Annotated in this window: 59 protein-coding genes and 1 pseudogene (2 of these 60 cut by a window edge); 23 read left to right on the top strand and 37 right to left on the bottom strand. The window is 70.3% G+C overall.

What is annotated here, in order from left to right:
* From QMK30_RS21810 to QMK30_RS21780, 7 genes are all read right to left on the bottom strand, one after another.
* On the bottom strand, positions 1 to 156 hold the beginning of the coding sequence (locus tag QMK30_RS21810; protein ID WP_283519958.1) for an ABC transporter ATP-binding protein. It extends 1,380 nt beyond the left edge of the window; only the first 156 of its 1,536 coding nucleotides appear in the window; its start codon is at positions 154 to 156; its stop codon lies beyond the left edge, outside the window.
* A 230-nt stretch (positions 157 to 386) separates the two neighbouring features.
* A complete protein-coding gene (locus QMK30_RS21805) occupies positions 387 to 1,433 on the bottom strand; it encodes a BMP family lipoprotein (RefSeq protein ID WP_283519957.1) in 1,047 nt (348 codons plus the stop codon).
* Positions 1,434 to 1,570: 137 nt separating this feature from the next.
* On the bottom strand, positions 1,571 to 2,854 hold the full coding sequence (locus tag QMK30_RS21800; protein WP_283519977.1) for an amidohydrolase: 1,284 nt from the start codon (positions 2,852 to 2,854) through the stop codon (positions 1,571 to 1,573).
* 136 nt (positions 2,855 to 2,990) lie between these two features.
* Entirely contained in the window at positions 2,991 to 4,037 is a 1,047-nt protein-coding gene (locus tag QMK30_RS21795; RefSeq protein ID WP_283519956.1) for a hypothetical protein, read from the bottom strand.
* Between the two features lie 22 nt (positions 4,038 to 4,059).
* Positions 4,060 to 4,986 (bottom strand): N-acetylneuraminate synthase family protein, encoded by a 927-nt coding sequence (locus QMK30_RS21790; RefSeq protein ID WP_283519955.1) that lies wholly within the window; start codon positions 4,984 to 4,986, stop codon positions 4,060 to 4,062.
* A 13-nt stretch (positions 4,987 to 4,999) separates the two neighbouring features.
* Positions 5,000 to 6,268, bottom strand: a complete 1,269-nt coding sequence (locus tag QMK30_RS21785; RefSeq protein ID WP_283519954.1) for a cytidylyltransferase domain-containing protein — start codon at positions 6,266 to 6,268, stop codon at positions 5,000 to 5,002.
* Positions 6,265 to 7,608, bottom strand: coding sequence for a DUF6716 putative glycosyltransferase (locus QMK30_RS21780; RefSeq protein WP_283519953.1), 1,344 nt, complete (start codon positions 7,606 to 7,608; stop codon positions 6,265 to 6,267). The genes QMK30_RS21785 and QMK30_RS21780 overlap by 4 nt, the downstream gene beginning before the upstream one ends.
* 187 nt (positions 7,609 to 7,795) lie before the next feature.
* Between QMK30_RS21780 and QMK30_RS21775 the strand changes: the two genes are divergently transcribed.
* Together QMK30_RS21775 and QMK30_RS21770 are read left to right on the top strand one after the other, a co-directional pair.
* A complete protein-coding gene (locus tag QMK30_RS21775) occupies positions 7,796 to 8,776 on the top strand; it encodes a glycosyltransferase family 2 protein (protein ID WP_283519952.1) in 981 nt (326 codons plus the stop codon).
* Complete coding sequence (locus QMK30_RS21770) at positions 8,776 to 10,167, top strand: alpha-2,8-polysialyltransferase family protein (RefSeq protein WP_283519951.1); 1,392 nt, start codon at positions 8,776 to 8,778, stop codon at positions 10,165 to 10,167. The genes QMK30_RS21775 and QMK30_RS21770 overlap by 1 nt, the downstream gene beginning before the upstream one ends.
* 246 nt (positions 10,168 to 10,413) lie before the next feature.
* On the opposite strand, the gene QMK30_RS21765 is transcribed toward QMK30_RS21770, so the two are convergent.
* The gene (locus tag QMK30_RS21765; protein WP_283519950.1) at positions 10,414 to 10,764 is read right to left on the bottom strand and encodes a hypothetical protein; all 351 of its coding nucleotides are present in this window, start codon (positions 10,762 to 10,764) and stop codon (positions 10,414 to 10,416) included.
* 385 nt (positions 10,765 to 11,149) lie between these two features.
* On the opposite strand from QMK30_RS21765, the gene QMK30_RS21760 reads away from it, so the two are divergent.
* Both QMK30_RS21760 and QMK30_RS21755 read left to right on the top strand, forming a co-directional pair.
* The gene (locus tag QMK30_RS21760) at positions 11,150 to 11,332 is read left to right on the top strand and encodes a hypothetical protein (protein ID WP_283519949.1); all 183 of its coding nucleotides are present in this window, start codon (positions 11,150 to 11,152) and stop codon (positions 11,330 to 11,332) included.
* A 129-nt stretch (positions 11,333 to 11,461) separates the two neighbouring features.
* Complete coding sequence (locus tag QMK30_RS21755) at positions 11,462 to 11,914, top strand: winged helix DNA-binding protein (RefSeq protein WP_283519948.1); 453 nt, start codon at positions 11,462 to 11,464, stop codon at positions 11,912 to 11,914.
* Between the two features lie 85 nt (positions 11,915 to 11,999).
* On the opposite strand, the pseudogene QMK30_RS21750 reads toward QMK30_RS21755, so the two are convergent.
* A pseudogene (locus tag QMK30_RS21750) lies at positions 12,000 to 12,269 on the bottom strand (methylmalonyl-CoA mutase family protein); the annotation flags it as partial.
* Positions 12,270 to 12,375: 106 nt separating this feature from the next.
* On the opposite strand from QMK30_RS21750, the gene QMK30_RS21745 reads away from it, so the two are divergent.
* The gene (locus tag QMK30_RS21745) at positions 12,376 to 13,431 is read left to right on the top strand and encodes a L,D-transpeptidase family protein (protein WP_283519947.1); all 1,056 of its coding nucleotides are present in this window, start codon (positions 12,376 to 12,378) and stop codon (positions 13,429 to 13,431) included.
* 214 nt (positions 13,432 to 13,645) lie between these two features.
* Here QMK30_RS21745 and QMK30_RS21740 read toward each other — a convergent pair whose 3' ends face one another.
* The 3 genes from QMK30_RS21740 to QMK30_RS21730 all read right to left on the bottom strand — a co-directional run bounded on the left by QMK30_RS21740 (position 13,646) and on the right by QMK30_RS21730 (position 16,025).
* Positions 13,646 to 14,722 carry a hypothetical protein gene (locus QMK30_RS21740; RefSeq protein ID WP_283519946.1) on the bottom strand — a complete coding sequence of 359 codons (1,077 nt, stop codon included), beginning with the start codon at positions 14,720 to 14,722 and terminating at the stop codon, positions 13,646 to 13,648.
* Entirely contained in the window at positions 14,722 to 15,492 is a 771-nt protein-coding gene (locus QMK30_RS21735; RefSeq protein WP_283519976.1) for an RNA polymerase sigma factor, read from the bottom strand. The genes QMK30_RS21740 and QMK30_RS21735 overlap by 1 nt, the downstream gene beginning before the upstream one ends.
* A 383-nt stretch (positions 15,493 to 15,875) precedes the next feature.
* Positions 15,876 to 16,025, bottom strand: coding sequence for a hypothetical protein (locus QMK30_RS21730; protein ID WP_283519945.1), 150 nt, complete (start codon positions 16,023 to 16,025; stop codon positions 15,876 to 15,878).
* A 730-nt stretch (positions 16,026 to 16,755) separates the two neighbouring features.
* Between QMK30_RS21730 and QMK30_RS21725 the strand changes: the two genes are divergently transcribed.
* Complete coding sequence (locus QMK30_RS21725; protein WP_283519944.1) at positions 16,756 to 17,796, top strand: C40 family peptidase; 1,041 nt, start codon at positions 16,756 to 16,758, stop codon at positions 17,794 to 17,796.
* Between the two features lie 41 nt (positions 17,797 to 17,837).
* On the opposite strand, the gene QMK30_RS21720 is transcribed toward QMK30_RS21725, so the two are convergent.
* From QMK30_RS21720 to QMK30_RS21705, 4 genes are all read right to left on the bottom strand, one after another.
* Entirely contained in the window at positions 17,838 to 18,749 is a 912-nt protein-coding gene (locus tag QMK30_RS21720; protein ID WP_283519943.1) for a M56 family metallopeptidase, read from the bottom strand.
* Entirely contained in the window at positions 18,746 to 19,114 is a 369-nt protein-coding gene (locus QMK30_RS21715; protein ID WP_283519942.1) for a BlaI/MecI/CopY family transcriptional regulator, read from the bottom strand. Before QMK30_RS21715 ends, QMK30_RS21720 begins: the two co-directional genes overlap by 4 nt.
* A 220-nt stretch (positions 19,115 to 19,334) precedes the next feature.
* The gene (locus tag QMK30_RS21710) at positions 19,335 to 20,639 is read right to left on the bottom strand and encodes an MFS transporter (RefSeq protein ID WP_283519941.1); all 1,305 of its coding nucleotides are present in this window, start codon (positions 20,637 to 20,639) and stop codon (positions 19,335 to 19,337) included.
* Entirely contained in the window at positions 20,636 to 21,757 is a 1,122-nt protein-coding gene (locus QMK30_RS21705) for a PLP-dependent cysteine synthase family protein (protein ID WP_283519940.1), read from the bottom strand. The genes QMK30_RS21710 and QMK30_RS21705 overlap by 4 nt, the downstream gene beginning before the upstream one ends.
* Before the next feature lie 954 nt (positions 21,758 to 22,711).
* Between QMK30_RS21705 and QMK30_RS21700 the strand changes: the two genes are divergently transcribed.
* Positions 22,712 to 22,909, top strand: coding sequence for a hypothetical protein (locus QMK30_RS21700; RefSeq protein ID WP_283519939.1), 198 nt, complete (start codon positions 22,712 to 22,714; stop codon positions 22,907 to 22,909).
* A gap of 245 nt (positions 22,910 to 23,154) precedes the next feature.
* Here QMK30_RS21700 and QMK30_RS21695 read toward each other — a convergent pair whose 3' ends face one another.
* The 3 genes from QMK30_RS21695 to QMK30_RS21685 all read right to left on the bottom strand — a co-directional run bounded on the left by QMK30_RS21695 (position 23,155) and on the right by QMK30_RS21685 (position 25,251).
* Positions 23,155 to 23,925, bottom strand: a complete 771-nt coding sequence (locus QMK30_RS21695; protein ID WP_283519938.1) for a F510_1955 family glycosylhydrolase — start codon at positions 23,923 to 23,925, stop codon at positions 23,155 to 23,157.
* Between the two features lie 268 nt (positions 23,926 to 24,193).
* The gene (locus QMK30_RS21690; protein ID WP_283519937.1) at positions 24,194 to 24,826 is read right to left on the bottom strand and encodes a DUF305 domain-containing protein; all 633 of its coding nucleotides are present in this window, start codon (positions 24,824 to 24,826) and stop codon (positions 24,194 to 24,196) included.
* An 86-nt stretch (positions 24,827 to 24,912) separates the two neighbouring features.
* On the bottom strand, positions 24,913 to 25,251 hold the full coding sequence (locus QMK30_RS21685) for a DUF6153 family protein (RefSeq protein ID WP_283519975.1): 339 nt from the start codon (positions 25,249 to 25,251) through the stop codon (positions 24,913 to 24,915).
* Between QMK30_RS21685 and QMK30_RS21680 the strand changes: the two genes are divergently transcribed.
* On the top strand, positions 25,205 to 25,336 hold the full coding sequence (locus QMK30_RS21680; RefSeq protein ID WP_283519978.1) for a hypothetical protein: 132 nt from the start codon (positions 25,205 to 25,207) through the stop codon (positions 25,334 to 25,336). The two genes, QMK30_RS21685 and QMK30_RS21680, sit on opposite strands and share 47 nt — an antisense overlap.
* Positions 25,337 to 25,524: 188 nt before the next feature.
* Here the strand turns inward: QMK30_RS21680 and QMK30_RS21675 are convergent, their stop codons facing one another.
* On the bottom strand, positions 25,525 to 27,510 hold the full coding sequence (locus QMK30_RS21675; RefSeq protein ID WP_283519936.1) for a heavy metal translocating P-type ATPase: 1,986 nt from the start codon (positions 27,508 to 27,510) through the stop codon (positions 25,525 to 25,527).
* A 97-nt stretch (positions 27,511 to 27,607) separates the two neighbouring features.
* Between QMK30_RS21675 and QMK30_RS21670 the strand changes: the two genes are divergently transcribed.
* A complete protein-coding gene (locus QMK30_RS21670; protein ID WP_283519935.1) occupies positions 27,608 to 27,997 on the top strand; it encodes an ArsR/SmtB family transcription factor in 390 nt (129 codons plus the stop codon).
* Positions 27,998 to 28,123: 126 nt separating this feature from the next.
* Here QMK30_RS21670 and QMK30_RS21665 read toward each other — a convergent pair whose 3' ends face one another.
* Positions 28,124 to 29,527, bottom strand: coding sequence for an MFS transporter (locus tag QMK30_RS21665; protein ID WP_283519934.1), 1,404 nt, complete (start codon positions 29,525 to 29,527; stop codon positions 28,124 to 28,126).
* A 183-nt stretch (positions 29,528 to 29,710) separates the two neighbouring features.
* Between QMK30_RS21665 and QMK30_RS21660 the strand changes: the two genes are divergently transcribed.
* Positions 29,711 to 30,298 carry a TetR/AcrR family transcriptional regulator gene (locus QMK30_RS21660; RefSeq protein WP_283519933.1) on the top strand — a complete coding sequence of 196 codons (588 nt, stop codon included), beginning with the start codon at positions 29,711 to 29,713 and terminating at the stop codon, positions 30,296 to 30,298.
* Positions 30,299 to 30,718: 420 nt separating this feature from the next.
* Here QMK30_RS21660 and QMK30_RS21655 read toward each other — a convergent pair whose 3' ends face one another.
* From QMK30_RS21655 to QMK30_RS21645, 3 genes are all read right to left on the bottom strand, one after another.
* Positions 30,719 to 31,720, bottom strand: a complete 1,002-nt coding sequence (locus QMK30_RS21655; protein ID WP_283519932.1) for a hypothetical protein — start codon at positions 31,718 to 31,720, stop codon at positions 30,719 to 30,721.
* A complete protein-coding gene (locus QMK30_RS21650; protein WP_283519931.1) occupies positions 31,717 to 32,343 on the bottom strand; it encodes an RNA polymerase sigma factor in 627 nt (208 codons plus the stop codon). The genes QMK30_RS21655 and QMK30_RS21650 overlap by 4 nt, the downstream gene beginning before the upstream one ends.
* A gap of 132 nt (positions 32,344 to 32,475) precedes the next feature.
* On the bottom strand, positions 32,476 to 32,760 hold the full coding sequence (locus QMK30_RS21645) for an FG-GAP repeat domain-containing protein (protein ID WP_283519930.1): 285 nt from the start codon (positions 32,758 to 32,760) through the stop codon (positions 32,476 to 32,478).
* Between the two features lie 382 nt (positions 32,761 to 33,142).
* Between QMK30_RS21645 and QMK30_RS21640 the strand changes: the two genes are divergently transcribed.
* Entirely contained in the window at positions 33,143 to 33,640 is a 498-nt protein-coding gene (locus QMK30_RS21640) for a DUF1877 family protein (RefSeq protein WP_283519929.1), read from the top strand.
* 10 nt (positions 33,641 to 33,650) lie between these two features.
* On the opposite strand, the gene QMK30_RS21635 is transcribed toward QMK30_RS21640, so the two are convergent.
* Entirely contained in the window at positions 33,651 to 34,238 is a 588-nt protein-coding gene (locus tag QMK30_RS21635; RefSeq protein ID WP_283519928.1) for a hypothetical protein, read from the bottom strand.
* Positions 34,239 to 34,483: 245 nt separating this feature from the next.
* A complete protein-coding gene (locus tag QMK30_RS21630) occupies positions 34,484 to 35,158 on the bottom strand; it encodes a DUF4328 domain-containing protein (protein WP_283519927.1) in 675 nt (224 codons plus the stop codon).
* 380 nt (positions 35,159 to 35,538) lie between these two features.
* Between QMK30_RS21630 and QMK30_RS21625 the strand changes: the two genes are divergently transcribed.
* The 6 genes from QMK30_RS21625 to QMK30_RS21600 all read left to right on the top strand — a co-directional run bounded on the left by QMK30_RS21625 (position 35,539) and on the right by QMK30_RS21600 (position 40,533).
* Positions 35,539 to 36,264: a 2-oxo-4-hydroxy-4-carboxy-5-ureidoimidazoline decarboxylase gene (locus QMK30_RS21625; protein WP_349362103.1), complete on the top strand. Its 726-nt coding sequence runs from the start codon at positions 35,539 to 35,541 to the stop codon at positions 36,262 to 36,264.
* 181 nt (positions 36,265 to 36,445) lie between these two features.
* A complete protein-coding gene (gene sdhC, locus QMK30_RS21620) occupies positions 36,446 to 36,826 on the top strand; it encodes a succinate dehydrogenase, cytochrome b556 subunit (protein WP_078621033.1) in 381 nt (126 codons plus the stop codon).
* A 5-nt stretch (positions 36,827 to 36,831) separates the two neighbouring features.
* Positions 36,832 to 37,311, top strand: coding sequence for a succinate dehydrogenase hydrophobic membrane anchor subunit (locus tag QMK30_RS21615; protein WP_283519926.1), 480 nt, complete (start codon positions 36,832 to 36,834; stop codon positions 37,309 to 37,311).
* 25 nt (positions 37,312 to 37,336) lie between these two features.
* Complete coding sequence (gene sdhA, locus QMK30_RS21610; protein WP_283519925.1) at positions 37,337 to 39,091, top strand: succinate dehydrogenase flavoprotein subunit; 1,755 nt, start codon at positions 37,337 to 37,339, stop codon at positions 39,089 to 39,091.
* Positions 39,091 to 39,858 carry a succinate dehydrogenase iron-sulfur subunit gene (locus tag QMK30_RS21605; protein WP_283519924.1) on the top strand — a complete coding sequence of 256 codons (768 nt, stop codon included), beginning with the start codon at positions 39,091 to 39,093 and terminating at the stop codon, positions 39,856 to 39,858. The genes sdhA and QMK30_RS21605 overlap by 1 nt, the downstream gene beginning before the upstream one ends.
* A gap of 156 nt (positions 39,859 to 40,014) precedes the next feature.
* Entirely contained in the window at positions 40,015 to 40,533 is a 519-nt protein-coding gene (locus QMK30_RS21600; protein ID WP_283519923.1) for a hypothetical protein, read from the top strand.
* Here QMK30_RS21600 and QMK30_RS38855 read toward each other — a convergent pair.
* Together QMK30_RS38855 and QMK30_RS38850 are read right to left on the bottom strand one after the other, a co-directional pair.
* On the bottom strand, positions 40,523 to 40,696 hold the full coding sequence (locus QMK30_RS38855) for a hypothetical protein (RefSeq protein ID WP_502963194.1): 174 nt from the start codon (positions 40,694 to 40,696) through the stop codon (positions 40,523 to 40,525). The two genes, QMK30_RS21600 and QMK30_RS38855, sit on opposite strands and share 11 nt — an antisense overlap.
* Complete coding sequence (locus tag QMK30_RS38850; RefSeq protein WP_502963192.1) at positions 40,681 to 40,776, bottom strand: hypothetical protein; 96 nt, start codon at positions 40,774 to 40,776, stop codon at positions 40,681 to 40,683. The genes QMK30_RS38855 and QMK30_RS38850 overlap by 16 nt, the downstream gene beginning before the upstream one ends.
* Between QMK30_RS38850 and QMK30_RS21590 the strand changes: the two genes are divergently transcribed.
* From QMK30_RS21590 to QMK30_RS21580, 3 genes are read left to right on the top strand one after another with little or no spacing between them, the layout of a single operon-like run.
* Positions 40,757 to 41,314: an MFS transporter gene (locus tag QMK30_RS21590; protein ID WP_502963193.1), complete on the top strand. Its 558-nt coding sequence runs from the start codon at positions 40,757 to 40,759 to the stop codon at positions 41,312 to 41,314. The two genes, QMK30_RS38850 and QMK30_RS21590, sit on opposite strands and share 20 nt — an antisense overlap.
* Positions 41,315 to 41,374: 60 nt before the next feature.
* On the top strand, positions 41,375 to 43,462 hold the full coding sequence (locus tag QMK30_RS21585) for a DUF4132 domain-containing protein (protein ID WP_283519922.1): 2,088 nt from the start codon (positions 41,375 to 41,377) through the stop codon (positions 43,460 to 43,462).
* The gene (locus QMK30_RS21580) at positions 43,459 to 44,187 is read left to right on the top strand and encodes a TetR/AcrR family transcriptional regulator (RefSeq protein ID WP_502963191.1); all 729 of its coding nucleotides are present in this window, start codon (positions 43,459 to 43,461) and stop codon (positions 44,185 to 44,187) included. Before QMK30_RS21585 ends, QMK30_RS21580 begins: the two co-directional genes overlap by 4 nt.
* A gap of 172 nt (positions 44,188 to 44,359) precedes the next feature.
* Here QMK30_RS21580 and QMK30_RS21575 read toward each other — a convergent pair whose 3' ends face one another.
* The 3 genes from QMK30_RS21575 to QMK30_RS21565 all read right to left on the bottom strand — a co-directional run bounded on the left by QMK30_RS21575 (position 44,360) and on the right by QMK30_RS21565 (position 46,980).
* A complete protein-coding gene (locus QMK30_RS21575; protein ID WP_502963190.1) occupies positions 44,360 to 45,145 on the bottom strand; it encodes an ABC transporter substrate-binding protein in 786 nt (261 codons plus the stop codon).
* A 210-nt stretch (positions 45,146 to 45,355) separates the two neighbouring features.
* Complete coding sequence (locus QMK30_RS21570; protein WP_283519920.1) at positions 45,356 to 46,726, bottom strand: metallophosphoesterase; 1,371 nt, start codon at positions 46,724 to 46,726, stop codon at positions 45,356 to 45,358.
* Positions 46,720 to 46,980, bottom strand: a complete 261-nt coding sequence (locus tag QMK30_RS21565; protein ID WP_283519919.1) for an SCO4848 family membrane protein — start codon at positions 46,978 to 46,980, stop codon at positions 46,720 to 46,722. Before QMK30_RS21565 ends, QMK30_RS21570 begins: the two co-directional genes overlap by 7 nt.
* On the opposite strand from QMK30_RS21565, the gene QMK30_RS21560 reads away from it, so the two are divergent.
* Positions 46,919 to 48,343 (top strand): DUF5136 domain-containing protein, encoded by a 1,425-nt coding sequence (locus tag QMK30_RS21560; protein ID WP_283519918.1) that lies wholly within the window; start codon positions 46,919 to 46,921, stop codon positions 48,341 to 48,343. The two genes, QMK30_RS21565 and QMK30_RS21560, sit on opposite strands and share 62 nt — an antisense overlap.
* Here QMK30_RS21560 and QMK30_RS21555 read toward each other — a convergent pair.
* From QMK30_RS21555 to QMK30_RS21540, 4 genes are read right to left on the bottom strand one after another with little or no spacing between them, the layout of a single operon-like run.
* Entirely contained in the window at positions 48,297 to 49,241 is a 945-nt protein-coding gene (locus QMK30_RS21555) for a YihY/virulence factor BrkB family protein (protein ID WP_283519917.1), read from the bottom strand. The two genes, QMK30_RS21560 and QMK30_RS21555, sit on opposite strands and share 47 nt — an antisense overlap.
* Positions 49,229 to 49,714, bottom strand: a complete 486-nt coding sequence (locus tag QMK30_RS21550; RefSeq protein ID WP_283519916.1) for a GtrA family protein — start codon at positions 49,712 to 49,714, stop codon at positions 49,229 to 49,231. Before QMK30_RS21550 ends, QMK30_RS21555 begins: the two co-directional genes overlap by 13 nt.
* On the bottom strand, positions 49,675 to 50,679 hold the full coding sequence (locus QMK30_RS21545) for a decaprenyl-phosphate phosphoribosyltransferase (protein WP_283519915.1): 1,005 nt from the start codon (positions 50,677 to 50,679) through the stop codon (positions 49,675 to 49,677). Before QMK30_RS21545 ends, QMK30_RS21550 begins: the two co-directional genes overlap by 40 nt.
* Positions 50,672 to 51,220 (bottom strand): phosphatase PAP2 family protein, encoded by a 549-nt coding sequence (locus tag QMK30_RS21540; protein WP_283519914.1) that lies wholly within the window; start codon positions 51,218 to 51,220, stop codon positions 50,672 to 50,674. The genes QMK30_RS21545 and QMK30_RS21540 overlap by 8 nt, the downstream gene beginning before the upstream one ends.
* A gap of 190 nt (positions 51,221 to 51,410) precedes the next feature.
* On the opposite strand from QMK30_RS21540, the gene dprE1 reads away from it, so the two are divergent.
* A complete protein-coding gene (dprE1, locus tag QMK30_RS21535) occupies positions 51,411 to 52,769 on the top strand; it encodes a decaprenylphosphoryl-beta-D-ribose oxidase (RefSeq protein ID WP_283519913.1) in 1,359 nt (452 codons plus the stop codon).
* A 30-nt stretch (positions 52,770 to 52,799) separates the two neighbouring features.
* Positions 52,800 to 53,555 carry a decaprenylphospho-beta-D-erythro-pentofuranosid-2-ulose 2-reductase gene (dprE2, locus tag QMK30_RS21530; RefSeq protein WP_283519912.1) on the top strand — a complete coding sequence of 252 codons (756 nt, stop codon included), beginning with the start codon at positions 52,800 to 52,802 and terminating at the stop codon, positions 53,553 to 53,555.
* A 193-nt stretch (positions 53,556 to 53,748) separates the two neighbouring features.
* Here dprE2 and QMK30_RS21525 read toward each other — a convergent pair whose 3' ends face one another.
* Together QMK30_RS21525 and trpS are read right to left on the bottom strand one after the other, a co-directional pair.
* Positions 53,749 to 54,369: a 2'-5' RNA ligase family protein gene (locus tag QMK30_RS21525; protein ID WP_283519911.1), complete on the bottom strand. Its 621-nt coding sequence runs from the start codon at positions 54,367 to 54,369 to the stop codon at positions 53,749 to 53,751.
* A gap of 129 nt (positions 54,370 to 54,498) precedes the next feature.
* Positions 54,499 to 54,989: the final stretch of a tryptophan--tRNA ligase gene (gene trpS, locus QMK30_RS21520; protein ID WP_283519910.1), read on the bottom strand. Its footprint extends 523 nt past the window's final position; the window shows 491 of its 1,014 coding nt (coding positions 524-1,014); its start codon lies beyond the right edge, outside the window; it ends in the stop codon at positions 54,499 to 54,501.

Here is a 54,989-nt window from a genome sequence, read left to right as displayed (position 1 = left end):
CGGCTTCTGCATGCCGTAGAGGATCTTCATCAGGGTCGACTTGCCGGCCCCGTTCTCCCCCACAAGGGCATGGACCGTGCCCTTGCGGATGGTGAGGGCGATGTCGTGGTTGGCGACGACGCCGGGGAAGCGCTTGGTGATGCCGTGGAGTTCCACGGCAGGGGGGCTGGACGCGTTGATGACGCACTCTCCTTGGCGAAGGAGCTGGAAGCGGAGGCGGGGCGGGGCGGGGCGGGGCGGAGGGGCGAAACTATCGCGCTGAGGAGGGGTCTACACGCGTAGCACTGCCGAATGGTTGAACTAATTGAAGGATCTGATCCAGGGTGTGGGTCCGGGTCCGCGGGGGTTTACCCCCGCGGACCCGGACCCACTGGTCTCCCGTGGAACTACGGGGTCGTCTTGACCTTGATCGAGCCGTCGAGAATGCCCTTCTTGGCCTTCTCCACCGCGGCGGTGACATCGGTCAGCTTCTTGTACGCCGGGTTGGAGTCGGAGAGGCCGACACCGTTCTGGTCGAGGCCGAAGCGGACCTCACCGGTCTGCGGCTTGCCGTCCTTGACCGACTTGATCAGGTTGTAGACGGCGCCAGCGACGTCCTTGGTGGCCGACGTCAGGATCTTGTCCTTGTACGTGACCAGGCCCTTCTGCAGGTACTGGTCGGAGTCGACGCCGATGGCCCACTTGCCGGCCTTCGCCGTGGCCTCGATCGCGCCCACGCCCGCCTGGCCGGCGGCGTGGTAGACCACGTCGGCGCCCTTGTCGAGCTGGCCCTCCGCGGCGGCCTTGCCGAGGTCGGGCTTGGAGAAGCCGTCGTTGTTCGGCGGCTGGGTCAGGTACTGGGTGAGGACCTTGACCTTCGGGTTGGTGGCCTTGACGCCCTGAACGAAGCCCGCCTCGAACTTCTTGATCAGCGGCACCTCGACACCGCCGATGAAGCCGACCGTGTTGGACTTGGTGGCCTTGGCGGCGGCGACGCCCGCCATGTACGACGCCTGCTCCTCGTTGAAGACCAGGTTGGCGACGTTGGAGCCGTTCACCGAGAGGTCGTCGACGATGCCGAAGGTGGTCTTCGGGTACTTCGCGGAGACCTTCTTGATGGCCGGGGCGTAGGCGAAACCGATGCCGATGACCGGGTTGTTGCCGTTACGGGCCAGCTCGGTGAGGCGCTGCACCTTGTCGGCGTCGCCCTCGCCCTCTGCGGGCTCGGCGTCCACGCCCTTGATCTTGAGGTCCTTCTTGGCCTTCTCCAGGCCGGCGAAGGCGGCGTCATTGAAGGACTGGTCGCCCTTGCCGCCGATGTCGTAGGCGATGGCGGCGCTGGCGCCCTTGTCGTCGGACGCGTCCGACGACGACTTGCCGCCACACGCGGTGGCGGAGAAAGCGAGGGCCGTGGACGCAATGGCCACGGTGGCAATCCTGGTTACCCGGCGCACGGGAGGGCTCCTTCAACATGACCGAAGCGCCTCTGCCGGCGCTGGTTTCGCGGCGATCGTAACGCGCGTAGATGTCAGATAAAGCCCCCTACGGAAGCCGTTATCGGATCGTCGTGAACGGAAGGCGGCGTGGCTGGTTACACGCGGTGGCCGTCGAGCAGCGCGGCGGCCGTGAAGAGCTCCACTCCGACCCCGATCGCCCCCTCATCGGCGTCGAAATCGCCACGATGCAGGTCATGGCGGGCGCTGTCTCCCGGTGTGCGGACGCCGAGCCGGGCCATCGCGCCCGGAACGTGCTCCAGGTACCAGGAGAAGTCCTCGCCGCCGAGGCTCTGCTCGGTGTCCTCGATTGCGTACGATCCGCGCCTGGCGGCCATGGCCGAGGCCAGCAGCTCGGTGACGGCGAGGTCGTTGACGACGGGCGGCACGCCCCGGATGTAGTTGATCTCCGACTTGGCCCGGTGCAGGGCCGCGACCTCGTCGATCGCGGCGTGCACCAGGTCCGGGGCCTCGCGCCAGGCCTTGAGGTCCAGGCAGCGGACGGTCCCGGAGAGCTCGGCACGCTGCGGGATGACGTTGCACGCGTGGCCGGCCTCGATGCGGCCCCAGGTCACCGCGAGCCCCGCGCGCGCGTCGACACGCCGGGCGATCAGCGCCGGGACGTCGGTGGCGACCCTGGCGGCGGCCGTGACCAGGTCGGTGGTGAGGTGCGGGCGCGCGGTGTGGCCGCCGGGGCCGTCCAGCGAGACTTCCAGGCGGTCGCAGGCCGAGGTGATCGCGCCGGGGCGCAGGCCGACGCGGCCCACGTCGACCTTGGGGTCGCAGTGCACCGCGATGATCCGGCCCACGCCGTCCAGGACGCCGGAGACGATCGCGTCGGACGCGCCGCCGGGCAGCACTTCCTCGGCGGGCTGGAAGATCAGCCGTACGGGGTACGGGAGCAGGCCCTGACGGTGCAGGTCGGCGAGGACCAGGCCGGCGCCGAGGACCACGGCGGTGTGGATGTCGTGGCCGCAGGCGTGGGCGCGGTCCGGGACGGTCGAGCGGTACGGCACGCCCACCTTGGTGTCCGGGATGGGCAGCGCGTCGATGTCCGCGCGCAGGGCGAGCATCGGACGTACGCCGTCCCAGGTCCCGCCGACGGTGTCGTCGCCGTCACTGCCGGTCGTGCGGATGTCGCTGTCGATGCCGATGCCGATGTCACAGATGAGCCCGGTCCCGATGGAGAGCACGCGTGGCGCGAGACCGGCCTGTTCCAGCCGGGTCTTGAGCGCGGCGGTGGTGCGGAACTCCTGGTTGCCCAGCTCGGGGTGCATGTGCAGGTCCCGGCGGAAGGCGATCAGTTCGGCGCGCAGGCTCTCGGACAGCACGCCGGGCAGTTCTGCGTCCCCGGGGAGATCGGCATCGGACTCACGGGACATCAACTGGTTCACCCGTCGAAGGGTAAGCCTCTTCAATGGCCAACTAACCATCGATCAACAAAACTTCAGCCCGATAGGGGAAAGAAAACTGGCCGCGACGCGCATGTCCTCTCGGCGCGGAGGGTAGAGACAGTGGCTATGTCGCGGGCAGGGAATGGAGTCTCTGCACGTCACGGGCGGTGCCGGTGACCCCGGCCAGGAATCCCTGGGCGCGCGGTGACGCATGCGCCGTGAGCCAGCCGGGATCGATGTCGCAGACGGCCACCTTTACGTCCGTACCGGCGAGTGCGAGCGGGAGCGTATGCACGACGGTCGACGGGAAGCTCAGGATCGTACGTCCGATGGGCCCTCGGCGTGCGATGAGCTCCAGCGGGAGTTCGGGGCGGACGATTTCGAGTCCGGTCTCCACGGCGAGGCGGTGCAGCTTGTCGGTGCTCTCGCGGCGGTGCGCGAAGTAGCGGGTCGCGCCGTGCGCGCGGGCCAGCGAGATGACGGCGGCGACGTACTGGTCGGGGTCGACGACGCCCGTCTCGACCAGTGAGGTGCCCACCAGGTCGGCGCCGCGGGTGATGCGGGGCGGGCCGAAGCGGGCGCGGGTCCAGGCGAAGTCGTTGGCGGTGACCGTGACACCGGGGGCGGTGTCGACGGGCATCGAGGTGAAGACCTCGACCGTGCGGGTGGCCGAGGGCGTGAGGCGGCGGCGCGCGGCGGCCGACACCGGCGCGAAGACGATGTCTCGCGCCCCTGGGCGCCCGCCGCGCCGGTGCCAGCGCACCAGGCGCTCCCCGCGGGCGAGCTGCGAGATGAACTCCATGGTGGCCGTGCCGTCGTCGACGACGACCAGGTCACGGGCGCTGGTGATGGTCAGCAGAAGCTGTACGTACCGCGAGAACGGGTCGCCGATGACGATCCGCTCGGCGCGGCGCAGGGCGGGCGCGAGCCCGCCGATGGTCTGGAACGGCGCCCCCGGACCGCCGCGCGCCTCCTCCCACCGCACCCGCATCCCGTCGCCGCGGGCGAGCTCCGCCATGCGCCGCAGCTGGCCGCGGGTCATGGGGTCGGTGGGTGACAGGACGACGACGGTGAGGTCGTTCGTCTTGGTGTGGGCCCACTCCAGAACGTTCAGGAGCTGGACCGGGCTCTCCACGAAGGCGAGCGTGGCGGGGGCGGGGGCGGCGTCCACGACGGTGTGACCGGCCGTTCCGTCAGACCGCTGCGGGTTCGCGGTCGGCGCCCTCGGCGACGACACCCGCGACGCGGCGGAGCTTCTTCATCGGGCCGAGCTCCGACTCGTACACCTTCTTGACGCCGTCACCGAGGGAGGCCTCGATGGTGCGGATGTCACGGACGAGGCGGGTGAGGCCGCCGGGCTCGACGGACGCGGCCTGGTCGGAGCCCCACATGGCGCGGTCCAGGGTGATGTGACGCTCGACGAACGCGGCGCCCAGCGCGACGGCGGCGAGGGTGGTCTGCAGGCCCGTCTCGTGGCCGCTGTAGCCGATCGGGACGTTGGGGTACTCGGACTGGAGGGTGTTGATGACGCGCAGGTTGAGCTCCTCGGCCTTCGCCGGGTACGTCGACGTGGCGTGGCACATCAGGATGTTGTCGCTGCCCAGGACCTCGACGGCGTGCCGGATCTGGCGCGGCGTGGACATACCGGTGGAGAGGATGACGGTGCGGCCGGTGGCGCGCAGGGCGCGCAGCAGCTCGTCGTCGGTGAGGGACGCGGAGGCCACCTTGTGGGCCGGCAGGTCGAACTTCTCCAGGAAGGCGACGGCCTCGGTGTCCCACGGCGATGCGAACCAGTCGATGCCGCGCTTCTTGCAGTGCTCGTCGATGGCGCGGTACTCGTCCTCGCCGAACTCGACGCGGTGGCGGTAGTCGATGTACGTCATGCGGCCCCACGGGGTGTCGCGCTCGATGTCCCACTGGTCGCGCGGGGTGCAGATCTCCGGGGTGCGCTTCTGGAACTTGACCGCGTCGCAGCCGGCCTCGGCGGCGGCGTCGATGAGCGCGAAGGCGTTCTCGATGTCGCCGTTGTGGTTGATGCCGATCTCACCCGTGATGTAGACGGGGTGGCCGGGGCCCGCGGTCTTGGAACCGAAGGTGCGCAGGCGGGAGTTGGAGCTCATGTGGGGGTGTTCCTTACTTGGTGAGGGTGCTGGGGATGGGGTGATCCGTGTTGAGGGAAGGCCCGAGGATCCAGGTGGCGATCTCACGGATCGCGCCCTCGCCGCCGGGGATCGTCGTGACGGCGCGCGCGGCGCCGCGGACGGTGTCGTGGGCGTCGGCGACCGCGACCGGCCAGCCGGCGAGGCCGAAGCAGGGCAGGTCGTTGACGTCGTTGCCGACGTAGAGCACCCGCTCGGGGGCGAGCGACTGCTCCTCGCACCACTGCTTGAGCGCGAGGTCCTTGCGGTCGATGCCGTGCAGCACGGGAATGCGCAGCTTGTGGCCTCGTGCGGCGACGACCGCGTTCTGTTCCGTGGACAGGATCAGCAGCTTGAGCCCCGCCTTGCGCAGGGCCGCGATGCCGAGTCCGTCGCCGCGGTGCACGGCGACGAGCTCCCGTCCTTCGGAGTCGATCAACACCCGGTCGTCGGTCTGGGTGCCGTCGAAGTCGAGCACGACCGCGTCGATGTCCTCGCGGGTCGGCAGTGTGGGGGTGGCCGTGTCGAGGAGCGGCGCGAGTGCACGCGCGCGTGCCAGGTCGTGCGGGTCGTCGATCTCCAGGACACGGGCCGGGTCGGTGCGTACGAGAGTGGTCCGGCCGAAGAAGCGGTGCCCGGCCTGCCGGAATCCGGCTGCGTCCATGGCGTACGCGGCGCCGGTCTCCAGGAAGTCCTGCGGGCGGTCCTGCCTGCGGGGCCGGAAGGCCTTGTCGTGGTTGACGCCGTCGGCGGCCTGTTCGCCCTGCTGGTCGCCCTCGCGCCAGAGGAAGCCGTGGAAGGGGGCCACCGTGTGCGCCGTGTCGGCGCCTTCGTCCAGGACGGCCGTGCAGACACCCTCGATGTCCTCGCGGGTCAGGAACGGGCTCGTGCACTGCACCAGCAGCACCACGTCCACCGCCGCGCCGTGCAGCGCCTCGTGCGCGTCCAAGGCGTGCAGTACGGCGGCCTCGCTCGTCGCGGTGTCCCCCGCGATGTCCGCGGGACGCAACACCGCTTCGGCGCCCGCGCCGCGCGCCGCGGCGGCGATGGCCGCGTCGTCCGTGGAGACCACGACGTCCGTGACCTGGCGGGCGCCCAGGCACGCGCGGACGGCGCGCGCGACGAGCGGCGCGCCCCCCACAGCGGCGAGGTTCTTGGCCGGTACGCCCTTGGATCCGCCGCGGGCGGGGATCACCGCGAGGACGCGGCGCACGGTCGTGGTGCGGGGTGCGGTCGTTGGCGTGGCCTGCGGCCGGCTGCTCATAGTTCTCCCATGCGACGGATGACGGGTGCCACGCGCTGCACCCCGTGGCGGTACGCCCCGCGCGCGGCCTCCCGCACGGCGTCGCGCACGACGCGGCGCACGCCCGTGACCTCGACCTCCCGCACCCCGTCGAGGCGGTGGCGGGCGAGGACGCCGGGGAGGTAGCCCGGCGCGGTGACGGTGGTGTAGTAGGGGGCCAGCGGCGGTAGTTCGGGCTGTTCGAGGAGGCCCGTGACGCGCTTGCGTACGGCGTCGAAGGCCGTTTCGTACGAGCCGTCCGCGGCCACTCCCTGCCGGGCGAGCCACTCCTCGTCGGCACGCGGCCGGTGGCCGGCGTCCAACTGCTCCCAGGAGGCCAGACATCCGGAGCCCAGGAAGTGGTGGTTGCCGAGCGCCTCGCGTACGCCCAGGTCGGTGAGGACGGCGGTCGGGATGCGCCGGTGCAGGGCTTCCAGGGCGGCCGTCGAGCTGACGGTCACCAGCAGGTCGGTGCGGTCGAGCACCTCCCCCATATGCCCGTACGCGAGGCGGAAGTTGGCGGGCGGGCCGCCTTCGATGCGGGCCGCGAGCCGCTGGTAGGGCAGCTCCTCGATGTGCGTGGTGTGCTCGCCCGGCCTGCTGCGCAGCTTGAGCACGACCTCGCGTGCGGGGTGCAGCCTGGCGTGCTGGACGAGGCGGCGCAGCAGGTACGTACGGTCGGCGCGGGACTGCGGTACGGAGGGCTGGGCGGCGAAGACGACCACGCCCGTGGCGGGGCCTGCGTCCGAACCGGTGCGTGCGCCCGTCCCGGTGTCTCCGCCGGCCGCCGTGCCTGCGTAGCGTGCGCCGCCGAGGAACGGCAGCGCGGCCTCCGTCACGGACGAGGCGTCGGCGCCCACCCCTTCGTACACCGCGCGGAAACGCTCCGCGTCGTGGCGCGAGTTGGCGAGGACGACGTCCGCGCCGTGGCGCAGCAGCAGTCCGTCGGCGAGCTTCTCGTAGACGACACCGACATAGCCGGTGACGACGACGGGCCGCCTGGTCTCGGTCGGCCACAGCGGCGCGAGGCCGTGCAGTACGGCCTGTACCGCGCCGCCGACGAGGGCGAGCAGGACGACGTCGTACGACTCGTGCTCGATCTCGCCGAGGAATTCGGCGGCCGTCACCTCCCGCACACCGTCCACCGGCACGCCGACCTCGGCGAGTTGGCGGGGAGTGGGGGTGGCCCGGCCGCGCAGAAGGAATCCGCTGAGTTCGCTGTCCGGTGCGATGCGGTGCGCGGTGAGTGCGCCCCATTTCCATCGCGTATCGGAATCGGCGAGCACGGCGATCCGTAGGGGTTTGCTGGTACTTGCTGGCACAACGAATAAGCTAAGGACGCCCGGAGATTCACGGCCCAACTCAGCCGCAACAACGGGTTAACAGCACATCGACGATCAGCGTCGGGGCCCGGGGAACAGGTCGGTTAACCATTCCGCCATTCGTCGTTCACCCAGGATCTTTCCGGGCGTCGCAACGAATGCCGGAGTACGCCCTACCGTCGCGGGGGTGGTCAAGCTCTCCGTCATCGTGCCGTTTTTCAACGTGCAGACATACGCGCCCGACACCCTGAGAAGTCTCCGTGCGAACGCACGCGACGACTTCGAATTCATTCTCGTCGACGACTGTTCGACCGACGGGACCCCAGAGATCCTGCAGCGCGCGGAGCGGGAGCTTCCGGGGGCGGTCCTGATCAGACACGAACGCAACGGCGGTCTGGCCACCGCCCGCAACACCGGTCTGGACGCCGCCAGCGGCGAGTACCTCACCTTCCTCGACGGCGACGACTGGCTGGCCCCCGGGCACTACCCGCGCCTGCTCGCCGCCATGGAGGAGCTGGGCTGCGACTTCGTACGCACCGACCATGTGCAGTGCACCGGGCGTACGCGCACGGTGCATCGCGTCCCGCAGGGGCGGCGCGGCGTCGTCATGTCGCCGCGCGAGGCGATCCTGCCCGCCACCCGGTCCACCTCGGTGGACTACGCCTTCGCGTGGGCCGGCATGTACCACCGGCGGCTCGCCGACCGGGGGCTGCTGCATTTCACCGACGGCCTGCGGACGGCCGAGGACCGGCCGTGGATCTGGCGGCTGCACCGGGAGGCGGAATCCTTCGCCACCCTGAGCACCCTGGGCATCTTCTACCGGCGCGGAGTCGCCTCTTCGCTGACCCAGATCGGCGACGTACGGCAGCTAGATTTCATCCGCGCCTTCGACCAGGTCGTCGAAGAAACGGCGAAGGACCGGGACGCGGACAAGCTTCTCCCGAAAGCCGTACGCACGTACTGCGCCATCATTTCCCACCACTTGGGAAGTATCGAAAGGTTCGAACCGGCCGTGGCAAGAAAATTGCGGACGATGAGCGCGGCGGCGTTGCGGCGGATGCCGCAGGACGTTCTGAAGGAAGCGCTCGATTCGATGGACGCGGAGCGTTCCGTGCGGCTGCGCCGACTGCGCCGCCGTCCCTCGATCGGTGCGGGGGCAGCGGCCTGATGGGCACGACGCAGATCTTCCTCGCCTCCACGCTGTACGGCGCCGCGACTCTCGCCGCCGCGATCGACAGCGACTGCTTCGGCCCTGCCGACCGCAGGCTGCTGCTCGTCAGCAACAACGCGACGACCCCCGAGACGACCCCGTCGCTCGATGAGATGCCCGGCTTCGACCGGCTGCGTGACCGCTTCGACGGGCTGCTGTCCTGGAACGAGACCATCGCCCCCTTCCACCCGGGGGGCTGGGCGCCGCGCGCGGACGACATCCCCCTGTGGCAACGCCACCTGCGTCTGCTGTGGGACCTGGGCGAGGACAAGGTCGAACTGGCCGTGGAGTCCATCCAGGTCAATCCGGCACTGGCGCTGACCCAGCTGTTCACGGACGCGCCGATCGATGTGTACGCCGACGGGCTGATGAGCTACGGCCCGACCCGCAACAAGATCGACCCGCTGGTGGGGATGCGCGTGCAGCGCCTGCTGCACCTGGACCTGGTGCCGGGGCTCGAACCGCTGCTGCTCGGCGAGTTCGGTGTCCGGCCCGAGCTCGTCCCGACGGACACCTTCCTGAAGGTGCTGGCGGAGGTGTCCAACGTGGAACCGGAGCTGGACCTGCCGTCCGACGCGGCGCTGCTCCTCGGCCAGTACCTGTCCGCGCTCTCGATCCTCACCCCGGAGGAGGAGGAGGACCTGCATGTACGGATGCTGCGCGGGGCGGTCGCCCGCGGCCACCGACGCATCGTCTTCAAGCCGCACCCGACGGCCCCGGCCCGCTGGTCACGCCTGCTGGAGCGGGAGGCGGCAGCACTCGGCGTCGAGCTGACCGTCCTGGACAGCCCGCTGCTTGCCGAGGTGCTCTACCAGCGGATCCGCCCGGCGCTGGTGGTCGGCTGCTTCTCCACGGCGCTGCTGACGGCGAGCACTTTCTACGGGATCCCGGTCGCCCGAACCGGAACGGATGTACTTCTGGAGCGCCTCGCGCCGTACCAGAACAGCAACCGCGTCCCTGTCACGATCGTCGACGCGCTGGTGCCGGATTTGGAGAGCGGGGCGGTCGCAAGCGACGCCCCTGTGCACGTCCCTGGGGATGTACGTGCGGATGTCCCGGTGGATGTCCCGGTGGATGTGGCCGCAGACGTACCCGACCTGGCGGGCCTGCTCCGGGCGGTCGGATTCGCGATGCAGCCGCAGATCCGCCCGGACCTGCGGTCGGCCGCCGAGGCCTACCTGACCCGGCACCTCGGCCCGCTCACCCGCCGCTACTTCAAGCGTCGCCGCTTGACGATGCTCGCGCTGCCTGGCGCGCTCCCGGCCCAGTTCGCCTTCATCCCGCGCAACGCGACGGTGCGGGGGGTGGCCCGCCGGGCCCGGCGCCTCAAGCGGGTGGCGCTGGGCTGAGCGCGTGACCCTCCGAAGTCGTTCGTAACATCCGGTGCCGCCGGAGCGTGTACTGAGCAGAGGCAGTACAGGAGCAGCTCTCGGGCACACGAGGGACGGACGGGGGACGGTGGAACGACGCAGGCAGGGACCGAGAAACCAGGGACCGAAGACTTCGACGCGTTCTACGCCGCCACGGCCAAGCGCCTGGTCGCCACCCTCTACGCGGTGACCGGCGATCTGGCGGAGGCGGAGGGGTCAGAAAGGTCAGAGGGGTCGGAAGAAGATGACCGACCGCAGCTTGAGGCGCTCGCTCGCGCCGCCGCCGGGCCGCATGGTGAAGTCGTCGCCGGAGCAGTCCACACCGGTGAACGCGATGGCGTAGGAATCGGTCCGGTTCCTGGGTGCCTCCGCGGGCGCCGAGGTGTACTCCACGGCCGCCTCCGGAATCGTGATGCACACCCCGGACTCGGGGGACGTCAGGACGCCGGTCTGCCCAGAGCCGTCATCGGCGAGGTACGTGTACGAGAACGCGCCCTCCGCGGCGTAGGCGGAGCCGGAGACGGCCAGGAGCAGGGCGGCGCCGGCCGCGGCGGCCAGGGTGTGACGAAGACGCATCGTGGAATTCCTTCGATTCGGGCACTTGGCAGTGCTGGTGGGGCACAGCGTGCAGTGCCCCACCGTGGCCTCGAAGATTCCGGCTTTCTGCGAGGAATGGCGCTGAAACGATCCCGCCTCACCCGTTCGGCCGACACCACCACCACCATCACCACCACCCCGCCCGTAGCGGCCGGGTTCGCGTTTCGCTCGTCGACGTGCGCGTGGGTCGACTTGGGATCGGCCGCCTACCCGCGATCGGCTGCCTCACCGGGCACGTTCGTCCGGGCCCAGACCGCTTGGAGCGCCCGGTAGTCGATCACGGTGATGCCCTCCTGCTTGAGGCAGCGGGATCGACGCGGTCTTCGGCAACCCCGCGACCTGGGCCCTCGGGTACGCGGTCGGGATGCCGGGCGGCGACCCGCAGGACAGCCCGACAGTATTCGGAATGGGCGGCGCGGGTGGCAGCTTCGCCTACGGCGACACCGCGACCGGGACCGCTTTCGCGCTGACCAAGAGCGTGCTGAGCTTCGATTTCAGCACCGCCGAGACCTGCATCGACATTGCCCGCAATGCCACTCGGGGCTGACGGCGCGCGACCGCCACTCAGGGCTGACGGCCCGCGACCGCGCCGGGGGCCTCGGCGCGGGCGTGGGCCGTCAGCATCCACCTCTTGACGCCTTGACCTCAAGCGGGCTTGAGCTTCTATCTTCGCCGTATGGAATACACACATGACGACGCGGGACTCGCACGCCAGCCGATCGGTTACTGGGCCCCGACCGCGGGCCGGGCGGTGGTCGCCCACATTCGCGGCGCACTCGGGGTGCTGGGACTCAACCAGCCCCAGTGGTGGGTGCTGAGCCAACTCACCGAGCACCCGGACGGCAAGGCGCGCAAGGAGCTCTCGGCCTTCCTCCAGGGCTACTTGGAGGAAGGGGCCACGCTGGACGGCGACATCGACTCCCTCGTCTCCCGCGGCCTGGTCCAGGAGGACGGGCCGCTGCTGCGCGTCACCACCGAGGGCGGCGCACTCCAGGCCAGGGCCGCCGCACGCCAGCAGGCGGTGCGGGAGGAGATCCACGCGGGCATCCCGGACGAGGAGTACGTGCGTACGGTCAAGGTCCTGCAGCGCATGATCCACAACGTGGGCGCGAAGGCCTGGCACCACTGACGACCTCGGGGGCAATGGAGCGTGGATCAGCGAGCGGCGTCATGCGGCTTCGCATCCAAGGCGGAGGAGGGAGGCGACGCGGAGCGAAGGCGACGGACAGGCCCGTCGTGCCGTGGGCGATCAGCTGCCGGTAGCGGGCGTTGGACTCAGTGGCGGTACCGAAGCCCGCGTACTGGCGCATCGTCCACGGCCGGCCGGTGTACATCGACGGGTACACGCCCCGCGTGAAGGGGTACGCGCCGGGCTCACCCAACTTCTCCGCCGGGTCCCAACCCGCCAGCGCTTCCGGTCCGTACACGGGCTCGATGGGCAGGCCGCTCTCGTTCAGTCGACCGCCGTCCGGCTCACGCGCCATCTCCTGTACCTCCCGGTAGCCCCTGGGTTTCCATCATGCGCGGGCTTTCGCGACCGGGCAGAACGGGAAATAGTCCCTGGGGACGGACGAGACACCGGGGGCGGAAATGAACCAGCACAGCCGGAACAGCCAGGACCACTGGAACGGCCAGGGCAGTCGGCACAGCCGCAACGGTCAGGACAGCCGGAACAGTCGGCAGGGGCAAGGGCCAAGGGCGGCGCCAGGCCAGAACAGGTCGGATCATCGGGCGGTGCTCATACGTAGGGCCCTCGCCGCAACCGCGGTGGTGGCCGTGACAGTGACCACGGGGTGCACGGTGCAGACCGCGGGGGCGGGCGCCCCTTCCCCCGGCTCGCGCGCCGGGGCGCAGGCCGGACCAGGGGGCTCGAAGGCGCCCGCTACGGGGCACAAGCCCGTGAGTGCGCCCTCCGCGGCGCCGCGATCGGCCTCACCGGCTGCCTCGTCCCCGGCCAGGCCGCCGTCCGCCACTCCTTCGACCGTCACGCCGTCGAAGAGGGCCGTACCCAGGCCCAGAACGCTGATGGCGAGCGGCTCCGGGGGCGCCCAGGTGCGGGAGCTGCAGGCCAGGCTCCGGCAGACCGGCCACTTCGACCGCAGCCCCACCGGCTACTACGGCACGGTCACCGCCGCCGCGGTCGCCGATTTCCAGGGTGGACGCGGCCTGGCCGGTACGGGCAGCACGGACATCGTCACCTGGCAGCGGCTCCTGGCGCTGACCGACGAGCCGACCCGCTCGGAGCTGCGCCCGCCGACCACCGAGGCGGTCGCGAAGCCCGATCCGCGCTGCGTGGAGGGCCGGGTCCTGTGCATAAGCAAGAACAGCCGCACGCTGGCCTGGATGATCGACGGGCGGGTCGTCTCCGCGATGGATGTGCGGCTCGGGTCGCAGTACACCCCCACTCGTGAGGGGACGTTCAAGGTGTACTGGAAGTCGCGGGACCACGTCTCGACGCTGTACGACACCCCCATGCCGTACGCCATGTTCTTCAGCGGCGGCCAGGCCGTGCACTACTCGGCGGATTTCGCGGCCCGCGGCTACAACGGTGCCTCGCACGGCTGCATCAATGTCCGGGACCAGGGGAAGATCGCGAGCCTGTTCAGCCAGGTACGCAACGGCGACAAGGTCGTCGTGTACGGGTGAGGCGGGGCCGGGCGAACGCCGTGATGAAGGGGGCGAAACGAAGTGGGCGCGGACGGGATCGGGGGAACGTTCCCGCCCGCGCCGTGTGCGCGGAGCCGTAGGTACGGGGGGAACCCCGGCTCGTCGCGCGGCCGATGACCAGTCGGCTCACTCTCTACTGCGCCACCAGCCCAAAAAACGTCACACCCTGCCGACAGGAAGGAAGAAACGCAGGTCAGGTTGAGTTTCGGGCAGCCGACCCGACGGAGGGCGCCGCGCGCTCCGGGAGGGGCAGCGGGGAGTGGGAGATCCGGGGGACGGGCCCACCGCCCGCGCCGGGCGCACCCTGGCCGCCGGCGTCCTTGCCACCGCCGCCGTCCGCGCTGCCGTCATCGCCGCCGCCACCGTCATCGCCACCGTGGTCGCCGTCGCCCGGCCGGGAGTCCGAGCCGTCCAGCAGCCGGTCGCAGAAGCGGGCCACCCGGTGGGATCCCCTGGCCGCCGCGTCCAGGCGGCGCTTGTGCTCGGCGGCGAGGTCGCCGCGGCGGTAGTCGCGGCAGGCCTGGACCGTCGTGCGGTGCCAGGTGGCCTTTCCGCTGCCGCCACCCTTGCCGCCGTTGTCCTGGGGGGCTTCGGTGGTGGGGTCCTGACCCGGCTCCGGAGTACCGGCGCCAGGGGCCGGGTCGTCGGCCGGCGGCAGGGCCGGGTCGTGCGTGCCGTCCTTGCCTCCGTCGCCGTGGCCACGGCCCGGCGTGGCGCTCTCGCGGTCCGGGGCGCGGGTGGACGGCAGGACGGACCCGGGGGCGGCCGGGGCCTCGGTGGGCGCCTCGGAGACGAGCGGATCCGGGGTCGAGGCGGCCGAGACGGAGGACTCGGGCATCGGATCGGCGCCCAGGCCGAAGGGCGCCGGCAGCACACCCGTGCCGCCCGCGACCGCGACGCCGCCGAGCGCGACCCCGGCAAGCGCGGCGGCCAGGCCGAACCGTATCGGGCGTCCCCCGCGCGCGGGCCCGGGTCCCCCGCGGCCGGCGGTCACCGCGGCGCGCGTGGGACCGGCGCCGATACGTACTGAGGGGAGCGCGTCCGGGGACGCTGCTCGGGCACTGCGGAAGGCCGCCAGCGCGGCGGCTTCACCGGGAAGTCCGGCGGGGGCGCCTGGCTCCGGGCCGCCCGCGCGGGCCAGCCCGTCCAGGGCGGCGGAGAGGCGTTCGGCACTGGCCCGTACGTGATCGTCGGCAGACTCGACCGGCTCGCCGCGCAGCAGTCGCTCCGCCGCGTCCTCGTCGAGCCACTCGTCACGCTCGTCGGCCATCACATGTCCTTCTGCGTCCGCACACGCGAATGCGTCACACCGGCAGACGTCACCCAGCCCTGCATCCGGCCCCGCTGCGACGGTACGGCGCCCAGTTCCGGCCGCTCGTCCATCGCGCCCGCCACGGTACCGCTGCCCGCTCCGTCGCCGCTCCCGGCGGGTGAAGGGCCACCGACGCCGAACGGCGGGACCGTGCCCGGCGGGACGGTCTCCGGCGGGAGCTCCGCGGCCAGCAGTTCGGCCAGCCTCTTCAGCCCGCGGTGCGCCGCGGTCCGTACCGCGCCGGGGCGCTTGCCCAGGGTCTCCGCCGCACTCTTCGCGTCGAGCCCGACGACCACGCGCAGGACGACCGCCTCGGCCTGGTCCTGCGGAAGCTGGGCGATGAGGGCGAGCGTACGGCCTGTGGAGAGCGCTTCCATCGCCTCGCCCGCGGTGTCCGACTCGCCCGGCCTACCGGCCAGCTCGGTCTCGTCGCCGCCGACGGCGGGGCGCCTGCCCCGCATCCGGATGTGGTCGAGCGCGCGGTTGCGCGCGATGCGCGCGGCCCAGCCCCTGAAGCGGTCGGCGTCGCCGCTGAACCTTTCGAGGTCGCGGGCTATCTGGAGCCAGGACTCCGAGGCGACGTCCTCCGCCTCCGAGTCCCCCACCAGCGTGCGTATGTAACCGAGCAACCGCGGGTGCACGGAGCGGTACACAGCACGGAAAGCGTCTTCGTTCCCGTCCTGCGCCGCGAGCACCGCGGTGGTCAGCTCCGCGTCGTCCCCCAGCACACCCTCAACCTGTCCCCAGTCGCCGCTGGTCACCACCACCGCGCAGCCCTGCGCGAACCCGCACGCTACGACGTCCGACAGGGCGCCGTCCAGCAACCTGTACAACCTGCAACGACCCGCTGACACAGCGCGGTGTGACAGAAAACGCATCCATGGCGCTGAGTGGAGTACGGGCCGTCGCACGGTCCGCACGGACGGCGGCCGGGGTCACTCCTGTGGGGGGTGGCGACCCCGGTCGTCGCTCCGTTTCATCGCTCTGACCAGGCAAAACGCGCCTCACAGGTCCTCGACATGACCAACGCGTGACCAACGCGTCTGGCGATCACCCGATCCTCCCAGGCCAGTACGCAGCACAGCCTCTGATTCAAGCCTCCGGACCCCCTCTACCGGCAGCCGCAGGCGAACGCGGTGAGCATCGTCCCGTAACCGCCCCCTGCGTGTGCCCCATGGCCGCCGTCCGCCTGATGCTCGGCGGTGCCGTGCGCTTCGGAGCCAGTGTCGTGCGCGTTGTGGTCCATGACAATCATCCCCATTCACACATCCCCTGGAGCCATTCGCTGACCCGCACGCAAAGCATATACCCCCCAGGGGTATTCTGAACGGTAGCGGCGGGAGTTGAGAGGCGGGGGTGCCGGTCGGCCGCCCAGATCACGGTGCCGGATGGGCCGGCTCGGGTTACGACCTCACCCGCGATTGGCAGCGGCGTCGCGGCGCCTGGGACCTCCGCCTCCGGCGTTGTCGTCAGTCGCGATGGCTCCGCCATCACTCCCTCCTCCGCCTTGGATTCGAAGGCCCCAGACGTCGCTCCTTCTCCCACTGCCAATCGCGGGTGAGGTCGTTAGTTGCGCGAGGAGGAGGCCGTCCATAGCGGCGATCTCGACTACGTGGGAGGTGGCGACGGCGCCAGCCATCGCGCTGGCGTCCGGCAAGGCATCGCCAGCCTCTGCAGCATGACCACCTCGACTGCACCTCCGCGACGCATGGAGACTTTCCCACCTGCCGACCGCCCCGCAGCGACGGGCCGTCTCCCGCCAACGGGCGTCTGCACGCAACGGGGGGCGGGGCTGAGCTTCAGACGACAGCAGGGGCGCATTGCAACTAAACTACTTAACAGATTAGTGTGATGTCTCAAACCTCCGCACGGTCGGCCGCCCAACCGGGACGCCAGGCGAGGGTGCCGCCGCATCCGCCAGCTTCGCGCGGGTCAGGCAGGGGTGATGCCCCCGCTGGTCAGGCGGGCCGAGCAAGAAGGAGCCCGCCTCAGTGGCGTCCCACCGCCGTCCTAAGCAGCCGAATCAGAGCTATGCGACCGTCCTTACGGTGACAGCGGCGGCCGCCGTCGTCATGTCGACGCAGTCGGCTTCGGCCGACCCCTTGCCCGACCCCAACAAAAAGGGCGCCGAAGCGCAGGTCGACCGTCTGTACGAAGAGGCGACGCAAGCCACAGAGAAGTACAACGGGGCGAAGGAGAAGGCCGACGGTCTGCAGAAGCAGGTGGCCGATCTGCAGGAGACGGCTGCTCGCAAGCAGGGCGACCTCAACAAACTGCGCGGCCGCCTGGGCTCGATAGCTGCCGGGCAATACCGTAGCGGCGGCCTCGATCCGTCGGTGCAGTTGCTGCTCTCGGCGGACCCTGACGGCTACCTGGAGAAGGCGTCGGACATGGACCGGCTGAGCGCGCGGCAGGCCGGCGCGCTCAAACTGTTCCTGTCGCAGCAGCGTGCCCTGCAGCAGCAGCGCAGTCAGGCTACGGAAAAACTCGGCGACCTTGAGGACACGCGCAAGGAACTGGGGAGCAGGAAGAACCAGATCAACGGCAAGCTGGCGAAGGCGCAAAAGCTGCTGAACACGCTGACGGCCGGGGAGCGGGCGAAGATCGCCGCCAAGGAGGAACGGGCCAACCGCGCCAGCGAGCGGGTCGAGCTCGGAAACGAAGGCAGTGCTTCGCAGCGTGCTGCTTCGGCCTTCAGCGCGGCCAAGGGCAGGGTTGGCATGCCCTATGTGTGGGGAGCAACCGGGCCGAACTCCTTCGACTGCTCCGGCTTGACCTCCTGGGCGTTCCAGCAGGCCGGCGTGTCCATACCTCGCACCTCCCAGGCGCAGGCAAACGCCGGCACCCGGATCAGCTCCATGAGCGCGCTCAAACCCGGAGACCTCATCATCATGCGCAGCGACCTGAGCCACGTAGGCTTCTACGCCGGGAACGGCCAGATCCTCCACGCCCCCAAACCCGGGGCTCAGGTGCGCTACGAGTCCATCGCCCGCAGCGGAATGCCCTTCATGTGGGGCGTACGCATCAGCTGACGCAGCTTTACAAAGCGCCGCATTCCACCTCGTGTACGCCGTCAACCCAGGCTCGGCGGACAGGCGAGGAGCAGGGGAAGCACCGGTGCGATGACGGCGGCAGCCGCAGCCGCTCCCCGGAGGACAGGGTGGGGCGCGCGGCGCGGTCCGAGAACGCGCCGCAGGCGAACGAGGGCGGTGTGGCCGCCGATCGCGAACGCGCCCCGTGGAGTGGTGGCCGCTGCCATCTCGTACATCGCGGTGGCGAACACAGCATGCGAGTGCGTGCGCAGGGCGCGGTCGTCCGCGATCATCTCCAGCAGAAGCGCCGTCTGCTCCTTGATGTGACGTGCCAGCGGCACCCACCGGAACACCGACGCGAACGCCTCCGCCGCGGCCAGCACCAGGTGGTGGCGCCCGGCGACATGGGCGCGCTCGTGCTCCAGCACGGCATCGAGCTGCTCGGACGACAGCAATTCCACCGCCGCATCACTGACGACGATCCTCGATCGCCACCCAGGGAGGCAGTACGCGGCGGGAGCGTCGTAGGCGAGCACCGTGGCGTGCAGGTGCTCCGAGTGCCGGCCCACCAGGTCCAAGGCGTCACGATGCCGGGCGCGTGCGCTTCGTGCTCGTAGCACATGTAAGGCGAAGCTGCCGATCAGAGCAAGCATGACCGTCCCTGGCAGGGCAACTGCCAACTGCTGCGCCATACCCGGATCGGGCCTTGCGACGTTCGCGTGCAGTCCGCACGCGTGCAGTAGACCCAGGAGACCGGTGTGGAGGTGCTCGGTCGGCGTGGCGAGGTGGTACGCGGTGAGTGCCGCCGAGATGGCGAACGAGAGGGCCAGCGCCTGCCATACGACCGCCGCCAGCGCGGGTGCCCGGTGTGGCCAGCTGCTTCGCAGTATCAGCCGTGGGGCGACTACCCCCACAGTGGCCATGTATCCGATCAAGGCGGGGGCCGCGTTCACTGCTTGGCCTGCTGTCCCATGGTCTTCAGGGCTTTGCGCAATGCGGCCACCTCGTCCTCGGACATGTTCTCGACGAAGTGGATCAGGGCGGCCGGGCGGTCCTTGCTGGTTCCCAGACCGTCTTCCATGAGGGCGGCCGCGTACTCCTCACGGCTGCGAACCGGGGTGTAGTGCCAGGCGCGACCTTGCTTGTCTCGAAGCAGCCAGCCCTTGCCGTGGAGGATATTGGTGACCGTCATCACCGTGCTGTAGGCAACGGGCCGGTCCTTATTGATGTCGTCCACAACATCGCGGACTGTCGCGGGACGCTTCCAGGTCCAAAGACGGTCCATGATCTCCGCTTCGAGATGGCCCAGCCGACGCATGGCCCTTCTTTCTTCCGCCGCAGAGTACGCGGACCATAGTAGGCCGCTGTGTGCGTCGCCTCTTGCGTGGATTTTGGTCGACAACAGTCGCCGCATCCACCCCACGGGGGCCGTACGCCGGGCGCGGTCGTTGCGCCGTTGCTCGTCCTGTTTACGCCACGCCGGGCGCGGGGGCGGGCGGTCCTGGGCACCTGCCCCCGCACCCGTGGGGCCGGTCGAGTCAGGCTGCGGCCGGTTCAGGCTGTGCAGCGGGTACCGGAGGTGCCAGGCGGCCGGTGCGGTGCAGCCCGTACACGGCGGCGGCGCAGGCAAGGCCCAGCAGGAGCAGCGCGATCCACGGCAGTGCGGACACTCCGGCGGTGCGGGCCGCGTCCAGTGCGGCTCCGGTGAGGAGGTTGCCGAGGGTGATGCCGACGCCGCAGATGGTGTTGTACAGGCCGTAGTGCGTGGCGACGAGGCGGTTGCCGGAGAGACGGACGATGGTGTCCATCTCGAACGGGTAGGCGATCATCGTGCCCAGGGCGAGCAGCAGCGCCGACAGCGCCGGCGGCACCGCCGCGAGTAGCCACAGCCCGATCCCGCCGTCCGGTACGGGCATGGCGGTGGCGAGCAGCAGCGGTACGAACGCGGCTCCCATGACCAGCAGGCCCCGGACGAGCGCCTGTCCGGGCTCCATGCGGGCCTTGCACCAGGCGGTCACCCTGGTCTGGCCGAGGATGGTGCTGAGCCCCGACACGGCGAACAGCAGCGCCACCGCCGCGGTTCCGAACTGGCCCTCGCCGCCCAGGCGTCGCACTTCCAGCGGCAGCGCGAGGTAGACCTGGAAGGTCATGACGTACGAGCCGACCATGGCGAGTGAGAACAGCAGGAACGGCCGGTTGGCCAGGATGCCGCGCCACTGCGACAGCACACTCTCCCGGCGGCCGTCGGCCTGCACCTTGGTGTCGTCGGATCGGCGCGCCGGCAGGGCCCGGATCTGCACGATGCTCAGGACTGCGAAGATACCGGCCGCGGTCAGGCAGGTGATGCGGAAGTCGATGCCGGTCAGCATCATGCCTACCAGCGGGCCGAGCAGGATTCCGGCCTGGTAGAAGACGTTGAACAGCGCGAACGCCTCCACCCGGCGTTCCCCCGCGTCAGCGGCGAGGTAGGCGCGAGTGGCCGGGTTGAACAGTGCGCCGGCCAGGCCCGTCGCGGCGGACGCGGCGATCAGCGCGGGCACGGAGTCGACGAGCCCGAGGGTCGCGAAGCCGACGATGCGCAGCGCCATCCCTGCGATGATCATTGGCTTGTAGCCGAACCGGTCGGCCAGCGTCCCGCCTACCAGGAACATGCCCTGCTGGCTGAAGTTCCGTACGCCGAGGATGAGGCCGACGAGCCATCCGGCGAGACCGAGAGGCCCGGCCAAGTGCGTGGCCAGGTACGGCATCAGCATGTAGAAGCCGAGGTTGATGGTGAACTGGTTGACCATCAACAGCTGGACGCTGCGCTCGTACGTGCGGACCTGCGCGATGGTGCCCTTCACCGGCCCTCCTCCACGTCGGTCTCGGCGCGCGTCTCATCGGCGGTGAGGGACAGCGGGTCGACCACACTCGTGCACCGGGTCCAGCGGTTGACCTCCTTCTCGTCCAGGCGGCCGATCACCTCCGGTTCGGACGCGGGCGGGAAGTCGAGCAGGCCGTGGGCGGCGCAGTAGTCGTCGTCGTACACCGTGCCGAGATAGCGCTGCGGCCCGTCGGGGAAGATCGCCGCGATTCGCGTGTCCGCGGGCATCGTGCGGGCGAGCCATCCGGCGACCAGGCCGACCGCGCCGACGCTCCACCCGCCGGTGGCGTAGTGGGAGGCGGCCAGCTGCCGGCAGGACCACACCGCCTCGGCAGGGGCGACCCAGTGGACCTCGGAGAAGTTGTCATAGGCGACGTTGCGGGGATAGATGCTCGATCCGAGGCCGCGCATCAGGCGTGTGCGGGCGGGCTGGCCGAAGATGGTGGAGCCGACGGTGTCCACGCCGACGAGCTTCAGGTCGGGGTAGAGCTGCTGCAGGACCCGCGAGACCCCGGCCGAGTGACCGCCGGTGCCGACACTGCACACCAGCACGTCGATGTGGCCGAGTTCGGTGGCCAGTTCCAGGGCCAACGGGGTGTACGCGGTGGTGTTGTCGGGGTTGTTGTACTGGTCCGGGCACCAGGAATCCGGGTGCTGCCCGATCAGTTGGGTGACGCGGTCACGCCGGGCCTGCTGCCAGCCGCCGGTGGGATGGGCTTCGGAGACGACGTTGACCTGGGCGCCGTACGCGGTCAGCAGGCGGGTCATGGACATCTCCAGGCCCGGGTCGGTGACCAGGGTGACCGGGTGGCCGTAGACCATCCCGGCCAGGGCAAGGCCGAGGCCGAGGGTACCGCTGGTGGACTCGATGATCCGGGCCCCGGGCTTCAGATCACCGCGGGCGCGGGCGCGTTCGACCATGTGCAGACCGGGGCGGTCCTTTATGCCGCCGGGGTTGAAGCCTTCCAGCTTTGCCCAGAATCCCCGTCCGGCAGGAGCGAAGGGCTCACTGACGTGCAGGAGCGGTGTGTTGCCGACCAGACCGGACAAGGCGGCGTGGCCGGGCTTGGCGAGGTGGGTGGTGTTCGGAGAGTGCATCAGTCGGCTCTCATCAGTCGGTGAACGGCGCGTCGGGTGCTGATCTCTCGCACGTCGCTTGGCCCGGACCGTGACCAGGTCCCAGGGGCGGAGCGACGGCCGCGTCATGCTGCGGCGGGAAGGACCGGCCTACCTCCGCCACCGGCACAGGGAGCACAGAATTGAGCGGCCGGAGCCGGCCTTCGGGGCCGCCGCCTGTGCAAGCCAGGCGCTGGTGTCAGGTGTCACCGAGCAGGCCGTTGTCGCTTCGGGCGCAGTGGCGGCGGATGCCGGCGTACGTGTCCGCTGCTCTCCGGCCACGGCATTGTCGCTACCGGTCGGCGAGCAGGAGGAGCCAACGGGCCCGGCAGCTTGTGGCGGTTGCTCAATGTCCTGCTGGGCGGATGAGACCACGGGGGGCGTGCCGTGAGCTTCGGACTCGTGGAGCGGCAGCGCACAGCGGAGCACGCTCAGGAGCAGGCTGGTCAGGAGCAGGGCCAGGAGTCGGTGATGCACAGGGACGAGAAGGGGACGGCGACGAATACGCGATGGCGAGAGCACAGTTCCTCCGCAGACGGCCGTCGCGCACCACAAGGGCAGCGCAGCGGCGGGCGGGACGGTCCAGGGCAGGGCAACGTCGCAAAAACCTGCCTTGCGACACGCCGCGGCGCGTCGGAGCAAGGAAGGAAACGGCGACGCCCGGCCGCATCACGCCTGCAGCCGGGTATAGGGCTGCCCGATGTCACGTCACACGGGAAGGCGTGGAAGGCCGGGGAAAGTCGCCGGGCGCTAGATCTGCAGGACTGTGGCCCTTATCGACGTGCTCGGCAATTGTTTGGCCGCCGCGACATCACCGAAGGCGACCGGAGCGTTCCGCGGCAATGGCGGAGCGTCTGCCGGGACCAGGGCACAGACGCTCGGGGCATCCAGAGCCGGTGTCTGCTGAGGCTGACCAGGTACGCACTGTGCAGCCGCATGAGACGGGCCGTGATGCCCACCACCGTGGTGATCAGCCGGCCCGCTCTCGACCGCCTGGCCGTGAACGGCGGCCGCAGCGGGCGCAGTCGCGCCGGCGTCCAGATGGCCGCTGACCGCTTCTGGACTCACACCGTGCGCGTAGACGAAGGCGAACAGCGTGACAGCCACCCACAGCATGCGCAGCGGACCCGCTGACGAGCGGGTCCGGGACACACCGGGAGACGACCAGGCCGTAACCATGCTGTGATCCTAGCCGCTCGTCCTGCCGTCTCTTCGCCGTCCGGCTGCGAACAGCGCTCGCACGTGCGGCTGCGTCTGGACGCGCACTTCCGCGACAGCGCAGGTGACGCGCTGACCACGGCCTACCCGGAGCGCGCTCCGCGGAAGGCAGAAGAGAGGTGGGACGTACGTCACACCAGACGTACGGCGCGGCGTCCCGGCTAGTGGATATCACCGGACTGGCCGGTGGGGCGGTGCAGCACCCGCCAACTCCGGCCGCCGTTCTGCGACTCGTAGACCGTGTCGCCCGAGTCGGCGGCCAGCAGGTGCGTGGGGCTCACGGCCGTCAGGACGGTGGGTTTCGCTTCCTGCGAGAGAGGCAGGCGGCCCCGCGCTTTCCAGGCGCGGCCGTCACGGCTGTTCAGGATCGTCCCGTCCGCTCCAAGAGCCACGAGGGTGTCGGGAGCCGGTCGTTCAATTGCGGCGAGATCCGGGGCCCGGGAAACGGGACGGAAGGTGCGGCCTCCGTCACTGCTGATCACAGGGCCGTCCGGAGTGGTTGCCCATATCTCCTGAGGCGCATCTGCATGGGCGGCCAGGTCGCTCGCGGGCAGGCGAGCGCGGCGGTCCCAGGTGCGTCCTTCGTTTGTGCTGGCCCATACCTGCGAGGTCTGGCTGTCGAAGCCGTAAAGGGTGCCACCCGCTCGCTGCAGGGCGTGGAAGTCGGCCTCGCCTTCGGCGGACACGGTCCTCCAGGTGCGAGCGGCGTCGGTGCTGCGGATCAGGCCCAGGTGAGGGGATGCCGCAGTGCGGTCGGTGGGTGAGGGGTGGCCGCTGGCCAGAAACGTGCCTGGACCCGTGACGGTGAAGCCCATGGTGTCCTGGTAGCGGTCGGCGACGCGGACTGCTTCGGCCCCGGTCAGGCGGAAGACGCCCAGGTGCCCAGCGGCGTAGACGGCGCCGTCGGCCGGGTCGACGCCCAACCCGTGCAAGTGCCCCGTCCCTGGGTCGAGCGAGGCAGTCTCCTCAGCGGTGGAGCTGCTGTCAGCCGAACTGCACGAGCCCAGCAGGAGCGCGCAACAGGCTATGAGGGCTGCGGCTGCCCGCCGCCGGTGGCGCGGAGGCAGCACAAAGGAACGTGTGATCACGGAGGAAGTCCAAGCTGGTCGCGGAGGAAGCTGATCACCGGACGCGGTATAAGCACCCGGTCGGGGGGCGGGGGCGGCCGGTGGGCCGCCCCCGCGGTTGCGGCTCGTGCGGTCAGCTCGTGCCGAGCAGCTTGTTCATGCGCGTGATCTCAGAACTCTGAGAGGTGACGATGTCGCCGGCCATGTCCTTGGCGGGCTGGTGGGCACCGTCGGACTGCTCGGTCTTCGCCATCTCCACCGCACCTTCGTGATGCTTGATCATCATTTCGAGGAACGCGGTGTCGAACGCCTTGCCGGAAGCCTTCTCCAGCTTGTCCATGTCCTCGGGCGTCATCATCCCGGACATGGAGTGCCCGGAGTGCTCGCTGCTCCCGCCTTCCTTAGGGACTTCCTCACCCCAGGAGGTCAGCCACTCCGAGAGGGTCTTGATCTCAGGATCCTGAGCCTTCTTGACCTCTGCTGCCAACTCCTTGACGTCGGAGGACCGGGCCCGAGTCTCCGCCAGCTCGGCCATCTCAACGGCCTGCCTGTGGTGCGGGATCATCCCCTTCGCGAAGGCCACATCGGCGGCGTTCTGCGCGCCACGCTCGGCAGAAGCGGACGCCGTGGGCGAGGAGGTCTTCTCGTGGCCGTCGTGGCCTGCGGAGCTGTCGCTTCCCCCGCCACAGGCGGCGAGCACGACGGCAGCGGAGGCCGCGGCTGCCACAGCGGCTGCGCGGCGGGTCATGGAACGGTGTGCGGTCATGGTGATGCAACTCCTGTGTGTGCGCTCAATCAGGCATGGCTCTGAAGGGCATCACCGACGCAAGGAGGCCGGCACGCCGGAGCCGCCTATATGCGCAGGAGTTGCAGTTCGCTCAATGAGGGAGGTGCCCGGCCACCGACCCTTGCCTCATGAAGAGGGGCCGGCACGGCCACAGCGGGGTACGTAATCAGCCCGGCTGGAGCCAGGGCTGGCAGTGCGGGTCCTCCGCTCGTGCCGCTGGCGGCACATGTGGCGTCGGCGTGCTCGGTATGCCCGCCGGCGTCACCACCCTCGTGACCGGCATGGGCGCAGTCCTCGCATCCGGCTGCGCCTGCGTGTGACGGGGCAGCGGCCGTGACCGTATGACGATCCACAGACATGGCGGAGGACGAGGACAAGGTGACTACTGGCCCCAAGCCGTGCATGGCCACCAGCCCCGCGAGCACGGCCAGCACGAGCAGGGCATACAGCCGCACCCCACCGGGCCGGGCCGCGCACCACGCCTGCTGACTCATACCCGCATCCTAATCGGCCTCCCGGAGGCCCGCGGGCTCGCGCATCACGGACAGGCAAACAGACGAGGTGCCCTGCGTGATCCAGGCGGGGAACCTTGGCCCGGGTGCCGCAACAGCCACGGCAGACAGTCACCGTGGGCCGCGACGTTCCCGCGGCGGAAGCGGGCTTCTTGGTACGGCGGTTCACGCATGCCTCCTGTCCGGGTCGGTGGCACGGTTCCAGGCGGCGTCGCGCAGCAGGCGCAGGCCGTTCAGACCGACGATGACGGTGGATCCCTCGTGACCCAGGACGCCCAGCGGCAGGGGAAGGTGCCCGGCCAGGTCCCAGATCACCAGCCCAGAGATGAAGACGCCGGCAATGACGAGGTTCTGCACCACCAAGCGTCTTGCCGCGCGGGACAGTGCGATGACGGCGGGGATCGTGGCCAGTTCGTCGCGGACGATGACAGCGTCGGCTGTCTCCAGGGCAAGGTCTGAGCCCGCCCGGCCCATAGCGATACCCGTGTGGGCGGCGGCCAGTGCTGGAGCGTCGTTGATGCCGTCGCCGACGACCAGCACCCGTCGCCCGGCGGCGGCCATGTCCCGTACCGCGGCGACCTTGTCCTGCGGCATGAGCCCGGCACGGATGTCGCTGATACCGACCTCGGCGGCGAGGCGCGCGGCGGCCCTCGGATTGTCGCCGGTCAGCAGCACCGGAGTCCTGCCGCTCAGCGCGCTCAGCGCGGTGACGGTCGTGGCCGCGTCGGACCGCAGTCGGTCGGCGATGCCGAGCACGCCTACGGGGATGCCGTCCTGCTGGACGATCACCGCGGTCCGCCCTCCGCTCTCCAGTTCTGCCGCCACGACCGCGGCCCCTGTGGCATCGGTGGCGCCCAGGAGTCGCGCCGGCGCGCCGACGGCGATCCGGGCCGATCCGATGGTGGCGCGCACTCCGATGCCGGGGGCTGAGGTGAAATCGTCCGCTGCCACAAGGGGGATACGGCGCTCTCGGGCTGCGTCGACGACAGCCCGCGCCAAGGGATGATCGCTGGGATGCTCGGCGGCCGCGGCCAGGGCGAGCAGGCCGTCGTCGTCGAGGCCACTGCCGTACAGCGCGAGGACGTCGGTGACGCGTGGGGTGCCCTCGGTCAGGGTGCCGGTCTTGTCCAGGGCGACCGCGTCGATCTGACCGAGCCGCTCCATCACCACCGCGGACTTCACCAGCACGCCGTGACGTCCGGCATTGGCGATGGCCGACAGCAGCGGCGGCATGGTAGCCAGGACCACCGCGCACGGAGAGGCGACGATCATGAAAGTCATCGCCCGCAGCAGGGAGCCCTCCAGATCGGCCCCGAATACCAGCGGGACGGTGAAGACGGCCAGGGTGGCGGCGACCATGCCGAGGCTGTACCGCTGCTCGATCTTCTCGATGAAGAGCTGCGTGGGCGCCTTCGTCTCGGAGGCTTCCTCGACCATGACCACGATGCGGGCGATGACGGAATCCGAGGCGTCCCGTTCCACCTTGATCCGCAGGGCACCGCTGCCGTTCAGGGTTCCCGCGAAGACCTCGTCCCCCGTCTCCTTCGCCACCGGCAGCGCTTCACCGGTGATGGTGGCCTGGTCGACGTCACTGGCGCCGTGCAGTACGCGGCCGTCGGCGCCCACTCGCTCACCGGGGCGGACGAGGACGGTGTCGCCGACCGCGAGGTCGGCGCTGCGAACCGTCTCCTCATGGCCGTCGTCGGACACGCGGGTGGCGGTAGTGGGGGCAAGGTCGAGCAGTCCCCGGACCGCATCCTGCGTCCGGGCTGTGGCGAACGCCTCCAGAGCACCCGAGGTCGCGAAGATGACGATCAGCAACGCGCCGTCCATCACCTGCCCGATCGACGCGGCTCCGACAGCCGCCACGATCATCAGCAGGTCCACATCCAGGGTCTTCTCCCGCAGCGCCTGGAGCCCCGCCCAGGCCGGTTCCCAACCGCCGGTGACGTACGCAGCCGCGTACAGCGGCCCCCATGTCCATGCGGGGGCGCCGGCGAACTGGAGTGGCAAAGCGATCAGGAACAGCAGCAGGGCCGCGCCGGCCCAGCGGGCCTCGGCAAGCGCGAGGACCCGTGTACGCCGACGCGGCGCCGCCCCCTCACCGGCCAACGCAGGCCGTTCGGGACGCCGGAGCAAGACAGAAGGCATGAAAGAGCGACCCTTCGCGGGCGGGAAGACGGCAACACACCACCACCATACAAGAACACCTGAAGAGCTCTTCACATGTCATCGCTAGGATGTCTCCATGGGTCACGGAGCCGACAAGAAGAACGCCGCCACCACACGTGAACGCCTCGACGCCGTGGGCACCGCCGAAGTCGCGGCGACACTTCAGGCCCTCGCCACACCCTCACGGTTGCGCATCCTCGCCCGCCTCCACGAGGGGCCCTGCGCGGTCGGCGACCTCGCCGAAGCCGTCGACATGGAAGCCTCCGCCTGCTCCCATCAGCTGCGCCTCCTGCGCAACCTCGGCCTGGTCACCGGCGAACGGCACGGCCGCTCGATTGTCTACGCCCTCTACGACCACCACGTCGCCGAACTCCTCGACCAGGCCCTCTTCCACGTCGAACACCTGCGCCTGGGCCTGAGTGACGCTCCGGCAGAAGAAGAGGCAGGATCGCCCACGAGGGCCTGAAAACGGCTTCTCCGAACTCAACCGAACCCCCAACGTGCGCGCGACCCGCACCGCCTGCGACGCCACGGCACCCGGAGGAACAGCCCGTACCGTTGCCCGGCCCGCGACGTCCCCGCGTTCGCCGGTTCAGTGCGCCATGACGCGGCCCTGCGAGAGATCCGGCCGGCCTGCGGGAAGAAGGAGCCAGCCGGTGATCCCCGCGGCGAAGGCGATGACAGCCGATGCCGTGAAGGCGGCGGAGAAGCCGCTCAGTTCAGCCGCCCCCTCCAGGCTGGCGCCCGCGATCATCGCGATGACGGCCACTCCGAGAGCGGCACCGAGTTCGTGTGCGGTGCTGACGAGGCCGGAGGCCAGACCGGCATCTTGGTGCTCCAGGCCGTTTATAGCTGCGGTGGTGGCGCAGACGAACGTGGCGCCGAGGCCGAAGGACATGAGAGAGAAACCCGGAGCGAGACCCGTCCACAGCCCGCTGTCGGCCGAGAGGCCGGTGAGGAGGAGTGCGCCCAGCGCCGCGAGGGCGAACCCCGCCAGTGCGGTGAGGCGCCAGCCGATGCGGCCGACCGCCGCCCCGCCGAGGTGGGCGCCCAGCGTGACGGCCACGGCGACGGGCAGGAAGGCCAGTCCGGCGGTGAGGGCGCTTTCGCCGAGAATGTGCTGGACGTAGAAGGAGTTGAGGAAGAAGGCGGAGATGAGCAGGCCGCTCGCAGCCAGCATCACCAGCGCGCCACCGAGCAGGCTGCGCCGGGCGAGAACTTCCAAGCGTACGAGCGGCACCATGACGCGGCGTTCCACAGCGAAGAATATGAAGGTGAAGACAGCCGCGCCGGCCAGGGGAAGCCATACGTGGGCGGCGTTGAAGCCTTCGTCGCGAGACTGCACGAGGCCGTAGATCAGGAGGGCAGGGGCCGCGGTCAGAGCGAGGGCGCCCAACAGGTCCAGACGTGCACGGGAGGGAGTTGGAGCGGCCGCGAGGCGCATCCGGCCGAGCAGTGCCGGTACCGCGATGAGGGCGAGCAGGCCCACGGGGATGTTGATGAAGAAGATCCATGCCCAGCCGGGTCCGGACACCAGTACGCCGCCGAGCATCACCCCTGCGGCGGCGCCCGCACCACCGATCGCCGCCCAGACACCCAAAGCTTTATGCCGGGCGGGGCCGTCGAACAGGACAGTGACCAGAGCCATCGCAGCCGGGGACAGGAGAGCAGCTCCGACACCCTGGACGGATCGTGCGGTGATCAGCGCCGGGCCGCTGGCGGCAAAGCCCGAGGCAAGGGAGGCGGCGGTGAAGAGGGACAGCCCGATGACGTACATACGGAGTTTGCCGATGGCGTCGGCAAGGCGCCCGCCCAGGAGCAGGAGGCTGCCGAAGAACAGTGTGTACGCGGTGACGATCCACGTCAGCGCCGAGCCGGAGAGGGCGAGTTCAGCACCAATGGTGGGCAGCGCGACGTTCACCACCGTCACGTCAGCGATCAGCATGAACTGTGCGAGGCAGAGCAGAGTGAGCACCCACCAGCGATGCCTTTGCACGGGCGGCGGCGCCCCCTTCGGTAGGTGGTGACCGTGCTGGTGTGCCGGTGAGGCGTGGCGAGGCTCCACAGAAAGACTCCCTAAACTTTACGGCGCTGTCAGGGATAAGGTACGCGGCGCACGGACGAATGTGAACAGCACTGTTAAGTTTGACGCCGACGACCACTTCACTGGGAGGGGCCCATGACAGACGAGAGCTCGCCACGCCGAAGGGCGGACGCAGAGCGCAACGCGACCGCGATCCTCGACGCGGGACTGGAGTGCCTGCTCGTGGACCCGCAGGCGAGCATGGCGGCCATCGCACGAGCGGCGGGAGTGAGTCGGGTGACGCTCTACTCCCACTTCCCGACGCGCGAGAGCCTCCTCGAAGCGGCACTGGAGCGCTCTGTCGCGGAAGCCGTAGACGCTCTCCACGCGGAGGCGGGTGACGTCGGGCCGGCCGACGAGGCACTGGCGCGGCTGATGCGCTCGTCCTGGCAGGTCCTCGACCGGAACTTCTCGGCCTTCGCGGCCGCCGCGGCGACTCTGCCACCGGACGTCATCCGCGACCGGCATGAATACATTCTCCGCCCCGTACGCGACCTGATTCTGAGCGGCCAGCAAGAAGGTTCGATCCGCAAGGACCTTCCGGCGGACTGGCTGGTCACAGTCGTCTACCAGCTAATGCACGCCGCTGCGGGCGAAGTCCAGGCAGGACGGATGACCACCGCAGCAGCCCCCGACACCTTGACGGCAACCACCCTCGCGGCATTGAGAACCATGGGCGGGTAGCGAGGACCCGCTCCGCTACCAGCGGGACGGTCTCGCACCGTCCGCCCAGAGGCCAGGTGTAAGCGCGCCCGGCATCACCAACCGCATTCCGGAATGTCACTTCCCGAGATCAGCGACGTGGTGGAATTCATACACTGAAGCCGAACTCCATCACATTGTGATCGCGTATCGCTTGGCCTCCGTGCGGGCAGCCCCATCAAAGAGACACCGACCGCTGGCATGCAGCCCGCAGGGCCGACCCCGCGGGATGGACGCGTGACCAACGCATGACCAACAGCGCTCAGGAACAGTCAGAAACACCCAGATGAAGGCCGATCTAGGCAGTAAGTGAGAACCTGCGCCAGGAAGACAAAATGCCTGTTCAGAGGCCCTTTATGGCGCACTACGACCAGGGGTGGCGACCCCGGTCGTCTTTCGGCGTCAGCGGGCATTCATCCCTTGCGGGATCCGCCACGCCCCTTCTTCTGGTGCTTTTCTTTCGCCTTGTCTTTTGCCTTGTTTTTCGCCTTCTCTCTCGCCTTGCCCTTGCCCTTCTCTTTCACCTTGTGCTTCGCCCTTGTGCCCGGCCTTGTCCTCGGCTTTGTCCTTCGCCTTGTCCTTGGCCTTGGCATCGCTCTTCCCCGTCCCCGTCCCCGTCCCCGTCCCCGTCCCCGTCCCCTTGGCCTTAGGGGTCTTGGACGCCTTCGGGGTCTTGGACGGCTTCGGAGACTTCGCGGGCTTTGACGCCTTCGGGGGCTTCTTGCCCGCCTGGTCCCGCTGCCCGCCCTGCTCGCCCCGCTTCACCACCTGCTCGCAGTACGCCCTCGCGCCCTTCCTGCCACCCTCAGCCGCTTCGAGCCGCTCGAACGCCTTGCGCTCGCGCCCGTCGCCACCGGCCGCCAGATACGAGCGGCAGACCGCCTTGTCCTCGGCCCTGCGCTTGTCCTCACCGCTCCCGGAGGGCCGCGCGGACCTCGCGGGCGTGGGGTCGCCCCCGGCCTGAGGCCGCCGCGTCGCAGGATCCTCCGGGTTCCCCGGCTGCTCCCCGGGTGTCACGGGCGCGCTGCTGGACGGGCTGCCGCCGGGCCGGTCGTCGTCGGGGCCGCCGCTGATGCCGAACGGCACCGGGATCGCCCCCGTCCCGGCGGCCAGCGCCACTCCGCCCAGCGTCACCGTCGCGGCGAGCGAGCCGAGCACCACCTTCAGGGGCAGCGCCCCGGGCCGCCCGGAAGGCCGCCAGTCGTCCCGGCGGCGCCTCCGCCACCAGCGCCCCGAGGGGGCGGCGTGCGCACCGGCGTCGCGCGCCGCGCGGAAGGCGACGAGCGCCGCCTCGGCCGCTGCCTCGGCACCCGCGCCGGGAGGACGTCGTACAGCGGCCAGCAACGCCTCGACCTCGGGCGTCACCCGCTCCTGCGCTGCTTCTCGTTTCCGCTGGCGTCTCATGTCTCATCCTTCAGCGTGCGCGACGCCGTACATGTCACAGCAGCCACCCGGTCCGCGGACAACTTCTCGGCCAGTCTTCTGAGTCCACGGTGTGCCGACGTGCGTACGGACCCTCCACGCTTGCCCAGCACCCGGGCCGTCGCGGGGCCGTCGAGGCCGACGACGACCCGCAGCAGTACCGCCTCCGCCTGCTCGCGCGGCAGGGTGGCGATCATCGCCAGCGCCCGGTCGGTCGACAGCGCTTCGAGCGCCTCGCCCGCGGTGTCCTGCCTGCCCGGCAACTCCAGTACGTCGTGCTCCATCAGCACGGTACGAGGCCTGCGCCGCTGCTTGCGCAGATGGTCGAGCGCCCGGTGCCGGGCGATCGTCGCCGTCCAGCCGCGGAATCCCGCACAGTCGCCGCGGAACCTCCCCAGGTCCCGGGCGATCTCCAGCCATGACTCCGACGCCACGTCCTCGGCGTCCTCCCCCACCAGCCCCCGTACGTACCCGAGCAGCCCCGGATGCACCATCCGGTACGCCGCGGCGAACCCGCCCTCGTCCCCCTGCTGGGCCCGCTCCACGGCGGCGCCCAGCTCCACGTCGTACACCTGTGTACGACGCCGCTCCCCGCCCCTGCCCACGCTTCCCTCTTCGTACTGACGTCGCACCGGTCGCCGTGCACCCGCCCGGTTCCCCCGAGCGGGAGCGGCTCCCCGCCCCCGGATCGAGGACGGGGAGCCGGACACGGCCACCGGCACTTCTGCCGGTCGGTGTCAGTGCAGCTCGCGGTAGGTGTTCCAGCCGGTACCGAGCTTGACCTTCGCCGTGAACTGCCCCGTGCCCTTGGAGTAGTAACTGGAAAGCTCACCGGCGGAGTTGGCGGCGAGGAGGTCCGCGCGGCCGTCGCCGTTGATGTCACCCGGGGCGGCCAGTCTGGTGTACCGCTTCCAGCCCGTGCCGATCGACTTCCGCGCCTTGAAGGGCGAGGCGGAGTTGCCCGTACCGGCATACAGGTACAGCGTGCCGCCCGAGGTGCGGGCGAGGACGTCGGCAGACAAAATCCCCCCAGGGACCTGATTTCGGAACGGGGTCGCAGGGCTCGCGGCAATGGCCGCCCGATGGGCGACGCGGCAAACCAACCCCGTAGTGATCCGAATCTTACAACTGGGGCCGGAGAAACAGTAGGGATAAACGACCGCAGGTCCACGGGGATACGAGGGGGGAACGAGCAGAGAACGAGCGGCGATATTTCACCTGCCGCCGTTCCCCGGCCCCATGTGTGACGTTTCAAGGCCGCGGTGCGCTGGGTTAAGCAGGCCACCTCTGCGAGAGGCGCGCCGCAGGTGAACTCCCAGGAAAGGTGGGTCATTTGAGCCCGCACGAGCCACACACCCGCAGACCGGTCCCCGGCCGAACCGCCCCAGCCCGCCGGAGGCAGTCATGACCAACCCCTATTTCCATCTGCGTTCGGTGTCATCGTCCGAACTGAGCACCGATCCCGACCGACTGCGGACCTTCTTCGCGGACGACTGGAAAGTGGTCCGCTCCAGGTGCGAGGCGGAGACGGAAACCGTTCTGGCCGAGGACTACCTCGATGTGCACCGGCTGTACGTGGGCGCCCGGCACCCCCCGGCCACCAGCGCCCCCGAGACCCTGCTCGTGCTCGGCGGCCGGCCGGTGCCCTTACCCGGTGAGGGCCTGCCGCCGTTCGTCGTCCTCATCCCCGCGCAGGTGTCGGCGGCAGCCGCGTACCTCGGCGCCGTGTCGTTCGAGACGCTGTGGTCCGCCGCGTGCGAGGACCTGATGGCGCCGCACGGGCTGCTCTTCACCGAGGCGGAGCTGCGGAGCCACTTCACGCTGGTCCACCAGCGGCTCACCGCCTTCTACACACGGACCTCGGACGAGGGTCGTGCGGTCGTGAAGTGGCTGCTGGTCTGACAACCTCGGGTCAGCCCTGGCTGCGCGCCCGGCGCGAGGCCGCCGCGCGCAGCACCCGCTTGCCCTCGTTCGACAGCCGCAGGGCGTTGCTGAGGCCGCAGCCCGAGTCGTCCGCGAGCATTTCCAGCAGCTCCGTCTGGCGGCGCAGTTCGCCCGCCGTGAGCGGGGTGATGCCGTCGGTCTCGCCGCTCAGGTACGCCTTCGCGCGCACCCCGTCGCCGAGTTCCGCCGCCCCGTCCAGCCGCAGATGGACTTCGAGCACCGCGGTCGAGCTCTCCTCGGCCCAGGCGCGCAGCTCGGGCCCGGTGTACGCGGCGGGGACAGCGGCGGCCATCCGCCGGGCAAATCCGGCCAGTTCGCCGGGGGCGTGCCCGGCGACGCGCTCCACGACGGCGGCGACCCTGCGCAGCCGCCCCAGCCATGCGTCGTCGCCCTCGACGGCGGACCACAGGGGCCGCAGCGCCAGGTCCGTGTCGAGGCCGAGGCGGTCCGCCCCGTCGACGTACTCCAGCAGGGGCAGGCAGCGGTCCAGGCACGCGACGGCGCTCGCGGCCAGGCTCCGGTCATCGGCACGGCCGATCAATTCCACCAGGCTCACGAAGACTCCTTCAGCACAGCGAGGCCCGCGCCGTGCGGGCCTTCATCTCCGACTGCGTAATGTGGCTTGATTACGTCACAGTCCGGGCCGGATGCCCCCCTTCCGGTTACCGACCCGGCCGGTTACCGACCCAGCCAGTCGCAGACCCAGCCGGTTGCAGACCCAGCCGTTTCCCCACTCCCCCGCGTGTTCGACTTCACACTGCCCGTCGCATTCCGCCCCCGGGAAGCCGGCCCGGGGCAGAATCAGTTGAGTACGGGACGTTCCGCCGGCAGGGGCGCGGCCTTGAACTGCTGCATGCGCGTCAGCATGCGCACGAAGAGGATCGCGAACACGGCGGCGGTGATGTTGATCAGGTCGCCGATGATGACCATGTCGGCGGCGGCCCTGAGCCCGGCCGCGGTCTCGGCACGGCCGTGCCCCACCGAGAACCACCTGTTGAAGAGCAACGACACGACCCACATCGTCCACCACGCGTCGAGCACGGTGCCCGACTCGCCCTTCGACCGCCCGAGTCCGTACGGGTCCTGCCTGCTCGCCGCCAGGATGTCGGCGGCGATCCCGCGCGGGAGCCACAGGTTGCCGATCGGGATGAACCATGCGCCGATCGCCCAGCCTGCCCCTCTGCGCTGGAGGTCGGGCGCGAAGATCCCGGCGTTGCGCCGCACCCGGAAGAACCAGACGACGAAGACGACGGCGCACGCGACCGCCGTGACGTAGAAGAGCGGCATCGAGACGCGGCGCAGGGAGTCGACGCCGTCCAGCGCCGCGTCACTGACGAAGTTCCCCGAGATGACGTCGTCCATCAGGCTCCGCACCCGGAGCGAGACGAGGATCGAGAACACATCGGTCACGATCACGGTGCCCAGCAGGGCCACGACGGCGTACGAGAGCCCGACCGGCGAACGCGGGACAGTCACTGGCCCGGCGGCGGAACCGGACGCGGCCCCGGGCATTGCCGTCGCACGCGTGCGTGGCGGTGGTGAAGCGTGGCCGGCGGCGACACACCGGTCGCAGGACTCACCGCTTCTGGTGGCGGTGTTCAGCTGACAATTGGTGCACAGCATGGCTGAGCGGACCCCCCAGTACGACGGAGGCGCCCCTCCCCAGAAGCGCCGTAAAGCTCACGGCCACTCCTGCCCGGCCGCCTGGGGAAGATACGCTGCCCAGCCCCGCCCGTCCATCAAAAACAGCAGGTCAGGCCGCCGTGGATGGTTCACCGGGCGGCAGGTGCGACCTGCCGGCGCCGCGCCGCGACACCAAAAACGTCCACTATGCGTGCCGGAACTCTCCCGTCCGGGTGAAATTCATTCATCCTTGGCGCGGTGCTCTCGGAGCGCCGATAGCGTTACGACTCATCCGCCCCACCCCTCTCGTCGGTTCTCGTCGGTCACATTTCGAGGAGCTCACGCTGTCCAGCGAATTCCACGCCGGCCCTCCGAAGCGCCTGCCGACACTCCACCCCGAACACCGCGCCGCGGCCCGTCCGTCCCTGCCGCACCAGAGCCGTGAGGCCACCGCCGCCGGGCTCGACCACTTCAACGGCGCGCCCGTCGGCGCCGCCGAAGCCGCGCTGCTCGCCTGCTGCGGCAGTCGCCGCTGGGCGCGGCGGCTGGTCGCGCACCGCCCGTACCCCGATCTCGAATCGCTGCTCGCCGCGGCCGACGAGGCGGCGTACGACCTCTCCGTGGACGAGATCGGCGACGCGCTGGCCGACGAGTCCTCCGCCGGGCTGCGTGAGGGCGCCCCCGCCAGCGCGCAGACCGCGCTGCGCGCCGCCCATGCGGCGTACGAGTCCAGCTTCGGCCACGCCTTCGTCATCTCGCTGGACGGGCTCCGCCCCGAGGAGCATCTGAACCAGGTGCTGGCGGGAATCCGGTCCCGGCTGGGCAACGAACCGGACGAGGAGCGGTCCGTCGCCGCCGACGAACTGCGCAGGCTGGCACGCGGGCGGCTCGCCCATCTCGTAGCCAATCATCAGGAAGTGGGCGATTCTCCCGTTTCCTCCTGCAATATGGGCCACTAGGACCGCCTCGATAGCCCGTCCGAGGCTGTTTGATTGCCACTTTGATCACACCTGTGGACCCGGCGCGAACGAACCGACAAGTCGTCGCTACGATGGCCAGGGCCGGTGGACCGTACCCGGCCGGGCCAGACCGACATCGAAGCCGGCATGGCCCCAATCCCCGCTCCCGGAGGGTTTTTCCGTGCCGGCTGGAACGCTGTATCGCGGCCGGGAAGGTATGTGGTCCTGGGTGGCTCATCGAGTCACCGGCGTCCTCATTTTCTTCTTCCTGTTCGTACACGTCCTCGACACCGCTCTCGTCCGCGTCTCTCCCGAGGCGTATGACGATGTCGTGGCCACCTACAAGACCCCTCTCGTAGCTCTGCTCGAGTACGGCCTCGTCGCCGCCATCCTGTTCCACGCGCTCAATGGCCTGCGGGTCATCGCCGTGGACTTCTGGTCCAAGGGCCCGCGCTACCAGAAGCAGATGCTCTGGACCGTGATGGGCATCTGGATCGTCCTGATGGTCGGCGCGCTGTACCCCGTCCTCGGCCACGCCGTACGCGAAGTCTTCGGGAGCTGAGGCAAATGTCCGCTGAGACCACTTCGTCCGCCGTGGGACCCGTCGAGGGCGCGAGCCTGTACGACGTGGACAACCCGGCGCCTCTCATCGAGGCGCCCCGCGTGCGCACCAAGAAGACGCCGAAGTCCACCCGTAGCAACTTCGAGCTGTACGCGTGGCTGTTCATGCGCCTGTCCGGCGTCGTGCTGGTAGTCCTGGTCATCGGTCACCTGCTGATCCAGCTCGTGCTGGACGGCGGCGTGTCCAAGATCGGCTTCGCCTTCGTGGCGGGCCGCTGGGCCTCGCCGTTCTGGCAGGCCTGGGACCTCGTCATGCTGTGGCTCGCCATGCTGCACGGCGGCAACGGCCTGCGCACCGTCATCAACGACTACGCGGAACGGCCGGGCACCCGCTTCTGGCTGAAGATGCTGCTGTACACCGCCACGGTGTTCACCGTCCTTCTGGGCACGCTGGTGATCTTCACCTTCGACCCGAACATCCGCTAGGCCCCGGGGCTGAGGTAATCCACCCATGAAGATCCACAAGTACGACACCGTCATCGTCGGCGCCGGTGGCGCGGGCATGCGCGCGGCCATCGAGTCGACGAAGCGCAGCCGCACGGCCGTTCTGACGAAGCTGTACCCCACCAGGTCCCACACAGGCGCCGCGCAGGGCGGCATGGCCGCCGCGCTCGCGAACGTGGAGGAGGACAACTGGGAGTGGCACACCTTCGACACGATCAAGGGCGGCGACTACCTGGTCGACCAGGACGCCGCCGAGATCCTGGCGAAGGAGGCCATCGACTCGGTCCTCGACCTGGAGAAGATGGGCCTGCCGTTCAACCGCACGCCGGAAGGCACCATCGACCAGCGGCGCTTCGGCGGTCACTCCCGCAACCACGGTGAGGCCCCGGTCCGCCGGTCCTGTTACGCCTCGGACCGCACCGGTCACATGATCCTCCAGACGCTGTACCAGAACTGCGTCAAGGAGGGCGTGGAGTTCTACAACGAGTTCTACGTCCTGGACCTGCTGATGCAGGAGGTCGACGGGGTCAAGAAGGCGTCCGGTGTCGTGGCCTACGAGCTGGCGACCGGCGAGATCCACATCTTCCAGGCGAAGGCGATCATCTTCGCCTCCGGCGGCACCGGCAAGTTCTTCAAGGTGACGTCGAACGCGCACACCCTGACCGGTGACGGCCAGGCCGCGGCGTACCGCCGTGGGCTGCCGCTGGAGGACATGGAGTTCTTCCAGTTCCACCCGACGGGCATCTGGCGCATGGGCATCCTGCTGACGGAGGGCGCCCGCGGTGAGGGCGGCATCCTCCGCAACAAGGACGGCGAGCGCTTCATGGAGAAGTACGCGCCGGTCATGAAGGACCTCGCGTCGCGTGACGTCGTCTCGCGCTCCATCTACACGGAGATCCGCGAGGGCCGCGGCTGCGGTCCCGAGGGCGACCACGTCTTCCTGGACCTCACCCACCTGCCGCCGGAGCAGCTGGACGCCAAGCTCCCGGACATCACGGAGTTCGCGCGTACGTACCTGGGCATCGAGCCGTACACGGACCCGATCCCGATCCAGCCCACCGCGCACTACGCCATGGGCGGCATCCCGACCAACGTCCAGGGCGAGGTGCTCTCGGACAACACCACCGTCGTGCCGGGCCTTTACGCGGCCGGCGAGGTCGCGTGCGTCTCGGTGCACGGCGCCAACCGGCTGGGTACGAACTCGCTGCTGGACATCAACGTCTTCGGCAAGCGGGCGGGCATCGCCGCCGCCGAGTACAGCGCGACGGCCGACTACGTCGACCTGCCGGAGGACCCGGCGTCGCTCGTCGTCGCCCAGATCGAGCACCTGCGCAACTCCACCGGCACCGAGCGCGTCGCCGTTCTCCGCAAGGAGATGCAGGAGTGCATGGACGCCAATGTGATGGTGTTCCGCACCGAGCAGACGATCAAGACCGCGGTGGAGAAGCTCGGCGAGCTGCGCGCCCGCTACCGCAACATCTCCATCCAGGACAAGGGCCGCCGGTTCAACACGGACCTGCTGGAAGCCGTCGAGCTGGGCAACCTGCTCGACCTGGCCGAGGTCATGGCCGTGTCCGCGCTCGCGCGCAAGGAGTCCCGCGGCGGTCACTACCGCGAGGACTTCCCGAACCGCGACGACGTCAACTTCATGCGCCACACCATGGCGTACCGCGAGGTCGGCGACGACGGCACCGAGTCGATCCGGCTCGACTACAAGCCGGTTGTCCAGACCCGCTACCAGCCGATGGAGCGTAAGTACTGATGGCTACCCCGACCCTGGACAAGGTCGACGACGCGAAGCCCGCCTCGTCCACCTCTCCGTACATCACGGTCACTTTCCGGATCCGCCGCTTCAACCCCGAGGTCTCCGCGGACTTCGAGTGGCAGGACTTCGAGATCGAGATCGACCCCAAGGAGCGGGTCCTCGACGCGCTGCACAAGATCAAGTGGGATGTCGACGGCACGCTGACCTTCCGCCGCTCGTGCGCGCACGGCATCTGCGGATCCGACGCGATGCGGATCAACGGCAAGAACAGGCTCGCCTGCAAGACGCTGATCAAGGACATCAACCCGCACAAGCCGATCACGGTCGAGGCCATCAAGGGCCTCACGGTCCTCAAGGACCTCGTGGTCGACATGGACCCGTTCTTCCAGGCGTTCCGCGACGTGATGCCGTTCCTGATCACGAAGGGCAACGAGCCGACGCGTGAGCGTCTGCAGAGCGCGGAGGACCGCGAGCGGTTCGACGACACGACCAAGTGCATCCTGTGCGCCGCGTGCACGTCCTCGTGCCCGGTGTTCTGGAACGACGGGCAGTACTTCGGCCCGGCGGCGATCGTCAACGCGCACCGCTTCATCTTCGACTCGCGCGACGAGGGCGGCGAGCAGCGTCTTGAGATCCTCAACGACAAGGACGGCGTGTGGCGTTGCCGCACGACGTTCAACTGCACCGACGCGTGCCCGCGTGGCATCGAGATCACCAAGGCGATCCAGGAGGTCAAGCGCGCGCTGATCACGCGTCGCTTCTGACCGCTCCCGCAGTCGTACGGGTACGAGGGCCCCGCCATCCGGTTCGTCCGGGCGGCGGGGCCTTTTTGTGCCAGAATCGCGTGCAGTGCCGTGACGCCGAGTGCGGGGCGGCGCGAGGTGGGTGCGGTTCAGGCGGCGAGGGGAGCGCGGGCAAACATGAGCGACCAGATTCCCAACCCGTACACGGCGGACGGGGACCCGAACGGCGACTACCAGTGGGGGCCCTATCCCGGCTACGGATACCCGAACTACACGCCGGGCCACCCCTCCGCGCAGCAGCAGCAGCCGTTCCCCGGGCTGCCGGTGCCGTACGGCGGGCCGCCCGGGTACGGCGTACCGCTGACGGCGATCGGCGACATCACGGTGATGTCCGACTCGATCGTGACGCCGTCGGGCACGATGCCGCTCAAGGGCGCGATGTGGACGGTCACCGACATGTCACGCACCGAGGAGAAGATCCCGACGGTCGCGATCGTGCTGGCCGTCGTCTTCTCCTTCGCCTGCCTGCTCGGGCTGCTCTTCCTGCTGATGAAGGAGAAGCAGACGACGGGGTACATCCACGTCACGGTGGTCAGCGGCGGCCGGCAGCACTCCGCCATGCTCCCGGCGTTCGGGCCCCAGTCCATCCACCAGGTCATGGGACAGGTCAACTACGCCCGCTCGCTCAGCGTGTGACGCCGTTCTCCTCCGCGACCAGCATGACGCGGCGGAGCAGGCCGTTGAGCTGGCCGCGCTCGGCCTCCGACAGGACGCCGAGCAGGCGCTGTTCCTCGTTGCCGACGACATCCATCGCGCCCACCCAGGCCGCCCGGCCCGGCTCCGTCAGCTCCACGTCCACCCGGCGGCGGTCGGTGTACGGCGGACGAGACCCCGGCGCTCCAGGGCGTCCAGGCGGCCGGTGACGAACGCGGGGGCCAGGTCCAGGGCGGCGGCGAGGTCGGACGGGGCCTTCGTGCTCGACGGGGTGAGCTTCGCCGTCGGTGCCGCGCTGCTCGCCGCCACCCGGGTAACCCATGTGCCGATCCCCCGGCGCTCGCTGTTCGAGGACCTCAAGGAGGGCTGGGGCGAGGTGCGCAGCCGCGACTGGTATGGGACGAGCCTGGTCGCGCACGCCGCCTGGAACGGTTCGGCGGCCGTCCTGACCACCCTCGGACCCGCCATCGCCGTCCGGGAGATGGGCGGCTGGGTCGCCATGCTCCAGGTCGGCGCCGTCGGGCTGCTGGCCGGGGCGCTGCTCGCGGAGCGCGCCCGCCCCCGCAGGCCCGTCCTGGTCGCCAATCTGGGGCTCGCCGTCTACGCCCTGCCGCCGGCGCTGCTCGCGGCCTCCGTCTGGGGTCCCGGTGTTCCGCTCGGCATCTCCGCCGTGCTGGTCGGCGTGGCCTGCGTGGGGACGGCGGCGGTGCCGGGGGTTCGGCGGTTCAATGGCTCCAGAGGTGGGGCCGTGGTGACCGTGTGATCCGGATGTCAGTGGATGGGCCTACCTTCAATGCAGAGGTTCGGGGAGGGGACGGTCACGATGGGGACGACGACGGACGGCCCGGGGGGCACGGGGCTCCCGGCGGAGCTGCTCGACGCGTACGACGACTTCGGTCCGGCCATGCGCGCCGCGCACGTCGGGCTGCTCGCCTCGCCGGGCGCGACCGCGTTCCTCGCGCACTGCGCGACGCAGGGCAAGGTGCGGGCCACCAAGCGGTGGCGCCGGGAGGCCGCCGCGCTGCTGGCGGGCGCGGAGCGCGGGGAGGAGATCGTCCGGGTGCTGCTCGACGGGATGGCGGGGCAGCGGGAGCATCCGGTGACCGGGCTGTCGCCGGTGGCGGGCGAGGCGCGCGCACCCGGCATCGCGAGCGAGGCCAATGAGACGCTGGTGCGTGGGCTGCTGTGGGCCGCCGCGGACCTCGGCGCGGAGTGGGTGGTGCCCTCGGTCGGTGGCGTGGCGCTCAACGCGGCCACGGGCCTGGGTGGTTCGGGCGGGACCTGCCGCAACGGCCGGATCGCGACCAGCGCGGTCGGGGTCCTCGGCGAGTTCGGCGGGGCCCAGGGCACGCAGGCCGCGCAGGCACTCGGGCGGCTGAAGGGCACCGTACGCAACAGGACCGTGCTGAAGGGCGTCGCCAAGTCCCTGGAGGCCGTCGCCGAGCGCAGCGGGCTGACGCCTTCGATGATCAGGGAGCGTGCCGTGCCCACGTTCGGGCTCGACGCGCGGGGCATCAGGGACGAGCCGCTCGGCGCGTACACGGCGGCGCTGTCGATCAGCACACCCGGCACCGCGTCACTCGGCTTCCGGGGGCCGCAGGGGCGCGTCCTGAGGTCGGCCCCCAAGCCGGTGCGCGACGAGCACGGGCTGGAACTGGCCGGTATGCGAGAGGCGTTGAAGCAGCTGCGTGCGCTGCTGCCCGTCGAGCGGGGGCGCCTGGAGGAGCATCTGATGGCGGGCACCCGCTGGGGCCGGGCGGACTGGGAGCCGTACTACATCGACCATCCGGTGACCGGGTCGCTCGCCCGCGCCCTGGTCTGGGAGATCAGCACGGACGGCGGCACCGGCTGGACGGCGGGGCTGCCCGAGCGTACGGGCGGCGGCTGGGCGCTGGCCGGCGCCAACGGCACCGCCGTGCCGGTCGCCGATGGGGCGCTGCTACGGCTGTGGCACCCGGTGCGGGCCTCGCCCGACGACACCGGCGAGTGGCGGGCGGAGCTGGTCGGCCGGGGGCTGCGCCAGCCCTTCCCGCAGGTGTTCCGCGAGGTGCACCGGCTCACCCCGGCGGAGCGGGACACCGGCACGCATTCGGAGCGCTTCGCCGCGCACATCCTGCACTACCCGCGGGCGAGAGCGCTGATGGTGGAGCGCGGCTGGGCCGGGCCCCAGCTCGGCTTCTTCAGCGAGGGGCAGCAGACCCGGATGCTGCGCGAGCTGCCGCGCCCCGGGGAGCTGCACCCCTCGGACGGCGAGTCCTGGCGGGCCGGGTTCACCCTCGCCCTGGTCGACCAGCAGCAGTCCGACGGCGGCCTCGCCGCGCTCTGCTCCACCGGCCGGCTGTGCTTCGAGCGGCGCCGCGGGCTGCGGGGCGCGTGGGAGCGGGCCGGGCTCACCGACGTCCCCGAGCGGGCCAGGTCGGAGGCAGCGCGGGACGTGGATCTGTTCATCGGGGCGGCGTCGATCGGCGCGGATCCGCAGTGGCAGGGGCGCGGCGAGGACCTCGACCGGGACCGGGGCCAGGAGCAGGACTGGGACCGGGTGTACGACACGTACTGGAACGACTGGGCGTTCGGCGAGCTCACCGAGTCCGCGCGGATCCGCCGGGAGGCGCTGGCGCTGTTGCTGCCGCGCACCCGGATCGCGGACCGCACGGAGCTGACGGACCGCTGGCTGCGGGTCCGGGGCGAGTTGCGGACGTACCGGATCCATCTCGGCTCGGGCAACATCCTGCTGGAGCCGGACGACGCCCATCTGCGCATCGTGGCGGACCCCACGCCGGAGGCGGTGTTCCTGCCCTTCGAGGAGGACGGCGGGCTGCTCTCGGTGATCCTGGCGAAGGCCTTTCTGCTGGCCGACGACGACCGGATCGCGGACCGGACGATCACCGGTCCGGTGCGGCGGGCGGGCTGAGCGCGGGGGCGACGGCCGCGCGATTAGGCTCGGCTCTTGTGAAGGAAGCGAAGGCCCCCAAGAGCGAGCAGACCCGCGCCCTGATTCTGGAGACCGCGCTCCGGCTCTTCCAGGAGAACGGGTACGACAGGACGACGATGCGGGCCATCGCCCAGGAGGCGGGGGTCTCCGTGGGCAACGCCTACTACTACTTCTCCTCCAAGGAGCACCTGGTCCAGGGCTTCTACGACCGGCTCACCAGCGAGCACCGGGCGGCGGTCGTGCCGGTCCTGGCCGGCGAGGACGAACTGGCTGCGCGCATCCGCGGGGTGCTGCTGGCGTGGCTGGACGTGGCGGAGCCGTACCACCGGTTCGCGGCGCAGTTCTTCAAGAACGCCGCCGATCCCGAGAGTCCGCTCAGCCCTTTCTCCACGGAGTCCACGCCGGCGCGCGACGCGTCGATCTCGCTCCAGGAGCAGGTGCTGGCCGGGTCCAGGACCAGGGCGGATCCGGAACTGGCCGAAGAGTTGCCGCAGTTGATGTGGCTGCTGCAGATGGGGCTCGTGCTGTTCTGGGTGTACGACCGCTCGAAGGGCTCAAGCCGGAGCCGCCGGCTGGTGGAGCGGGTCGCGCCATTGGCCGCGCGGGCGATTGGGGTGTCGCGGTTCCGGGTGCTGCGGCCGTTGGTTCGGCAGGTGCATGAGCTGCTGGTGGAGTTTGCGCCGAGGGGTGGGGCCGGGGGGTAGGGGGTGCGGCGGGTGCGGTGCGGGTGCGTGGGCGGGTGCGGGTTGCCTGCGGCGCTGTTCCCCTACCCGCCCCTTCCCGTAACTGTGGGCAAGCCCCCAGACCCCCGGGACGCCCTGCGGGCGTGTCCTCAAGTGCCGGACGGGCTCGAGGTGTTCCGGATGCTGCGCATCCTCAGCCTGTCCGGCGCTTGAGGACCGGGGTCTGGGGCGGAGCCCCACCACGCGGCGGCATCTGCCGGTGCGATACGTCGACCTGCTTGGCCTTCCACGCCGCGTTGAGCTGCTCCGCCTCCTTGTAGTACCGGATCTCGATGGGCGTCCCGGTCTTCTTCAACGCCCCCTTGTACGAGGGATTGGGCTCCAACCGGGCGCTGACACCGGCCTTGTACTCCTTGAGGACGTACGGGCCGGACGCCACCACCGTGTCTCCGGTGCGCAGTTGCTTCGCCGAGTACTCGGTGTGGTCGACGATCGCACCCGCGCCGGTGGCCACCTTGAACGGGAAGGTGGCGTCGCCGGTGCGCAGGGTGAAGGTGATCCTGTTTCCGCTGGCCTTGACCGAAGCCAGTGACTCGAACAGGGCCTTGGGGCTGGACGCGTCCCCGACGTCGACCGTCCGCATCCGGTCGAAGGAGTACTTGACGTCCTGCGCGGTGAGCGCGTCGCCGTTGGAGAAGGTCAGGTCCTCGCGCAGTTCGCACTGGTACGTGCGGAGCTTCTCGCCGAGGAAGCGGCAGCTGCTCGCGGCGTCGGGGACCGGCACGGCGGAGCCCGGCTCGAAGGTCAGCAGCGACTGGTACAGGTTGCTGTAGAGCGACCAGGAACCGGCGTCGTACGACCCGGCGGGGTCGAGACCGGATACTTGGTCCGTCGTCCCGACCTTGATGGCCCTGGGCTGTCGCCACTGGTCGGCAGCAGCTGCCAGCCACCCACTCCGGCCCCCAGAACTATGACGCACGTTGCCAGAATCCGAACCCGGATCGACCGCATCTGCCGTGCTCTCTTCGTCGCCCCACCCCTGGCCGGCGTGCGGAAAATCCGCAGGTCGGCCCCCCGTGACGAAGCTCACCCAATCACACGAACTACACATGTGGAAGGGGAAGTTGTACCGCGCAGACACCCTTCCGGCGAGTGAGACACACCTTCGTCTCCACGCCGGAAGGGCCTCTCACGCCTGCTTCGAAGCGAGCTCCACAACCGTGATGTCGGAGTCCGCGCCGACCCGTACCGGAGGCCCCCAGGCACCCGCGCCGCGCGAGACGTACAGCTGTGTGTCGCCGTACCGCTCCAGGCCCGCGAGGGTCGGATTGGCCTGCGCCGCGATCAGCGGGCCCGGCCAGAGCTGGCCGCCGTGGGTGTGTCCGGACAGCTGGAGGCCGACGTCGTAGCGGACCGCGTCGTGGATGACGACGGGCTGGTGCGCGAGGAGCACCGACGCGCGGCTGCGGTCCCGGTCACCCAGCGCCCGTACGAAGTCGGGGCCCTGGCCCTCGGATTCGCCCGCGATGTCGTTGACCCCGGCGAGGTCGAAGCCGGCGATCTCGACGCGGTCGTTCTCCAGGGGCCGCATGCCGAGCTCACGGACGTGGTCGACCCACTCGCCGGCCCCCGAGAAGTACTCGTGGTTGCCGGTGACGAAGTACGTGCCGTGGCGGGACTTGAGCCCGGCGAGCGGCTCGGCGGCGGACCCCAGGTCGGCGACGCTGCCGTCGACGAGGTCGCCGACGACGGCCACCAGGTCGGGCTGGGTCGCGTTGATGGTGTCGACGATGCGCTGGGTGTGCGCGCGCCCGAGGACCGGCCCGAGGTGGACGTCGCTGACGACGGCGATCCTGAACCCGTGGGCGCCGCGCGCGAGTTTGGCGAGCGGCACGGTGACCCGCTTCACGCGCGGACCGCGCAGTACGCCGTACGTCCCGTAGCCGACGGTGCCGAGCGCGGCGGCGGCGGCGGCCCCGCCGACCACCCGCGACACGAAGAGCCGCCGGGTGGGGCCCTGCGCCAGGGTCGTGCCCGCAGGCGCGGAAGTTCGTACGGCGGTGTCGGTGTCGGCGTCCGTGTTCGTGCCCGCTCGGCGGGCCAACGCCGTCACCGCACCCGTGGTGTTGGCCCCGGCGTCCGGCGCGACGTCGGACCCCGCGTCCGGTCCGGCCTGAGCCGCCTCGGGAACGGGCGGGACGACCGGGACCGGTGAGGAGCCGACACCCGCACCCGCGTCCCGCCGCGCCGGCACCCGCCGCAGCAGCGGCCGTACCGCCTCGCCCACCAGCAGGGCCGGCGTCAGATAGAGCAGCACGGCCAGCCACAGGTACCCCGGCCACGCGACCACCTGCTGGAACCAGAACGGCGCACCCGCGCGCCCCGAGACGAGCGCGCCCAGCATCAGCAGCGGCAGCACCACCAGGGTCACGGTGCCCGCCCGGCGCGGCCGGCCGGCCGGCGCCGTCGTGTCGCGGACCAGCCGCCGCCACACGTACCAGTGCACCCCGGCCAGCAGGGCCACGACCACGAGCCCGAGAAGAACGCCGACGACTACCACGTCTGCGCCTGGGTGCGCTCGCGGCGCAGATACCGCACTCCACGGAACCCGAGCACCCCAACGACCGTCCCCAGGAGAAAGGAAGTAATCGCGAGCAGCAGATGCACCCAGAAGTACGTGGTCGGGTCACCCGCGTCGTCAAAAGCGAGCCCGCTGCCGTCCTTCCACAGGTTCTTGACGAAAGTGATCCAGATGAACCAGCTCCACACCCCGAAGGCGAGCAGGAACCAGGAGACGGGGCGGCTGAGCTTCATGAGCTCAGTATCGCCACTGTCGCCAGGCCCGCTGCTCCGGGGTGGGCCGTCCCGGCGGCGAGCGCGGCGGGTCACCCCCGCCGTGTCGGGTTCCATGGTCGAGCCATGTACGTTCTCGTGCGTGTCTGCCGTTAAAAAGACCGCTCTGACGGTCCTCTCCGCCGCGCTGCTTCCCGCTCTCTTCGCCGCACCCGCGCACGCGGCCCCCGCGGACGACAAGCCCGGCGCCAAGAAGCACCCGAAACCGCCGGCCGCGATGTCCACGGTCGGCGGGACCCAGCTGGGCAGCCCGGGTGTGCAGGTGAAGCTGGGGGCGGGCGCCCCGGTCCTGCCCATGGAGCTGAGCGGCCGTTCATGGATCGTCGCGGACGCCCAGACGGGCGACGTGCTCGCCGCGAACAATGCCCACTGGCGGCTGCCGCCCGCCTCCACCATGAAGATGCTCTTCGCGGACACCGTGCTGCCCCGGCTGCCCAAGACGCAGATCCGCAAGGTCAAGGACTCCGACCTCGCGGGCATGGGCGAGGGCAGCAGCCTGGTCGGCATCAAGGAGGACCAGACCTACACGGTCCACGACCTGTGGCTCGGGGTGTTCCTGCGCTCGGGCAATGACGCGGTGCATGTGCTGTCCGCGATGAACGACGGCGTGCCCCAGACCGTTCGGGACATGCAGAAGCACGCCGAGGAGCTCCAGGCGCTGGACACGAATGTGGTGTCGCCCGACGGTTACGACGCCAAGGACCAGGTCAGCAGCGCGTACGACCTGACGCTCATCGCCCGCAGTGGAATGCAGAAGAAGGACTTCCGCGAGTACGCGTCAACGGCGAGCGCGCAGTTCCCGGGTGAAGAGAAGAAGGGGAAGAAGCGCGGGAGCTTCGGGATCCAGAACACCAACCGCCTGCTGACGGGCGATGCGGGCATCGAGCCGTACAAGGGCATCGCGGGCGTCAAGAACGGCAGCACCACGCATGCGGGGACGACCTTCACCGGGGTCGCGCAGCGCGGCGAGCGGGTGCTGCTCGTCACCGTCATGAACCCGTCGGCGAACGAGAGCCACGCCGTCTACAAGGAGAGCGCGCGTCTCCTCGACTGGGGCTTCGCCGCGGCCGGGAAGGTCACCCCGGTCGGTGAGCTGGTCGCGCCCAAGTCGGCGAAGACCGGCAGCACCAAGGGCGCCCCGCCGGCCGGCCAGGACTCGGCCAACCACGTGGGTCCCTCGGAGCTCGCCGCGACGGACGGTGGGGCCAGCGGCGTCGGGATCGCGCTCGCCATCTCGGGCGGCGCGCTGGTGCTGCTCGCCGCCGGTGTGCTCCTGATCAACCGGCGCTGGCCGCTGGCCGCCCTGGGGCGCCGCCGCCGCTGACACTCTCCGCTTCGGTCCCGGTCGTCTCCGGGGCCTCGGCGTCGCGTTCGCTGCTGTGCCGTGTCGCCGTCCAGGCGGCGCAGCACAGCAGCAGCTTCGCGGTGAAGCTGATCCACAGCAGGAGTGCGATCGGCACCCCGAAGGCGCCGTACACGCTCTTCGCCGCGATGCCCTTCATATAGCCGCCGAGCAGCAGCTTGAGCAGCTCGAAGCCGACCGCGCCGATGAGCCCGGCGGTGATCAGCCGGTGCCTGGCCGGGTGCACTCCCGGCAGCAGGGTCAGGATGTAGAGCAGCAGGACGAAGTCCGCGGCGACCGCGAGCGCGAGTGCGAGGATCTGGAGAAGCACTCCGCCCGCGCCGCTCTCCGAGATGCCGAGTTGGTCGGCGGTCCAGCCGACGGCGGTCGACCCGATGGAGGAGGCGGCCATCGAGGCGAGCCCGACCGCGCCGAGGCCGAGCAGCACACCGCCGTCCTTGAGCTTGCGCAGCAACGGGTTGCCCTCGTCGTCGTCCAGCTCCCACACGGCCCGCAGGCATTCCCGCATGGAGCCGACCCAGCCGATGCCGGTGAACAGGAGCAGCGCGCCGGCGACGAGTCCGACGGTGCCCGCGTTGTCCACCAGGGAGCCGAGGTCGAGCTGATCGGCGATGCCGGGCACCTGGTCGGACAACTTGTCCTCCAGGCTCTTGAGCCGATCGGCGGAGAGCAGCGCTGCGCCGATCGCGGCGGCCACGGTGATCAGCGGGAAGAGCGCCAGGAAACTGATGAACGTGATCGCGGCGGCCAGCCGGGACCAGTGCACCCGATCGAGGGTTTCGTACGTGCGCCACGCGTGCGTGGTCATCAGCCGCGTCACCAAAGGGCCGATGACAGGCAGCTTCTTCAACCAGTCCATGAAGTCCCTCTACCCTCCGAGCGGAAAACCAGCGTCCGTGTGCCCCAGAAACGCAGGCAGGTGGCGAGCCCCATGCCGACGACCGCTCCGGAGAGTGTGTCGGCCCGAGGCGAGGTGAGCCCGAGGCCGTAGTGCGAGACGCCGATGCACAGCAGCTGCACCAGAGCGCCGGCGACATTGACGGCGAAGAAGATCCCGTACTGGCGGAGTCTGGAGACCTGCGCGGCCCTCCCCCGGTAGGTGCCGACCGCGTTGCCGACGTACGCGACCGCGCAGCCGGCCAGGAACGCGACGGCCTTCGCGCTGAGCGGGTCCCAGCCGAGGGGCCCGCGCAGCCAGATGAAGAGCCCCAGGTCGGCGGTGTACGCGCACAGCCCGACGGCGGCGAAGCCGCCGATCTCCCGCCTGCTCGCCCGTGGCGTGCCGCTCACCCTCACAGGTCCGCGACCGCCAGCGCGTACATCGCCACCCATACGAGCCCGATCACCGCCAGCGCCCTGTCGCGCAGGACCACGTCCTCGGGGGCGCCCGCCGTGCCCCGGTCGGCGAAGACGGCGTAGCGCAGCACGGCGAGGATGAAGGCGATCATCGACAGCTGGCGCCAGGGCAGCAGGCTGCCGTTGGCCGTGCCGCCGCTCTCCAGCGCCCACAGGCAGTACCCGAGTACGGCGACACCGGCCGCGAGCTGCCATACGAAGCGCAGGTAGCCGGTGGTGTATTCGCTGAGCAGCGCCCGCGTCGCGCCGCCCTTGTCTGCCATGTGCACGGCTTCCGAGTAGCGCTTGGCGGACACCATGAAGAGCGCGCCGAACCCGGCGGTGATCAGGAACCAGCGGGAGAGCGGGATGGACAGGGCCACCCCGCCGATCATCGCGCGCATCAGGAAACCGGTGGTGACGACGACCAGGTCGACGACGAGGACGTGTTTGAGCGAGACGCAGTAGGCGAGTTGCATCAGGACGTACGCCGCGAGCAGCGCGGCCGTCATCGGGTTGCACAGCAGCGCGGCGGCGACGGGGACCAGGACGGCGAGCAGCCCGCCGACGCCGTACGCGACGGACACCGGCACCTGACCGGCGGCGACGGGGCGGCGGCACTTGACGGGGTGCGCGCGGTCGGCCTCGGCGTCGCGCGCGTCATTGATCAGGTACACGGCGGACGCGGCTGCCGTGAACAGCACGAAGACCAGAATCAGTTGGGTGAGGGCGTGCCGGGATGCCAGCTCTCCGGCGGCGGCGGGCGCGGCCACCACGAGGGCGTTCTTGACCCACTGGCGGGGCCGTGCGGTGCGCAGCAGCCCGGCGGGCAGGCCGAGCGGGCGGCGTCCGGGCCCGGACGCCGGTGTGGCGTGTACGGGCCGCTCGACGAGCGCGGCGGCTGTCGTGGTCACCCCCGCTGCGGCCTCCGCGGTGGCTGCTGTGGTGGTGCGCTCAGACATGGGCGGCTCTCCCGTCGACGATGGCCGGTAGCCCTGCCGGTCCTGTCATCCACGCCGCCCCCAGCGCGGCCATCACCCCGCCGAGCAGCGCGCCCGCCACCACGTCCGTCGGGTAGTGGACCCCGACGACGAGCCGGGACACGCACATCGCGGCGGCCAGCGGCGGTACGACGTGTCTGCCCAGCGGGGTCAGCGCGCCGAAGGCGACCACGGCTGCCGCCGCCGACGTGGCGTGCGAGCTGGGAAAGGAGTGCAGGCCCGCGGTACGCACCAGGGGTTCCCGGGAGGGCAGTTGGGGGCGGGGGCGGCGTACGGCCAGTTTGACGGCCATGCTCGCCAGGTGCGCGGCGCCGATGAGGGCCGTACCGCGCAGCCAGGCGTCGCGGCGCTCCCAGTCGGCGGCGGCGCCCACGAGTCCGGCGGCGATCCAGACGGCTCCGTGCTCACCGCACCAGGAGAGGCCGCGTGCGGCGGCGGCCAGGTGCGGGTCTGTTCCACAGTCCCGCATCGCCGACAGCAGACGGCGATCGACGTCTCGCATCTGTCACCCCTCTTCGGTAGCGGTGGCCCGGTGGATCGGACGCAGGCCGAGGGCGACTCTCATCGATAAAGCCCACTAATCGGGGATATTAATGACAACACCCCCTCAATCACCCGTTTCGCTCAGCCCGGCGGGCCCGAAGGGGACCTTTTGCTCAAATGGAACAGTTGCGAGCGATACGGTCATCGTCATGTCTGTCGACACCGTCTCAGTGACCGGTTGGGGCCGCACCGCCCCGACGACCACCCGCCTGGTCCGCCCGCGTACGTACGAGGAGGCGGCAGCCGCCGTCCGCGCCTGCGGGACGCTCGGCGCACGCGGTGGCATCGCCCGCGGCCTCGGCCGGGCGTACGGCGACGCCGCGCAGAACGCGGGCGGGTCCGTCCTCGATATGACCGGCCTGAACCGCGTCCATACGGTCGACGCCCGTACGGGCGTCGTGGTGTGCGAAGCGGGCGTGAGTCTGCACCGGCTGATGGAGGTGCTGCTGCCGCTCGGCTGGTTCGTGCCGGTGACGCCCGGGACCCGCTATGTGACCGTGGGCGGCGCGATCGGCGCGGACATCCACGGCAAGAACCACCACGGCTCGGGCTCCTTCTGCCGTCACGTCCTGTCGTTCGAACTCCTCACCGCGGACGGTGAGGTACGCACGGTCCCGGCAGGCACCGGGCTCTTCGACGCGACGGCGGGCGCGATGGGACTGACGGGCGTGATCCTCGCCGCCACGATCCAACTCCTGCCCGTCGAGACCTCGTTGATGTCGGTGGACACCGAACGGGCCACTGATCTGGACGACCTGATGGCCAGGCTCACCGCCACCGACCACCGCTACCGCTACTCGGTCGCCTGGATCGACCTCCTGGCGCGCGGCGCGGCGATGGGGCGCTCGGTCCTGACCCGGGGGGAGCACGCGCCGCTGGACGCGCTCCCGGCGCGCGCCCGCCGCGCTCCGCTCGCGTTCCGCCCCGGCCGGCTCCCGGCCGCGCCCGCCTTCGTACCCGAAGGGCTGCTGGGGCGGTCCTCGGTGGGCCTGTTCAACGAGCTCTGGTACCGCAGGGCGCCGCGTTCGCGGGTCGGCGAGCTCCAGAAGCTGTCGACGTTCTTCCACCCGCTGGACGGCGTTCCGCACTGGAACCGGATCTACGGGCGCGGCGGGTTCGTCCAGTACCAGTTCGTCGTCGGGTACGGGCAGGAGGAGACGCTGCGCCGGATCGTGCGGCGCATCTCGGAGCGCCGGTGCCCGTCGTTCCTCGCCGTTCTCAAGCGGTTCGGGGAGGGCGACCCCGGCTGGCTGTCCTTCCCGCTGCCCGGCTGGACGCTGGCGCTGGACATCCCCGCGAACATGCCGGGGCTCGGGGCGTTTCTCGACGAGCTGGACGAGGAGGTCGCGGGCGCCGACGGCCGGGTCTATCTGGCCAAGGACGCGCGGCTGCGCCCCGAAATGCTGGCGCGGATGTATCCGCGGCTGGCTGAATTCCGCGCGCTGCGCGCCGAATTGGACCCCGGTTCGCTCTTCACCTCGGACCTCTCACGCCGCCTCTCCCTCTGACCGAATTCACCGAGTTCCAGGAGATTCCTCATGAAGGACGCCTTCGGCACCCCGCAGTCCCTGCTCGTCCTCGGCGGTACGTCCGAGATCGGCCTGGCCACCGCCCGCCGCCTGGTGGCCCGCCGCACCCGTACGGTCTGGCTGGCCGGGCGCCCCTCCCCCGCGCTGGAGTCGGCGGCGGCCGGGCTGCGCGCCCTGGGCGCCGACGTCCGTACCGTCGCCTTCGACGCGCTCGACTCCGCGTCGCACGAGGAGACCCTCGGCAAGGTCTTCACCGAGGGGGACATCGACATGGTGCTGATGGCCTTCGGCGTTCTCGGCGACCAGGCGCACGACGAGGCCGAGCCGCTGGCCGCGGTCCGGGTCGCGCAGACCAACTACACGGGGGCCGTCTCCGCGGGCCTGGTGTGCGCCAACGCCCTCCAGGGGCAGGGCCACGGCTCGCTGGTCGTGCTGTCGTCGGTCGCCGCCGAGCGGGCCCGCCGCGCCAACTTCATCTACGGGTCCAGCAAGGCCGGCCTCGACGCCTTCGCCCAGGGCCTGGGGGACGCGCTGCACGGAACCGGCGTGCATGTCATGGTCGTGCGCCCCGGGTTCGTACGGACGAGGATGACCGAGGGTCTGGCGGAGGCTCCGCTGGCGACGACGCCCGAAGCGGTGGCGCTGGCCATCGAGACGGGCCTGCGGCGCCGCTCGGAGACCGTGTGGGTGCCGGGCGCCCTGCGGTTGGTCATGTCGGCCCTGCGCCACGCACCGCGCCCGCTGTTCCGGCGCCTGCCGGTCTGAGGGATCCCGGCCGGACCCCCTGCGGCCTGCTCAGGCGCCCGCGGACCTGAGCGCCACCCCGTGGACGCCCGTCGCCTTCGGCGCGCCTCCGGTGAGGAGCAGCGCGGTGATCCGGTCGGCGGGCCAAGTGCGGCGGGTGATCGAACTCAGGCGACTCGGCCGATGCCGGCGCCACCCCTACCCCCCAGCTTGGTCAGGGCACCCTGACATCGAGCCCGGGGTTGGGGCGGCGGGGCGTGGTGGGCTCGTCGACCGGCGAATTCTGCGCGGGCACACCGCCGGGCACCGTGCCGCCCCCGAAGGCGTAGTCGCAGAGCTTGCGCCACACGCCGTCCGCGCCCTGTTCGTACAGCGCGAAGCCGGAGCAGGACCACTGGGCGCCGTACTCGGAGAGCTCTTCGTACGCCCGGTCCATCCCCTCCTCGGAGATGTCGTGCGCGACGGTGACATGCGGGTGGTACGGGTAGTACAGCTCGCGCTGGAGCGGGCCCGACGCGTCCCTGACCCGCTTCTGGAGCCAGGAGCAGGCCGCGGCGCCCTCGACGACCTGCACGAAGACGACCGGGGAGAGCGGACGGAACGTACCGGTGCCGGACAGCCGCATCGGGAAGGACCGGCCCGCGGCCGCGACGGCGGCGAGGTGCGTCCCGACGGCGGGCAGCAGCGAGGAGTCCACCTCGGTGGGCGGCAGCAGGGTGACGTGGGTGGGGATGCCGTGCGCGGCAGGGTCCCCGAAGCTCGCGCGCCGCTCCTGGAGCAGGCTGCCGTACGGCTCCGGGACCGCGATCGAAACGCCGAGCGTTACGGTCCCCACGTCGTTCTCCTCCGTCATCCGGTCATCCGGTGTCGTGCTGCCAGTGTGCAGTGTGGCGGGCGCGTCGCCCCTGTGGCCAGAGTCCATCGACCCGGGCCTTCGGCCCGGCCGGTGGGCCGGGCCGGTACGTCAGTGCTTCGCGGGCAGGAAGCCGACCTTGTCGTAGGCCTGCGCGAGGGTCTCCGCGGCCACCGCGCGGGCCTTCTCGGCCCCCTTGGCCAGGATCGAGTCCAGCGTCTCCGGGTCGTCCAGATATTCCTGGGTGCGGCTCCTGAAGGGCGTGACGAATTCCACCATCGCATCGGCGAGGTCGGTCTTGAGCGCGCCGTACATCTTGCCCTCGTAGCTCTTCTCCAGGTCGGCGACGGTGGCGCCGGTGAGGGTGGAGTAGATGGAGAGCAGATTACTGACGCCCGGCTTGTCCACGGGGTCGTAGCGGATCACGGTGTCGGTGTCCGTGACCGCGCTCTTGATCTTCTTCGCGGTGGCCTTGGGCTCGTCGAGCAGGTTGATCAGGCCCTTGGGGCTGGACGCCGACTTGCTCATCTTCGCGGTGGGGTCCTGAAGATCGAAGATCTTCCCGGTCTCCTTGAGGATGTACGGCGCCGGCACCGTGAAGA

This window comes from Streptomyces sp. H27-C3 (assembly GCF_030063415.1).
GTDB lineage: Bacteria > Actinomycetota > Actinomycetes > Streptomycetales > Streptomycetaceae > Streptomyces.
This window is presented reverse-complemented; position numbering and strand designations above follow the sequence as displayed.

Coding starts and splice junctions, on each gene's coding strand:
- QMK30_RS21800 (WP_283519977.1), bottom strand. CDS start 2,854: ATGTCCCGTGAGTCCGATGCCGATCTCCCCGGGGACGCAGAACTGCCC.
- QMK30_RS21790 (WP_283519955.1), bottom strand. CDS start 4,986: ATGAGCTCCAACTCCCGCCTGCGCACCTTCGGTTCCAAGACCGCGGGC.
- QMK30_RS21785 (WP_283519954.1), bottom strand. CDS start 6,268: ATGAGCAGCCGGCCGCAGGCCACGCCAACGACCGCACCCCGCACCACG.
- QMK30_RS21770 (WP_283519951.1), top strand. CDS start 8,776: ATGGGCACGACGCAGATCTTCCTCGCCTCCACGCTGTACGGCGCCGCG.
- QMK30_RS21765 (WP_283519950.1), bottom strand. CDS start 10,764: ATGCGTCTTCGTCACACCCTGGCCGCCGCGGCCGGCGCCGCCCTGCTC.
- QMK30_RS21760 (WP_283519949.1), top strand. CDS start 11,150: ATGCCGGGCGGCGACCCGCAGGACAGCCCGACAGTATTCGGAATGGGC.
- QMK30_RS21755 (WP_283519948.1), top strand. CDS start 11,462: ATGGAATACACACATGACGACGCGGGACTCGCACGCCAGCCGATCGGT.
- QMK30_RS21745 (WP_283519947.1), top strand. CDS start 12,376: ATGAACCAGCACAGCCGGAACAGCCAGGACCACTGGAACGGCCAGGGC.
- QMK30_RS21740 (WP_283519946.1), bottom strand. CDS start 14,722: ATGGCCGACGAGCGTGACGAGTGGCTCGACGAGGACGCGGCGGAGCGA.
- QMK30_RS21730 (WP_283519945.1), bottom strand. CDS start 16,025: ATGGGGATGATTGTCATGGACCACAACGCGCACGACACTGGCTCCGAA.
- QMK30_RS21715 (WP_283519942.1), bottom strand. CDS start 19,114: ATGCGTCGGCTGGGCCATCTCGAAGCGGAGATCATGGACCGTCTTTGG.
- QMK30_RS21705 (WP_283519940.1), bottom strand. CDS start 21,757: ATGCACTCTCCGAACACCACCCACCTCGCCAAGCCCGGCCACGCCGCC.
- QMK30_RS21700 (WP_283519939.1), top strand. CDS start 22,712: ATGAGACGGGCCGTGATGCCCACCACCGTGGTGATCAGCCGGCCCGCT.
- QMK30_RS21690 (WP_283519937.1), bottom strand. CDS start 24,826: ATGACCGCACACCGTTCCATGACCCGCCGCGCAGCCGCTGTGGCAGCC.
- QMK30_RS21680 (WP_283519978.1), top strand. CDS start 25,205: ATGGCGGAGGACGAGGACAAGGTGACTACTGGCCCCAAGCCGTGCATG.
- QMK30_RS21685 (WP_283519975.1), bottom strand. CDS start 25,251: ATGCACGGCTTGGGGCCAGTAGTCACCTTGTCCTCGTCCTCCGCCATG.
- QMK30_RS21675 (WP_283519936.1), bottom strand. CDS start 27,510: ATGCCTTCTGTCTTGCTCCGGCGTCCCGAACGGCCTGCGTTGGCCGGT.
- QMK30_RS21670 (WP_283519935.1), top strand. CDS start 27,608: ATGGGTCACGGAGCCGACAAGAAGAACGCCGCCACCACACGTGAACGC.
- QMK30_RS21660 (WP_283519933.1), top strand. CDS start 29,711: ATGACAGACGAGAGCTCGCCACGCCGAAGGGCGGACGCAGAGCGCAAC.
- QMK30_RS21655 (WP_283519932.1), bottom strand. CDS start 31,720: ATGAGACGCCAGCGGAAACGAGAAGCAGCGCAGGAGCGGGTGACGCCC.
- QMK30_RS21640 (WP_283519929.1), top strand. CDS start 33,143: ATGACCAACCCCTATTTCCATCTGCGTTCGGTGTCATCGTCCGAACTG.
- QMK30_RS21615 (WP_283519926.1), top strand. CDS start 36,832: ATGTCCGCTGAGACCACTTCGTCCGCCGTGGGACCCGTCGAGGGCGCG.
- sdhA (WP_283519925.1), top strand. CDS start 37,337: ATGAAGATCCACAAGTACGACACCGTCATCGTCGGCGCCGGTGGCGCG.
- QMK30_RS21605 (WP_283519924.1), top strand. CDS start 39,091: ATGGCTACCCCGACCCTGGACAAGGTCGACGACGCGAAGCCCGCCTCG.
- QMK30_RS21600 (WP_283519923.1), top strand. CDS start 40,015: ATGAGCGACCAGATTCCCAACCCGTACACGGCGGACGGGGACCCGAAC.
- QMK30_RS21585 (WP_283519922.1), top strand. CDS start 41,375: ATGGGGACGACGACGGACGGCCCGGGGGGCACGGGGCTCCCGGCGGAG.
- QMK30_RS21560 (WP_283519918.1), top strand. CDS start 46,919: ATGAACCAGCTCCACACCCCGAAGGCGAGCAGGAACCAGGAGACGGGG.
- QMK30_RS21565 (WP_283519919.1), bottom strand. CDS start 46,980: ATGAAGCTCAGCCGCCCCGTCTCCTGGTTCCTGCTCGCCTTCGGGGTG.
- QMK30_RS21555 (WP_283519917.1), bottom strand. CDS start 49,241: ATGGACTGGTTGAAGAAGCTGCCTGTCATCGGCCCTTTGGTGACGCGG.
- QMK30_RS21550 (WP_283519916.1), bottom strand. CDS start 49,714: ATGGGTGGCGATGTACGCGCTGGCGGTCGCGGACCTGTGAGGGTGAGC.
- QMK30_RS21545 (WP_283519915.1), bottom strand. CDS start 50,679: ATGTCTGAGCGCACCACCACAGCAGCCACCGCGGAGGCCGCAGCGGGG.
- QMK30_RS21540 (WP_283519914.1), bottom strand. CDS start 51,220: ATGCGAGACGTCGATCGCCGTCTGCTGTCGGCGATGCGGGACTGTGGA.
- dprE1 (WP_283519913.1), top strand. CDS start 51,411: ATGTCTGTCGACACCGTCTCAGTGACCGGTTGGGGCCGCACCGCCCCG.
- dprE2 (WP_283519912.1), top strand. CDS start 52,800: ATGAAGGACGCCTTCGGCACCCCGCAGTCCCTGCTCGTCCTCGGCGGT.